Raw genomic sequence first — 57671 nt, 5'->3', positions numbered from 1 at the left:
GGCTAAGCTACTGGATTATTGGAAAATCTGCCACATAAGCCGCTGTTGTGGAATAATCGCTACGACTATGCGGGCTGCAGGAAGACCGGCCCCGGTATTTTATCGAGCCGGCACATAGTTTGCCGCAACCGTTTTAGCGCTGGATGAGCTTTGAGCCGAATGGCGGCACATCTCGATTAGCCTCGAGGCGGCCTTGCTGCTGTGCCGCTCCTTGTGTCTCAGGAGTCGGAACTCGCGAATCGGCCGGCAGAAGTTGATTTCGATGAGCTTGCCGGCTTCGATGTGCTGCTGGGCAGCAAGGCGGGAAACGGCGGCGGCACATATGCTGTCTTTCAGCGCCGACAAGATCGCCTCGTTGGAGGGAAGCACCATCGCGACATTCAGATCATCGGAATTGACACCGATCTTGGCCAGCGCATGCTCGAATACCGAGCGGGTTCCAGAACCAACCTCGCGCATCACCCAGCGGGCGGTCGTGAGATCGCTGGCGGCAAGCGTCTTGGCGTCAGCCCAGGGGTGGGTTGCCGCCACAACGACCACCAGTTCGTCCTGGTCGATCACCGATGCGGCAAGCGCCGGCTCATCGAGATCGCCCTCGACGAAGCCGACATCGGCCTCGCCATTGATGACGGCGTCGGCCACTGTACGGGTGTTGCCGATGGTGAGGTTGAGGTCGATGCCGGGGTGAGAGGCATGAAACCGCATGAGACGGGAGGGCAGCCAGTAGCTTGCGATCGTCTGGCTGGCGAAGACGCTGAGCGTTCCCCGCTGCATCCCGCCGAGTTCGCTGAGTACGAGTTCGGTTGCGCGCGCTCTCGCCAGCAGCGTTTTCGACTCGGAGAGAAAAATCCGGCCGCTCTCCGTCAGCTCGATGCGCCGGCCGACTCGGTGAAAAAGCTCGACGCCATAACGGTGCTCCAGGTTCTTGATGGCCGTGCTGACGGCGGATGGCGTAAGATTGATCGAGGCGGCGGCCTTGGTGAGATGCTCGCGCTCCGCCACCGCGACAAAAATTGCAAGCTGTTCAAAGGTCATGGGAAATCATTCTACTTTCTCGAATAAAATGTAGAAGAATATTCGATGGAAGTCGACGCAATTAGCTGAAAAATCTGAAGGGCAATCTCTGAATTCCAGGTGCCCCGATGACCCTCCAGAACTATTTCAAACATAGCAGCCAGATCGTTCCTGGCCTGCTCGTCTGTATTGGCGTTGCTGCCGCTGCTGATCTGTTCGAGCGGCTCGAACTTGCGGTGTTCGGCGTCGGTCCATTGGAAGCGCTCGTCTTTGCGATCGTTATCGGGATCGTCACGCGAACGGCTTTGCCCAGCAGGAAATCCTGGCAGCCTGGTATCAGCTTCAGCTCCAAGACATTGCTCGAGATCGCCATCGTGCTCCTTGGCGCGTCCCTGAGTTTCGGGACGCTGTGGAGTGCCGGTGCGACACTTGTTGTCTGTGTCGTGGCGATCGTGGTCATCTCGATCTGCGTCAGCTTCCTCGTCGCTCGATTGTGCGGCCTGTCGGACCGACTTGCCATGCTGATCGCCTGCGGCAATTCGATATGCGGCAACTCCGCCGTCGTCGCCGTAGCGCCGGTCATCGACGCGGATTCCGATGAGGTTGCTGCCGCGCTCGCCTTCACCGCGGTCCTGGGCGTTGCCTCCTTGCTCATTTTGCCGCTGATTTATGTCTATGCGGGCATGACGGCGAGACAATATGGTGCGCTGGCCGGCCTGACCGTCTATGCGGTGCCGCAGGTCCTCGCTGCGGCCGCTCCTGCGGGGTTGGTCGCCGTGCAGACCGGAACAGTGATCAAGCTCCTGCGCGTCTTGATGTTGGGGCCGGTCATCTTCGTTCTCGGCCTTCTCCGGACGGACCACAGAGACTGCGCGCAGGCGCAGCGCGGTCTTGTTCCCTGGTTCATCATCGGCTTCATCGTCGTCGTGATCGCCCGTTCGATGGGGCTCATTCCCACCGCCCTCATCCCGATCCTCCTGACGATCTCGGGCGGCCTAACGGTCGTTGCGATGGCCGCCCTCGGCCTCTCGGTCAATATGCGGACGGTGGCCAGCAAAGGGAGACGAGTGCTTTTCGCGGCATCGGCTTCGCTGCTATTACTGACGACCATGAGCTACTATTGCGTTGTCCTCGTCCTCGCGAAGTGAAAGTGCACAAGAGTCGGAGGCAGAACGGCGTTGTCAGGTTAGGGTTTGAAGCGCGCTTTCGCCATGGGGCGTGGCTCAACCACTGGTCCGGTCACGGCCCTCAATGCGCGATCGCCCTGAGGCGATTCAGATGGGCGGCGATGGCTGAATGTTGCAAACGGGCGGCATGAAGAGATTTCGGACTATTTGGGCGAAGCAAACTATCATCACTGAAGCCGAAGATTCTAACGTTCGACGAAAGCAACATTGTTCGCGATAGGCTGCGCCAATCAATAAGCTTGGACCTCGCCGGTGGCGAAGAGCTCCATGACAATCTGATCGCCCCGATATGCATGCCGGCAAGGATGCCGGTTACTCCTTGGCCGAATCTCGCCAGGCTCGCTCGAACGGTAGGCGCCAGGCATGCGGGGCGATGAGTTGGTGGATCGATTTCGGGCCCCAACCGCCCTGATCATAGAGGCGCACTGGCGGTGGGTTTTCCAGAAGAGGTTGCGAGACCTCCCACAATCGCTCAATGCCCTCGGCGGTGTTGAACAGCGTGTGATCGCCACGCATGGCGTCGAGGATCAGGCGCTCGTAGGCCTCGAGCACTTCGCCGATCAATCCGGTTTCGCTCATGGCGAACTGCAACGATAGCTTGTCGAGCCTGAAGCCAGGGCCAGGCCGCTTGCCATAGAAGGACAGGGAGACCTTTGAGGCATCGGCAAGGTCGAACGTGAGGTGGTCCGGCCCTTGTGCCCCAACGCCCGAACCGGCCGGAAACATCGACTTGGGTGGCTCTCGGAAGGCGATCGAGATGATGCGTTGACCCTCGGCCAGACGCTTTCCCGTACGCAGGAAGAAGGGCACACCGGCCCAGCGCCAGTTGTCGATGGCGCATTTTAAGGCGATGAAAGTATCGGTGTCGCTCTCCGGATCGACCCCGGGCTCCTTGCGGTAGCCGATGTATTGGCCGCGGACCACGTCGCGCGGCTCGATCGGCAGCATGGAGCGAAACACTTTGTTCTTCTCCTCCGAGATCGGCGCCGGCTCCAGAGCCGTGGGCGGCTCCATCGCCATGAAGGCGAGGATTTGAAAGAGGTGAGTTACCACCATGTCGCGATAGGCGCCTGTCGTCTCGTAAAAGGCGGCGCGAGTGGAAAGCCCTAGCGTCTCCGGAACGTCAATCTGCACGTGATCGATGAAGTTACGGTTCCAAATCGGCTCGAAAAGGCCGTTGGCGAAGCGGAAAGCCAGAATGTTCTGTGCCGGCTCCTTGCCGAGGAAGTGGTCAATACGGAAAATCTGCTTCTCGTCGAAAACCTCGTGCAGTTTCGTGTTCAGTTCCACAGCGCTGGCAAGGTCCGTCCCAAATGGCTTCTCCATGATAATCCGGCAACGCTCGACCAGTTCGGCCTCGGCAAGGAGTTGCACGGCTGGAAGCGCCGCCTTCGGCGGCACAGAGAGATAGTGCACGCGCCGCGTCTCCGGCCCAAGCGCCTCCTCTGCCCGCTTCACCGCTTCCTTCAGGACGCCGGCGCCGGCAGAGAGCGAGACATAGTCAAGCGAAGCGGAGAAATCTTCCCATTCGGCCTCCGTGAACTTGCGAGTCAGGAACTGATTCAGCGACTCGCGTGCGATGGCGCGGAAACCATCGGCATCAATCTCGTCGAGTGAGACGCCGACGATGCGGCACCCCGGGATGAAGCCGGCCTTAATGAGATGAAACAGCCCCGGCAGCAGCTTGCGCCGTGAGAGATCGCCCGTTGCACCGAAGAGAACGACGAGCTGCGGATAGCCAGGTCCGACCCGAGTGGAATTCATTCGCACAGTGCCCGTTCCCTTTTTCTGCCGTTGCGCCCTGAATAGAGGCATGAATTACTCAGTCAATCAAGGTCTTACGGTCTTTGTGTGCGGGAAGCCTCGCGGCTGCAGGGACGACGGAAGACTGCGAAATCGGCGTTACGCGGAACACACCTTCCCGGGTGGAGCCGCCGTCGCATGTTCTCACCTCTAGCGTGCGCTCGTCCGTCGTGCTTATCTCGCAAAATCACGATGTTGATGTCGCGGGTGGAAGACTGACGCATGGGTGGAGTCGAGATCAGTCACATTGATGATTCTCTCGTTAGCCGTTGCCTGTCGATCGACCTTGAGGTTAATCCGGGCCAAGCCAAGATTTTCGCCTTTGCCGCGGTTCGTTCCCAGGGCCAAAAGGTGGTTTTCCGAAGCGGAAACCGCGAAGCCGCGCTTGACGGTCTCGAGGGCCTCGCTTCCGAAGCCGACTTCCTGCTTGGCCACAACATACTAAGATTTGATCTTCCACACCTCGGAGCCGTGAGGCCACGTTTCGCGCAGTTAGCAGCAAAGCCAATTGATACACTTTGGCTAAATCCCCTGGCCTTTCCGCGCAATCCATATCACCGTTTGGTCAAGCACCATCACGACGGGCGGTTGCAAGCAGGACATGTTAACGATCCGGAGCTGGATGCGCGCCTCGTCTTCGAGGTGCTGGCCAACCAGCTCGCAGCCTTTGCAACCTTGGCGCAGGAGACGCCTGCCGCTCTTATCGCCTACCACTACCTGACCACCTGCATGCCGGGGAGTGACGGGTTCGATGCCTTGTTTGCCAGCTTGCGCAGAGCGCCTAGGCCTGGAGCGGAACAGGCCACGAAGGCGATGATGGAGCTGCTCGATGGTCACGCCTGCCCTTGGCGGATTCAGCAAACACTGAGCCGTCTGTCCTCAGCACAGCTCGGGTGGCCGATGGCATATGCACTCTCGTGGGTTTCGGTCGCAGGCGGGGATTCCGTTATGCCGCCTTGGGTGCGGGCGCAATTCCGTGAGGCATCGCTGATCGTTCGGCATCTCCGCGATCGCGCGTGCGACGACCCAGGCTGCCACTGGTGCCGGGAAAAGAACGACCCGAGGAAAGCGCTCTCGCGCTGGTTTGGCTTTGACAGCTTTCGACCGGAGCCAAAGGACGATGCCGGGCGCCCCTTGCAGGAACGCATTGTTGCAGAGGCCATGGAGGGTAAATCCGTTCTCGGTATCCTTCCTACTGGAACTGGGAAGTCTGTCTGCTACCAAATTCCCGCGTTGGCGCGCTTCGACAAGATCGGCGCGCTTTCTGTTGTCATTTCGCCTCTCGTCGCACTGATGGCCGATCAAGTTCAAGGTCTCGCGCGGCACGGAATCAGCGGCTGCGTTACGATCAACGGGCTTCTCTCAATGCCGGAACGCCATGCTGCGCTGGATCAGGTGCGGCTGGGCGATGCTGCGATGCTGCTAATCTCGCCCGAGCAGCTCCGTAGCCCCTCGGTGCGGTCGGTCCTCTCGCAGCGGGAGATCGGATATTGGATCCTGGATGAAGCCCACTGCGTCTCAAAGTGGGGACATGATTTCCGACCCGACTACCGCTACATCTCGCGCTTTATCCGTGAATACTCCGGCGATCAGGAGCCCGCGCCAGTGGTTTGCCTGACTGCGACGGCCAAGCCGGAAGTCGTGCGTGATATCCGCGATCACTTCCAGTCTCGCCTTGGCGTGGAACTGCTCCTTCTCGACGGCGGAGCAACCCGTGAGAACCTTACCTTCGAAGTTCAAGAGACCCATCGTAACCGCAAGCTAGCCGATATTCTCGATACGATCGAACGCGCCCTTCCACGCGATGGTGCTTCGGGTGCGGTTGTTTATTGTGCAACGCGATCTGCGACCGAGCGTATCGCGGATTTCCTACAGCAGCAGGGATTGGCCGCCGACTTCTTTCACGCCGGCTTGACGCCCGAACGCAAGCAGGAAGTGCAGGAGCGTTTCCGTGTCGGTGAGCTGCGGGTCATTGCAGCGACCAACGCCTTCGGCATGGGGATCGACAAGCCCGATATCAGGCTCGTGGTGCATGGTGATATTCCGGGTTCGCTCGAAAACTATCTGCAGGAAGCAGGAAGGGCCGGGCGTGACCGCGATCCCGCGATCTGCGTGCTTCTGTTCAATACCGAGGATGTCGAGCGGCAATTCTCCCTTAACGCCCGCTCGCGTCTGGCCCGGCATGAGATAGGCGCAATCTTAAAAGCTCTCCGACGGCTCGATACCCGGGGAAAATCTAGCGGCGAGGTCGTCGCCACGCCAGGCGAAATAGTGCGGGAAGAGACAGCACAGGAATTTGAACGCGACAGCGCAACTGATGACACGCGGGTGAAAACTGCTGTTGCCTGGCTCGAAGAGTCGACACTGCTGACTCGGGAAGAGAACCGGGTGCAGGTCTTTCCTTCCTCCCTGCGAATCCGCACCATGGAAGAGGCCGAGGCGATCCTGTCGAAGGCCGAGCTCGTCGGAAGCCGGCGCAAGCAACTTCTGGACCTAGTACGGCATCTAATGACAGCCTCTCCAGATGCCGGGGTCTCGACCGACGAGCTTTCCGGAGCCAGCGGCCTGACAGGCGGGGCACTTCGGAAGGCTTTGTCCGATCTCGAGACGCTTGGTATCGCGACCGACGACACGGCCATTACAATCTTTATTCATGTCGGGGTCGAGGGCGCATCAAAACAGCGCTTCCAAATCGCTACGGCCCTGGAAACCGCGTTGATCGCAGCGATGCGTGAAGCGTCGCCCGATGCAGAGGGTGGCGAAGCGCAACCCTTACTTCTCGCAGCAACCTGTCAAATTCTACGCGATCAGGGCCATGTCGGGGCGCGCCCGGACCTGATTGAGGCGCATCTGCGGAGTTTGGCGCAGGATGGGCGCGATGAGGAAGGCGGGCGCGGCAACATCCATCTGCGCAAAGCGAACCGGAACACCTACTTGGTGCGGCTGCAGCGGTCCTGGGAAATGGTAAGCCGGACGGCGGAAATCCGGCGTCGCGGTGCAGAGCTTTTGCTCCAGCATCTCGAAGGGTTGGTGGCGAAAGGCACGCGCGGCAAAGATCTCAGGGTTGAGACCACGATGGGCAAGATGCAAGCCGCAATCATGGGGGATGTTTTCCTGAGGGGCTCGGTCCGGGATGCGACCAAGTTGCTCGGCAGGGCACTTATGTGGATGCACGAACAAGGCGTGATCACACTTGGCCGGGGTCTGACGATCTTCCGCCCAGCGATCACCGTCCACCTTCGCCCCGGCGGTGGTCAATTTACTCAAAAGGACTTTTTGCCTCTCGAGGATCATTACAGCGAGCAGACCATCCAGACACATATCATGGCGGCCTATGCAGAGCGCGGCCTAACCTCAACGCAGGACGCCGAGCTGCTCTCGGCGGACTATTTCAAGCTGGATAAGGAAGCCTTCTTGAAGCGCTGGTTGCCAGATCGAGCGGGCGAATTGCGCCGCCAAACGACACCGGAAAGCTGGCGGCAAATCGTGGACGGTCTTGGTAATCCGGTGCAGTCGAAGATCGTCGCCGATGATCGCGAACAGACGAACGTGCTAATCCTTGCAGGACCAGGCTCCGGAAAGACACGAGTGCTGGTGCATCGCGTCGCTTATCTGGTGCGGGTCAAACGCGAAGATCCGCGCGGTATTCTTGTTCTGACCTATAACCGACATGCCGCAGTCGAAATCCGCAAGCGATTAAAGGGGCTGATCGGTGACGACGCGAACAGCGTAACGGTCTCGACCTGTCACGCGCTCGCGATGCGACTGGTTGGAGCAAGTTTTGCAGGCGAAGCCGATACCCCGCATGAGTTCGACAAGATAGTGATGGAGGCCGTCACGCTGCTGAAAGGCGAAGGTCTTCCGAAGGTCGAAGCCGAAGCCCTCCGCGAAACACTAATTCAAGGCTATCGCTGGATCCTAGTCGACGAGTATCAGGATATCGGTCCCGAGGAATACGCCCTGATCGCTGCCGTGGCAGGCAGGTCGCTCGACGACCCTGACCAGCGCCTCAGCCTTTTTGCTGTAGGTGATGACGACCAGAACATCTATGCCTTCGCCGGCGCTTCGATTGAGTTCATCCGACGCTTCGAGGCTGATTACGCTGCCAAGCCCAGCTATCTGACCGAGAACTATCGCTCCACAGCGGCGATTATCCATGCAGCCAATCGTGTGATTGCGCCAGCTCCTGACCGGATGAAGACCGGCCATGACATCATGATCAATCGAGATCGGGCTAAGGCACAACAAGGCGGCTCACTAGCGTTATTGGATCCGGTCGCGCACGGCCGGGTTCAGCTTTTGCGCACTGCGCCAGCCCCTGCAGCGCAGGCCATCGCAGCCGTCGATGAACTGATCCGCCTGTCGCAGCTGGTGCCGGACTGGTCCTGGTCAAAGGCGGCGATCATCGCACGAGAATGGCGGCTCCTGGAACCAGTGCGTAGCTATTGTGAGGCGCGTGGTGTGCCGGTGCATCTCGCGAGCGAAGGTATGCCTCCGTTTTGGCGTTTGCGGGAAGTGCGAGAATTCCTCAAATTCCTCAAGGCCGAGCCAACGAAGATGATTGCGGCTGAAGCCATGCAGGATTTTGTCACCAGACAGCCTTCAAATGATTGGTGGGCTCTGATCGCCGAAGGTATCGCGGCACTTGACTCCGAAATCGACGGCAAAGCGGTTCCAGTCATAGACATCATCGAGTTGTTGGCCGAATGGATTCGAGACAATCGTCAAGAGCAGTATGGGTTGATGCTTCTGACCGCGCATCGTGCCAAGGGACTGGAGTTTGATGATCTAGTTATCCTTGACGGCGGTTGGGATCGGAAATCGAAAGAGGAGGACCGCGACGCGCCACGCCGGCTGTTTTACGTCGCTATGACACGGGCGAAGCGCAGCCTGGCGATCGTATCGATGCAGGACCGGCACCCGATATTGCAGGAAGTCGTAGCGACCCTGGTGGAGCGGAGGATCACCTCAGATGAGGCTACACAGTCAGAATGCGGTTTGCAGTATCAAACCGTAGAGCCGCACATGGTGGATCTTTCCTGGGTGGGCAGGCAGGCGGCGAACCATCCGGCCCATCAAGCGCTGGCGCGGATACGTACAGGTGATCCCGTTCAACTGATAGAAATCAACGGACGTTGGGAGATCCGGGTCGGTGGCGGAGTGACTGTCGGACGGATGGCTCAGGGCTACCGTCCGCCTGAAGGGTCGTTCATTAGAGGCGAGGTCGGCGCAATCATCTGTTGGCGCAAGGTCGACAATGCTGAAGAATTTCGCGGCACGCTTCGCCGTGAAGCGTGGGAGGTTGTCCTTCCAGAGTTGGTTTTTCGCCATTAAGGAACTCATCATGTTTTCGATGTCGAAACAATGGGGCGGCTGGTCATAGTGATTAGCGTGGTGCAGGACACCAAACGGGGAGGCTATGGTAGATTTAGACGGTATTGCGCTGCTGGGTATCGACGTCGGCTTCTCGAGATCGCGACCAACGACGGGTATCGCTTGGAGCAAAGGTGGAGCATTCAAAGCTACAAAGACATACACCGACTGGCAGCGCCGTAGTCAGCACATTCCCTCAGCGACGACATTCGCTGTGATCGCAATCGACGGTCCTCTTGTTCCTCTCGGTTCGGCCGACAGTCTCGAACGTCTCTGTGAGCGAATCTTCATTCGCGGCTCCTTCCAAGTGCGATGCAAGCCGGGCTTGAGCCATCATGGATATGGACGCGACTTGAGGCGTGCCGCAGCGGAGACGGCAGAGCAGGTCGTGCATCTCGCCGCCCGGAATACTGCAGTGGAAAGGACAATTCGGATTGGTGCCTCGATTGTTGAAGCATTTCCCAACGCATTCTTAGGGGTTCTTTTACCCGAAGCGCGCTTCGCAATGCCGGCGGCGGGCAAGCGCAAGAAGTTCGATTGGCTGTATGATCACGCCGTCGATAGTGGCGTTCTCGAAAATCTGTTTCACACGATCGGATGGCAGAACCTCGAACTGGTAGGCACTGTATTGGCTGAGAGGGATCACGAGAAACGGGCCGCCTGGATCTGCCTCCTTACTGCAGCGTGCGCCGCGGCCGGAAAGTCAGAGGTTGTCGGTGACGAGCTTGGCGGGTGGTTTTGGCTGCCCCCCGCAGATCTCTGGGCTCCATGGGCGCGTGACGCCTTGGCCCGCAACACCACAGAGTTGTGGAGAAACACGCATGCCAGCTGAGCCTCAGTCGCCACGCGACGCAGACAACGCTTCGGCAAGCGCTCGTCACGGAACGAAGCGATATCCTGCTGGCCCAAGCCAATCATCGTCCGGTAAGCCAACTCGCCTCTAGGATTATCCCGGCGTCTCAAGATACGTATCGCCTTTGCACTTGCGACGAGCCCTTGCCTCGTCAGTAAGCAGACAAGCGTGCCTGAAAATCCTCTCGCTCCGGTCGGCTCAGCCTGCCGCAACCGCAGCTTTCTATCGAAACACGTAAAGGTTTTTTATTAGATATTAGATATACCCTTAAAAGGGGAAAAGTATTCAGCAATGAGGAGTCGCCAAGCGTGATCTTGCGCATTCCGAAGTCTATGCTTCGCAAAGGAATGTTTATTGAATCGGTAGAATGCTCGGACTTGGAGTTCTCCGGCCGACGTTTCTTGTTGGAAACGGATTCCGCTCTGCATTCTATACTCGCCTCGTCGGCGGAAAACGTGTTGGTCAACCGGGTAAAGAGCAGGGTCGATTGTGGGATACCGGTGTTCCGACAGGCGGACGAAGACCTCCAGCCCAAGTCTGTGCAGGAGCTGGACCAGCGCACGCGGATCCAGCACACTGTATCTCAAGTTACCGGGATTCTGCGCGACGGTTTTGAAGATATAAAATTAGGGAAATTCGATATCAATCGATTCGCCCCCGCAGCCAGGCACATAGCCGCCTCCTTAAAGGCCTCGCCCCATCTATTGGTCGAGGTCACGCGGCTGAAGACAAAGGATGAGGGAACTTACGTGCACTCGCTCGCGGTTGGAGGGCTCATGACGGGGCTCGGCCACCTGTCGGGCCTGGAAGAGGAAACGATTAAGGAACTGACCCTAGCCGGCCTCTTACATGATCTTGGCAAGCTGATGATACCAAACGCTATCCTCAACAAGACCGGACAACTGACAGATGCGGAGCGCAAAGCCATACGCAGTCATCCCGAGCGCGGCTACATGCTCCTTAAACAATATCCAGAAGTCTCTGACCTGATTCTTGAAATCTGCCGATTTCACCATGAAGCCCTGGACGGAAGCGGCTATCCGCTTGGCCTTAGAGCCGATCAATTGAGTCTGCCTATTCGTATATGCACTGTGTGCGACGTGTTTGACGCCCTTACGAGCGTCCGCCCCTACAAACGCGCATGGAGTAACACGCAGGCGCTGAAGTGGATGTTCGATAGGGGGCACCTCTTCGACAAAAAGCTGATCTTGCGAATGGGTAGCCTGTTTGATTGAATTCAGGCAGTCCCACGTCTTGCCGGGAGCGACTGACGGAATCGCCAGCCACTTTTGGGCTTCGAGCCTACCGTCGAACGACTTGCGGCCGGGCTGTTGCCGGGCCGGCGAACCTGTTCTTCCCAGCGTCCCCTGAGCTTTCTGATCGACGCCATGTAATCTCCAAAAGCTGTTGTCGATCAGGCGTGTCCTTCGGCGGTGCCAAGGATTATCCCGCCATGGGCCCTGCCCGTCACGATAATCGATGCGCTTTTCGAGGTGGCTCGCGCGGGAGCCGATTAGGATGGACTGCGTCGTTGGCTAGACCGCGTCGGATGGGTTTCGCGCCCGACAATAGCCGCCCAGCGACATACAAACTGGTGCAATATATCTTTAAATGCTAATAAAAATAGATTGGAAATTCTGACAACCAAGTCTCGGGGCGAACTCCGAGGAGCGCGAATCGTTTGCAGCCCTTCACCAAGCCGTCGAGTAGACGGCTCGGAGAGAAAGGCACTCATCAACGATATCTTGGGGAGGGGCACCAATGGCCAGCAATCTTGTTTCCTATGTCATGCAGATGCTGACGCCTGATGTGATCGGGCGTATCGCGGCAGCTCTGGGGCTCGATAGCGGCAAGGTGCAGAGCGCTGTGGGTGCTGCCGTGCCGGCTGTTCTAGCAGGGCTTGGGAGTATTGCCGCACAACCAGGTGGGGCGCAGAAAATCGCCGACGCGGTCAGACAGCAGAGCGGATCCCTTGGTAATCTCGCTGGAATGCTCGCAGCGGGCGGCCCGGAATCGCTTGCCCAGAGCGGCTCGCAAATCATTTCGTCGGTGTTCGGCTCCAAAGATGGCGGAGCGCTTGCGAATGCCATAGGCAAGATTTCTGGTCTGGATCAGAATGCAAGCGGGTCGTTGCTTGGAACGCTGGCGCCGCTTGTCATGGGAGGCCTCGCCCAGCACAGCGGCGGCGATCTCAGCGCCAACGGCATCGCCGGATTGCTCGCGAGCCAGAAGGACAATATTGCCGCTGCATTGCCGTCGGGGATGAGCGAACTACTCGGCGGCGCTGGCCTGCTCGGGTCGCTCGGCGCGACGGCGCGAGCGACTACAGCGGCCGCCGGCCAAACAGCACGCAGCGCAGCCTCGTCCGTTTCCTCTATCAGCGGCGCCGGGCAACGCGCGGCCACGACCGCACCGCCCACATCGCGCAACTGGCTCTATTTGCTGATTGCCGCCTTGGTTATTGCAGGCGTGCTTTTCTATCTGTTCGGCCGGCAGAGCCAGCCAGTTACTCCCCAGGTCGCCACGGGCGAGCAGAGCTTGACGGTCGGCGGAATCGACGTCGGCAAGCAGGTCAAGGACAGCCTTGCCAACCTTCAAACGACGGTCACCGGAATAACCGACGCAGCCTCAGCCAACGCCGCCTTGCCAAAGCTGCAAGATGCAGGGAACCAACTCGACAAGGTCAGCGCCGTGCTGGGACGGCTTTCTGCTGGCCAGCGGGCCGCCCTTACGGCACTGGTAAGCCCGCTGATACCGACGCTCAACGGATTGTTTGACAAGGTCCTGGCGATCCCTGGGGTCTCCGAGATCCTGAAGCCCACCATCGACACATTGAAGACGAAGCTCGCCGCCCTGTCCGCGTGACAGCTGCGAGATCGCCGACAATTGTGCCTACGAAAACCAATGAGCAAGGAGTGGCAGCCATGGCTGACAAATCGACGTTCACCACAGACGAGTGGAAGACCCTTCTGCAGAGCGTGATGATGGCCGGCATCGCGGTGACTGCGGCGGAGCCGAGCGGTCTCTGGGGCACACTCAAGGAGAGCCTTGCAAGTAGTAGCGCGCTCTTGCAAGCCAAGACCGGCGACGCAAATCCACTGATCTTAGCGCTCGTCGGCGATTTCGAAACTTCGGAAGGACGCGATGCCGCGCGAGACGGATTGCAGGCGAAGCTCAAAGGCGCCAAACCCGACGAAATGAAGACCAAGTGCATCGAGGTGCTCAAGCAGGCCAGAGCGATCATAGAGGCCAAGGCTCCGGGCGATGCGGCGGCCGTCAAGGCCTGGCTATACCAGATCAGCCAGCGAGTGGCGGAGGCTTCCAAGGAGGGTGGCTTCATGGGCATAGGCGGCGTCGCCGTCAGCGACGCCGAGAAGGCGACACTTGCCGAGATATCGGCAGCGCTTCAAACGGGCTAGGCGTCGCCTGCTACGCGCGATTGACGGTTGCTGGCAGGAAGAAGAAGGAAGCCGCCCCGGACGCACCGTCAGAGTGGCCCGGCAATCAATTGCAATTGCAATGACGAGCGAGCGGCGCCCGAGTTCAAAGCAAAAACGTCGTAAACAATTGACTTATTATAGTTTTATCGCGGAAACGGTGGGATTTGAACCCACGATACCCTTGCAGGTATGCCGCATTTCGAGAGCGGTGCATTCGACCACTCTGCCACCTCTCCGCGGTCAGGTCGGCGCTTATTCGGCGCGGGGGCTACATGTTTCATGAAGAAATCAAAGCGGCTTGTCTATCAAAAAAGGTGAATCGTGGGACTCAAGGGGCGTTGAGTGCTATGCGTTACAGCCAAATGCCTTTGAGCGCCGAAAATCATAATTCTTGAGAGTCAACCGATCTTGGCTTCCATCCATGAGATACAAAGAGATTTCTCTGCCAGAATTAAGCAAAAGTGGAACTCAAGCTTGAAAAACGTTGGCAGTGCAGGCTGGAACCGCTTCTTTCGTATCCGGCGCGCGCGATAGGTTTCGACCTTCGCTATCAGTCCAATCTTAAAACAATGAAATCAAATACGTTTTATGGCGGAGAGGGTGGATTTGAACCCACGATACCCTTGCAGGTATGCCGCATTTCGAGTGCGTTGAAATTCGCCTTTGGGTCAGACCCGAAGGAGTTTCCGTTACGCCGTTATCTCAATGTTGACTCCGGCACAAAAGAGAACATAATAAGAACATCCAAACATTAGAAGAGGATCACGGCCATGTCACACATGCCGGCCGGACAGCCGCGCGCTGAGCAAATTGCGGGAACCTACCGGACGCTACCCAGGAGGGCGACGTTGGCCGAGGTTCACCCCCTTCTGATGGCAATCATAATCATGATGCCGAACCATCAAGATTGGGGCCTCTATTCGGCTGACGTCTACGACATGGCTTCCGGTGGCCCGCTCGGCTACTTCGACATCGCGTTTGACCCGCCCACACATCGCGCCTGCGGGTACTACAGTGCCGTCGGCTCCTCGGTTGTGATGCGCTCACCGCGCTGGTTCCAATGTCCAGGAGACATCAACGACGCCATGCGGGCCTTTCATGCTCTGCTCAGGCAAGCGGGTCATGTCCACTGAGTCGAAGAAGCAACTGGAGGTGGATTTCGAGGTCGAAGCCGCGCTCGCGTTCGATGACGAAGATGCCAATGTAACCATCGTCACGCTCCACGGGGAGATGACGAGCCGGGCATGACATGCAGCAGGGAACCCAAGTTCGACCGGGAGCTTTGATGCACTCGACAGGACTAGACAATCAGCAAAGCCGAGCTTCGAGATGGCGTCATGGTCGCGCGGCAATCTCGCCCGATCGATCCCGCTCCCGCTTTATGTGTTTTGCGCAACAAGCGGTCGTCGGTTCTCCTGCGTTTGCATCCGTTGTTACATTGGCATTTCCTTTCTGAACCGTCGCTTTTGCTTGTTCCTCCCCGTTACCCGTCGTGGCACGTTGGTTTCTGGACACCACTCTAATGCGGGCTGTGCAATCAGGGCGCCTGCATAGCTTTCAATTTACGCCGCCGGTGTCGGCTCGCACGCAAGGCCATGTAGCGCGCACAGCCGTCGTTAGGATAGATAAGGTGCTTGAGCCTTTTAACTCCCCGAGGTCCAATGTCTGAAGTCGACTGGTTGAGCCATCTCCTGCAAATCATCACGGTGACAGGTCAGCTCGAGGTCCGCTGTGCCTACGGTGCGCCATGGCGCGTGGCCTGGAGCCGGGCGGCGGCGAACGAAATCCCCTATCACGTCATCGTCAAGGGTCGAGCCGTTTTCGAGGATCCAGAGACGAGAACAGCGAGGGAGCTGGTGAGCGGAGACATTGTGCTGCTACCTCACGGCGCGGCGCATGTGCTGCACGACGGTAGCGGGCAAACACCGATCCCCACTCAACAGCACCAAGGGGCCGCCGGTTGGATGCTGAGCGAAAATGACAGCCAGGGAGAGCGGCTCGATCTGTTGTGTGGCCGATTCTTCATTGCTGCGCCCCATGATAGATTGGTCCGCAACTACCTGCCCACAAATCTCGTAACGCGGGCCATGGACGGCGATGGAGATAGTGGTTCGGCTTCCAACCAACTGGCAAGTCTAGTGGGGCTAATGCGAATGGAATCGGCCGGCGACCGAGCAGGAGGGCGCGCGGTTCTCAATGCGCTTTCTTCGGCCCTCTTTACACTCGTGCTTCGCGCCGCGAGTGAGTCCGAGAAAGCTCCCGAAGGTCTGTTGGCCCTAGCCGGCCATCCGCGGCTGGCTCCAGCCATCGCCGCCATGCTTGGCGACCCGGCCCAAGCTTGGAAACTCCCCGATCTCGCAGACTTGTGCGGCATGTCACGCGCTACATTTATGCGACACTTTCAGGACAGGCTGGGTTGTTCGGCCCTCGATCTACTGACCGATCTGCGTATGAGCCTGGCAGCCAACGAGTTGAAAAAGCCTGCGATTAGCACCGAGGCCGTGGCCGAAACGGTCGGCTATCAATCCGTTTCGGCATTCCGGCGTGTCTTTGCCGAGAGAATGGGGATGACGCCCGGAGAATGGCGCAGACAGGCGCACGGTGGCGAGACGGGCCCGACTTAGGAAAGACCCGCGCGATTGATCCTTTCGAGCATCATATTGAGATAATTCAGTCTCGTTATTCTCAATCTGGTCGGTAGATTGGGCTCCGTAATCACTTGATGAGGGAGCGACCCAATGAACTACATCAGCAACGCAGCCAACCAACCGACGCCGACGAATGCCGTCATCGAAACCATTCTGAGCCGTAGCGCTGCCAAATACTACGACACTACCGCAGCGCTGAGCGACGATCAGATCCGAGATCTGGTGCGGATCGGCACTTCCGCGCCGACATCGTTCCATTTGCAGAACTGGCGGTTTATCGCTGTCCGTACGCAAGGGGCAAAGGCCCGGCTACGTCCGATCGCCTGGAATCAGCCAGCGATCACCGAAGCCGCCGTCACATTCATTGTCATCGGTCGGTTGGCCGATGCCAGCACCGTCCCCGAGCGCCTCGCCCCGGTGGTGGAGGCCGGCATCATGCCGGCGCATCTGGTGGCGGAGTGGGAAGCACCCGCTCGCGGCCTCTATGACGATCAACCCCAGCGGCAGCGCGACGAAGCGGTACGCTCCGCTACTTTTGGCACCTCGGCGATCATCTATGCAGCTCGCTCCCTCGGCCTCGGTACGACGCCGATGATCGGCTTCGACGCAGAGGCCGTGCACAGCGAGTTCGGCCTGGCCGAAGACGAAATCCCGGTCATGCTTTTGACCGTAGGGCCGGAGCGGGCCGGCAACTGGTCGCAGAAGCCGCGCATGCCAGTGGCCGATGTCCTGTCCTTCGCATGATTTGCAATCCAATCAAAAGCTTATGGAGATTTAGATGCCTAGAACCACTACCCTGAGGCCGGAACAGGTTCCGGCCGAGTCGAAACCGACCCTCGATATGTTCACCAAGAGCCTCGGGTTCACGCCCAACATGATGGCGGCCTTCGCGCAGAGCCCAATCGCGTTCAACGCCTGGGCCACTCTGCTCGGCTCCCTGAGCAAGGCGCTCGACGTGAAGACACGCGACAGCATCGGCCTCGCCGTTTCCGAGGTGAACGGTTGCAACTACTGCCTGACGGTTCACAGTTTCACCGCTGAACACATGGCCAAGTTGCCGGCCAGCGACATCATTCTCGCACGCAAGGGCCACGCCAACGATCCAAAGCGCGACGCCGCCGTCCAGTTTGCGCGCAACGTCATTGAGACCCGCGGACACGTTTCTGATGCCCATCTGAAAGCCGTCCGTGACGCCGGGTACACGGACGCGAACGCCATCGAGATTGTGGCACTGGTCGCCATGTACACGCTGACGAATTTCTTCAACAACGTCTTCGATCCCGAGAAGGATTTTCCCGCCGTGACGCCGGCCGGGTCGATCTGATCCTATCCCGTCGCAACTTGTCGAAGTCACTGGGATCAATCACATGAACATCCTCCATATTGATAGCAGTCCGCGTGGACAATCGCATAGCCGTCAGCTTTCGGCGGCAGTCGTCGAAAGGCTTCTCGAAGTCGCACCGGGGGCGCAAGCATCAGCCGGCGTGACCTGGGGACCGAACCCTTGCCTCACGCGGTGGCTGATTATGCGGTGGCGCTATCGACGCCGACCACGTTGGCGGCCCCTCCGAAAGGTTCTCTCGATGTTTCGGAAGCGCTTATCCAGGAAGTCGAAGCAGCTGACGTGATTGTCATCGGAACACCGATGCACAACTTCGCGATCCCTTCGGCCCTCAAGGCTTGGATCGATCAAATTCTGCGCGTCGGTCGCACAATGAAGTCGACACCCGCTGGGAAGGTGGGAATGCTCCGGGACCGTCCGGTCTTTATCGGTGTCGCCTCCGGAGCCATCTTTAGCGGTGAGCGAGCTAACCAGCCGGACTTTCTCACCCCCTATCTGTCGCTGGCACTCAGCTCCATTGGGCTGAAGACCCAGCAGTTTCTCCCCTTGCAGGCCACCGCGTTCCTGGACTGGAACGAAGCGCCCTTGGCTAGAAAGAAAGTCCTCGCCGCTCTCGACCTCAGTGTGGTGAGGGAGCCTCGAGGCATGCGCAGCGGTCCTGCCGCCCTGTCGAGCACCGGTTGACCCTAACGCGATACGGCGCCGCAAGCCCCTGCACAGCTTCATCTCAACCCCTCCGGCCTGCCGGACTACAACAACGAGCCTTCAGATGATTTTACCAACCACCATGCTTCCACAGATCGGCGACAGGATCACCGACCATGCAGCGCCGCCAGACGAAAGCGCAATTCGAGAATGGATCGGACCGCAGGCATTCGGACATTGGGCCGAACTGCGCAGTTGGATCGACAGGTTCTATCCTGCGGTTTTCGAGCCGGACTGGCTTTACGGTGGCAGGAACCGTGGTTGGTCCTTGCGCTACAAGAAAACCAAGGCGTTCACCACGCTGGTGCCGGAATACCGGCGGTTTTCGGCTGTCTTGGTGATGGGCGGAGCGGAACGAGAGAAGTTTGAGGAGCGGCGTTATGTTTGGCGCCCGCACCTGGTCAAGCGCTACGATGAGGCCAAAACATATGTCGACGGGAAATGGCTGACCCTTGCCATCTCATCGACAGATGATCTGGACGATGTAACTGCGCTTCTAACGATGAAGCGCCCGCCTCCATCGCGCGGTTGAATGTCATCCCGGATTCACGGCGCTGCGGCTCCATCGAACTCGGGCGGCGATCTCTTCGACATCACACACAAACTCGAGATCACGGTCGGCGCGGAAGCGAACCGACAGCCTCTTGTGTGCGAGATCGAATAGATTTCCGCGAGAAATTTAGTCTGAAGCAACAAATGTCTGAGGAGATTAATCCCATGAAAGCGATCATAGCAACTGATCAAGCCGCGGGAACGGCCGGCATGAAGCTGGTGGAGCGGCCCGAGCCGCAGGCGGCGATAAACGACGTCATCGTTGAGGTTCATGCGGCGGGATTCGTCCCGACAGAACTGACCTGGCCCTCGACCTGGGTCGACCGGGTTGGCCGCGAGCGAACACCATCGGTCCCCGGGCATGAGCTGGCCGGGGTGGTCACCGCTCTTGGTTATGGCACAACCGGACTGTCGGTGGGGCAGCGGGTGTTCGGCCTCACGGATTGGTATCGCGACGGGACCTTAGGGGAATACGTGGCTGTCGAGGCGCGCAACCTCGCGCCGCTGCCAGGCGAAGTCGATTTCGCGGTGGGCGCGAGCTTGCCAATCTCGGGCCTGACCGCATGGCAGGGATTGTTTCAGCACGGCCGCCTTCAGGCTGGCCAGAGCATCCTCGTACACGGTGCCGCCGGCGCAGTTGGCGCGATTGCAGTGCAGCTAGCACGCGACTTCGGTGCTTATGTTATTGGCACCGGACGCTCCGCCGACCGTCAGAAGGCTCTCGAATTCGGTGCCCAAGAGTTCGTGGATCTTCAAAATGATGTCCTCGAAGACGTCGGTGGCGTCGATCTCGTGTATGATGTCATTGGCGGGGATATTGGAAAGCGTTCTGCGGGCCTCATACGCGCCGGAGGAACGCTGGTGTCCATTGTTGGGCCAATCGAGGCGCGGCCCGCCGACGGCCTGGCAATCGACTTCGTCGTTGAATCCAATCGTGCCCAGCTGGACGAAATCGTTCAGCGGGTACGGGACGGACGCCTACTGACGAACATCGGCAACATCTCTACACTCGATAGCGCTATTGCCACCTTTAACTCGATCGAGCGGCGCACTGGAAAGACGATCATCCGCATTCGTCCATGATCGGTATCGATACAATACATCGAGCGGCCTGATAGCAAGCGCTGTCCTCGACCTGATCCTTTTCGGCCGGCGCAACAACTCCGGCCGACACACGCTAGCGAGATTTCCAGGGCCGTCCACGGGCGGCCACTGTCCACTTGATGAGCATCGGACCGGCTACCCGCTGTGTCGCACAAAGGTTTAGCTGCACGAGCGGAACACCGATCACTACAATGCCACCAGAAGCCAACCTCTTTCTGATGGCGCAGGGCGAGGACCGTCAAATAATTCTCATCGATATGGTAGCGTGCAATATATCCGCTGTCACCGAATTCCATGAGCCATTCCCGATACTGATCGGGCAGATCTTCAATGAGCCGACCCATGTAGGGATGCGCGCCAAGCGCCCGTAGACCTTGGAGAATAAATTCGCCCGCTCGCTTGGCCGCTAACGGGGTCTTCCGTCGCAAGAATTCCCGAAGTCTCTCGAGATCACGAACGGAGGCTGGAATGAAGATTATTTGTGGCATCCGGGCGCAGCGCGCTGCTCGTCGTCGGCTCCCCACGTCGAAAGCCATTTTTCGACCTCATCGGTTGTCACCTGCAGGCCGATCGCCTGAAATTCATCCCAGGCCTTCAGGGTCTCACTCCGCAGCGCCTCCCGCTTCTCTTCACGTTCCACGTATTGCTCAATCGCTTCGCGCATGATCCAGTGGGACGAACGGCGACGGACTTCGGCCAAGTGTTGGACGCGGCCCTTTAACTCGTCATCGAGCTTCAGCGAGGTAGGTGATGCCATGTCAGCTCCTTAGTCAAAGGTAGTACCCGTCGCTACTATAGGTTGCCTCGCTGCTCCTGTCTATAATCTCGCGGCAGGAGTGACTTCGTGAAACGATCGTCCCCGTATTGAAAAGCTTTGCATTTTTTCGTCCGGAGCTTTGGCCGTGCCTTCTTATTCATTTGGTCCATATGTGCTTGTACCGGAACGCCAGTCGCTGATGCGGGATCAGACGGCCGTCCGTATCGGTAGCCGCGCTCTGGAAATTTTGGTGGCTCTGATTGAGCGACCTGGTGAACTGGTGCGCAAGGCTGAGCTGGTGTCGCGGGCTTGGCCGGATACTTTCGTCGAGGAAAGCAATCTCAAGGTGAACGTTGCGGCACTTCGTCGGGTGCTTGGGGACGCCCCCGACGGCACGCAATACATAGCGACGGTGAGCGGCCGCGGCTATCAGTTCGTGTTTCCCGTGCATATTTCCGGGCACAGTAGCGCCTCCGGTATCGCGACGTCGGCCCGCAAGCATAACCTGCCGGTTTCAGCGACCCGCTTGGTGGGAAGAGATCCTGCCATTGACGCGATCGGGCGTGCCCTTGAGGGCTCACGCCTCGTGACGATCGTAGGCCCGGGTGGCGTTGGCAAGACGAGATTGGCGCTCGCAATCGCTGACCGACTGACCACGGCTTATGAACATGGCGTCTGGTTCGTTGATCTGGCGACTGTGAACGATGCAACTCTCGTACCGACGTCGATCGCCACGGCGATGGGATTAAGGGTTCACTCGGCGAATATCAAAGCTGCGATCGCCGCCTTCGCGGCCGACCGGGATTTCATGCTTGTCCTCGACAATTGTGAACATGTTGTCGAAGCGGTGGCTGCTTGCGCAGACGCGATTCTGGCTGCTGCAGCAAGGGTGCGAATTCTGGCGACAAGCCGAGAACCAATACGGGTTCTTGGAGAACAGATCCATCGCCTGCCGCCGCTCGAAACCCCTCCGGAGGCGTCCGGACTTTCTGCAGCCGGGGCTTTGGCGTTCCCAGCTGTCGAGCTCTTTGTCGAGCGCGCAGTTGGAAGTCGCAACGAGTTCAAGCTTAGCGACGAGAACGCACCAATTGTTGCCGAGATCTGCCGCAAGCTCGATGGTCTGGCACTCGCGATCGAACTTGCAGCGCCTCGACTGGATGCGTTCAGTACACACGAACTTCTCGATATTCTTTCCGATCAATCTCATGTGTTGAGCGATAGGCGCGGCCGTGATCCTCGCCACCATACCTTGGCTGCGACGCTGGACTGGAGTTACGGACTGCTCGTCGAGCCTGAGCGCGTCCTGTTGCGACGCCTCTCCGTCTTTGCCGGCGCCTTCAGTCTCGAATCCGCTTGCGCGGTTGTGGTCGATAAAGGTCGCCCCCGCTCTGAATGCATTCACGCTGTCGCGAACCTCGTTGCGAAGTCGCTGGTCTCGACGGAGAGGGGAGAGTTCGGGACGCAGTACAGATTGCTCGATACGACACGCAGATATGCGCTGCAGAAACTTGCCGAAAGCGGCGAAAGCGACAGCATGCGTCAACGCCACGCCGAACATCTCCTCGAACTCGCCAAACGCGCCGAGGCCGAATGGAAAATTCGGCCGACCGCCGACTGGCTCGCCGAGTACGGGCGGAAGATGGATGATATCCGCAGTGCTTTGGGCTGGTCGTTCTCCGGGAACCGCAGCGGTGCCATCGGCGTAGCGCTCACGGTAGCGGCTCTTCCCTTCTGGGAGCATCTATCGCTCGTGGAAGAGTGTCGCGCGGGGGTGGAACACGCTCTTGGCAGTCGCTTTGCCAATTTCCGCAATGCGGGCGACGAAATGAAGCTGCAATTTGCCTATGGAACCACGCTGCTTCATACGCGGGGGCCCCTCCCCGAGGTCAAGGCAGCCTGGACGGCAGCGCTCGGTTGCGCCGAGTCACTCCGTGACACCGACTACGCGCTCAGATGTCTCTGGGGGTTGTGCGACTATTTCACATGGACGGGCGACCATCGCGCCGCTCTGGCGATGGCGGAGAAGATCCGAGAGCTGGCAACCGATCGCGGCGATCTCGACGCACGCAACAATGTCGACAGGCAGACAGGGACTGCCCTGCGTTACCTCGGCGAGCTTGCCGACGCACAGCATCACCTCGAACGCATGTTAGCCAGATACATTCCTCCCCCGACTCGCTCGGACACTGCGCGGTTTCAATTGGACCCGCGATCTGCGGCGCGGGGCACCCTTGCAAACGTTACCTGGCTACAGGGACATCCCGACAAGGCGGTTGCCATGGCACAGCGCCAATTGGAAGAAGCGCGCGCCGCGCAACATGCCCTCGCGCTCTGCAATGCCGTCGTCCACACCGCCTGCCCTATCGCGCTGCTGACGGGAGATCTTGCTGCCGCTGAGCGCCTGCTTGTCGCCATCGAAGCTCATGTCGCCGAACACGCCATGACGGTTTGGAGTGCCATGGGCCGCTGCTTGCGCGCGGAGTGGCTTCTGCAGAGCGGCGACGCATCTGGACTGGCAGTCTTGAGAGGCGCGCTTGATGAGCTTCTCGCTGTGGACTTCCGCATGCGGTGCCCATTCTACATCGGCGTTTATGCTGCGGATCTGGGAAAATACGGAGACGTCGAAGCGGGGCGCATGGCAATCGACGAGGCCCTCGCACTTTCGGCTTCGACCGGCGAAATTTGGTGCATGCCTGAACTGTTACGCATAAAGGCGGATTTGTTGGGCAAGGAGGGCGACCACCGGACGGACAAACCCGCCGAGGCGCTTTATGTGCAAGCAATCGATCTGGCACGCCGGCAGGGCGCACTGTCATGGGAGTTGCGCGCGGCGACGGCTCTGGCCGAGCACTGGCTTCGGACGGATCAAGACGTCAAGGCCGCAGGAGTTTTGGCGCCCGTCTACGGGCGCTTCAACGACGGGTTCGCAACCCGTGATCTTGCTAGAGCTCGCGAGCTCCTCAATGTTTTGAAGGACGTCGGCAGGAGGCGCGCGGCCGCCGTCCCTGTCACTCGGCGCGCAAAGCGTACTCAGTCTGCTCCCGAGCAGTAAGCGATCGCGTACGACCATCCAAAAGCAGAAGCACCGGAGCGATCGCCCCAATGACGGCAAAGATCGTGAAAGCCTCAAGGTAGTGGGTGCCTTCGGCCGCCATGATATGCAATGAGGCCGGTCCGAGGCCCGCGCCAAACGTCAAAGCCATGTAGTTGATGCCGAAGAGCTTACCGAAGCTGCGCATTCCGAAGCGCTTCGCCAGGAGATAACCGATCGCGTCACCTTCCGCTCCGGTGGCAAGGCCGAAAAAGACGGCACTGACATAGACTGGGATGAGACCCTCCGAGCTCAATAAAATGAGGTGACCGACAGCGGGTGACAAAAAGGCCAGGCTGGTCAATGGCACCGGCGGCAATCTGTCGAGCAACGCCCCATAGCCGAGGCGCATGGCGATGAAAGCGAGGCCCACAAGGCTCATGACAAAAGCTGCATTCGCCGGATCGGCGCCGCGATCCGCCAAAACGACAGGAAGTGAAATCGATCCGGCCGCAGCAGCGAAGTAATTGAAAAAGAAGGCGGCCAACATAAGCCAGAAGCTGGCGGTTTCCACCGCCTGGCGAACAGTGTGGCCCTCGCCCCCTGAACCCACGACCTCCCGACGTGCAGGTGGATCGCGAACAACGAAAAGCGCGACAGGTAGCGTAGCCGCCATGGACACCAGACCGGCAGCCACAAAGGCAAAGCGCCAGCCCCACACTGAAATCAGGAATGCGAGGAAGGGAGGAACCGTCGCGATCCCAAGTCCAACGAAGGCAAGCATGGCACCCAATGCGAGACCGCGTCGTGAGGAGAACCATCCGACGATCATATAGGTATAGGGCACGCCGGTCTGCGCGGCGCCCATGAGGCTCGCCACAACGACGGCCACGATGAATGTCTCCAGGCTATTTGGCGCGATTCCCACGCCAACAAGGCCGATGGCCATCGACACGGATGAAACAACAAGCACCCGACGCGGACCGAACCGATCCGTTAGTGCACCCACTACGGGCGACATGAGACCGTTTACGATGGCTATGGGTGCGACCACGGCGGCCACCACTGTCCGATCCCACTGAGTATCCGCGGTGATCGGTACAATGAAAACGCTAAAGCCATAGATCAGCACGATCCCGATGCTGAAATACATCCCCACGCCTGCACCCAACACGATCGCAATCCGTCTGGTTCGCCCCGCCGTCCTGTCCATACCCATATGAGCCCTTGGTTGGTGCCGCTCTCGGAGACCGCAGTCCGCCCACAGGCGTCGATATCGTGCTGACGGGATTGCGGCTCGGTTCACCGAATTTCCCCGATCTTAACCAGCCTCGCAAGCGCATCCGCGTTAGAATTTTCGCAATCACCCCAACGAACCACGGGAGCTAACGATGTCGCGCACGCAAAAGACTTCTATCCAACCGGACGACCCGGATCGCCGAGCTGTTCTTTGCGCTGCGGGAGGCGTTGCTCTCGGCGGAATTGCCGCCGCCCTCGGCGGTAGCGCCACTGCCTTCGCGGAGGAAACGCCGGCAGCAACCCGCGCCACGGGTTCGCTAGGCGCCCGGCTCCAGGGTGTGCAGCATTTCGGCCTCACCGTACAGAACATGGAACGCGCTTATGAGTTCTACACGGCAGTGCTCGGCGGAACCGAAGTCTTCCGCCACGGCGATTTCCAAGGCGACGCGGTCCAGAACACGCTTTTGGCCGACCAGGAAATTCTCGCCAATCAACTCGGCGTAAATCCACGGACAATCGGCGTTCCCGATCTCAGAGGAGGCACCCAACGCCTCGACGTGCGGTTCATTCAGTTCGATAATGTCGTAATCGAACTGTTGCAGTATCGCGATGCCGACCAGCCGTTGAACGGCCCGAAGGCTTTCGCCGAACCGCTGGAGCACATGAGCCCGGCCTTCCCGCGAATGATGCACATCTGCTTCCATGTCGGAGACGATGTCGACTTCAACCAGTTCATCGCCGATCTCGAGGCGGAGTCCGCACGACGCGGAATGACGCAGGTACGAGCAAATCGCATCATTCGCGTTTCGACTGAAGAGGAGCGAAAGGCGGCTCCTTTGAGTGCTAACACCAACAAGGTGACTGTCGCGCCATCAGACGGATGGGAACTGATCTATTGCAAAGGCCCCGAGGGGGAACAACTGGAGTTTGTGAAGGCGCTCGGGCCGGTGAAAAAGCGGTTTGCCGACGCGCTGGCAGCGCATCTGCAACTCGCCGCGAAGTAGTCCCAAAACGCATCGACATCACTTCTCAAACCGGTCATGGCTTTGTCAGCGGCCACTGCGATTGGGCGAGATAGGGAGATATGACATGATCAGAACATTGCGGCTGCAAACCTCGGCTATTCTGCTTGGTGGCCTGCTTGCGGGAACGGTTCTCCAAAGGGAAGCGCTCGCACAGGAAGGTCCGGGACAGGGCTATGCCAAAATTGCCAGCGGAGCTTACTCGGTCGTTGCCGAGGTCCGTGCCAAACCGGGCAAGGAGACCGAACTGAGAGCCATCACGCTTCCACTCATCGACCTCGTGCGTAGCGATCCTGCAAACCTCGTCTACTTCCTGCAGGAGAGCCGAGAGACCCCCGGACACTTCATCTTCTACGAGATATTTGCCAACGAAACCGACTTCGAGGCACATAACGCAATGCCCTATGTGAAGGAGTGGTTTGCCAAGCTACCAGAACTCGCCGACGGGGGCGTGAAGGTGATGCGAATGCAAATTCTGGCGCCGGCCAGCGACTAGCAAGCCTGACAAGACCATACGTCGGCGAATGAAGGCAATCGCGGTGCGGGGAAAACACACCCGCCCCGTAGACGCCTCCGCCTACGAGACCGTCAGACCAGGAGTTGCTATATGAGACTCAAAGGCAAGGTTGCATTGGTCACGGGAGCCGCTGGTGGTATTGGCTTCGCCGTGGCGGAACTCTTCGATAACGAGGGCGCCATCGTCGTCGCGGGCGACATCAAGCCGCCCGAGCAACCATACCCCGAAGGGGTTGAAGCGGTGACACTTGATGTCACCAGCGAAGAGCAATGGGCAACCGTCGTTAGCGCGATCCTCCGGAAGCATGGCCGCCTGGACGTGCTGGTAAATAACGCCGGCATTATCGCTTACGAACCCCTCGACAAGTTGGAAATGAAGGACTGGCTGAAGATGATCGCCGTCGACCAGACCGGCGTCTTCCTCGGCATGCGGGAAGCAGTTCGTGTCATGCGCAAGCAGCAGGCGGGTTCGATCGTCAACATCTCCTCGATATGGGGCAGTGCGGCAGTTGCAGGTGCGCATTCCTACCATGCCGCCAAAGGTGCTGTCCGCAACATGTCCAAAAACGCAGCGATAACGTTCGTATCCGACGGGATCAGGGTCAACTCCGTACATCCGGGCTTCATACATACGCCGCTCACGGACAAGCAAGCGCCAGCACTCAACGATGCCGTCATCGCCATGACTCCGATGAAACGCGGCGGCAAGCCGATCGAGATCGCATATGGCTGTCTCTACTTGGCTTCCGAAGAGGCAAGCTACGTGACCGGCATCGAATTGAATATCGACGGGGGTTATCTCGCCCAGTAGCGCGAGGGGAAATGAGGATCATAAAAGGCCCCTGTCTTGCAAGCCGCTCCGTGCGGTCGGCAATCGCGGCACCGCGTAGGATCGCTCACGAGACGGCTGCTGCACATCTTTTCGGAGCTAAGCGTCATTTAACAATCGTGATGCCTTCTCAGCAGTAAGGTTCTCGGTAGCGGCACCCTTGATCGGCTGCTGCAATTCCAAATGAAACAAACCGCGTCGAGACGAGGCAGTCACCTTAAATCAACGGAGGCCAAAATGCTCAGCAAAGCCTTTGAAGCCCAATGCGCCGCTGTAAACGTTCACTGTACTGACCAGCGACAACGGCAGAAAGCCGGCCTCACTCTCTTCGCTCTTGCGCTCGGAAGCTTCTGTATTGGCACATCCGAATTCGCGAGTATGGGAATTCTGCAGCTGTTCTCGGCGAGTTTGCAGATCGATCTGCCGGCCGCCACGAACGCGATAACAGCATACGCATTCGGTGTCGTGATCGGTGCACCCCTCGTCACGCTGGCCGCGGCTCATCTTAACCGCAGAACTTTGCTTCTGTTGCTTATGACTGTCTTCGTGTGCGGAAACATCCTCTCAGCCTTGGCGACAGGCCTCGGCACGCTTGCGGTGGCTCGCTTTATCAGTGGCGTGCCCCAAGGCGCCTACTTCGGGGCGGGTGCGGTCGTGGCATCATATATTGTCGGCCCGGGACATGGTGGGAAAGCGTTCGCCCTCGTGATGAGCGGCCTGACGATTGCCACGATCGTCGGATCACCCCTCGCCACCTTCCTCGGCCAAAACCTGGGGTGGAGGAATACCTACTTTGCCGTTGCAGCTCTCGGCGTGCTGTCCGCCGCTGCGTTGTGGCTATGGCTCCCCAGGACGAATGCCTTGAATGGCGGTTCAATCGTCCGAGAGCTAAGTTCGCTCGGCAAACCGGCGGTCTGGTGGATGATGCTGGTGGCAGCGCTTGGCGTATCGAGCATCTTTGCCGTCTATACTTTCATCGGCCCTTTCGTGACCGATGTCGTTTCCATGAGCCCGGGATGGATCCCGATCGCTCTCGCCCTGTTCGGGATCGGCATGACGGCAGGAAACCTTCTTGGCGGCAGAATTGCTGACCTGCACCCGGCACGCGGCATTGTGGTGGGCTTCGGGAGCGCCGTCATCGTACTCGCGATCGTTGCCAGCTTCGGCTCCAACGCCCCCACGCTTTTCGTCGGGCTTTTCTGCGTCGGGGCAACCATGATGACAGCAATACCCACGATCCAGGTCCGCCTTACGCGACTTGCGCCGGAAGCCCCAACTTTGATGGGTGCCATGAACCTGGCCGCTCTCAACGTCGCAAATGCCATCGGCGCCTGGGCGGGCGGGCTGGCCATCGGCAGCGGCCTGGGTTTGCTCTCTGCGGTATGGGCAGGGTTTTGCCTCACCCTTCTGGGACTTGGCGCATTCGCACTTGTCCTGCGCGGCAGTCCGCACATGGCTCCCGCGCAATGAGCAGTGACATTCAAGCAAGCACAAGGCTCGTCAGCAGCACCCACGACGAGCATGAGTGCCATCGTCTACCCCTTGGTGTTGGATTTTCGTTGCCCTGGTGAGTAGATCTCCGTGAACCGCTCTCCTGTCGCGTGGACCGACCCCCATTGTTATCGAAACCTCGGAAGTCTCAAGAATGATCGGGGCTAAAGACTGAAGCGACATTCTCACGCGCTAACGCCACAAGGCCGATATTGGAACAGCGGACAAACGTTCTCCGAAAGGGATCACCTTCTGGTGGTCATACAAGACCATGCCCGAAACAAACCGTTCTCCGGATGCTTCGGCCAGAATTCGCAATCCCGAAAAATCGGAATTCGAGACGGATGCTGCCGCTTTTATCCCGATACCGACGATCCGCCCTCTTGTATCTTCGATGACGATATCGACTTCGTTCTGCTGCTTGTCACGAAAATGCGAAAACTCGAGGCGGGTTTGCGCGCCGCTGGCGAGTTTAAGGATCTCTCCAAAAACGAAAGTCTCCAGCAACGCCCCGAACTGACTCCTGTCGTCGCGAAGGCGGTCGAGAGAGAGGTCTCGAAGGGATGCGAGAAGGCCGGAATCGAGGAAATGTATTTTCGGTGTCTTCGTCAGACGTTTCAGTTTGTTGGAAAACCAGGGTTGTACGGTTCGAGCGAGGAAAAGGCTCTCGAAGATGCCGACATATTTTTGCGTTGTGATGTGGTTCATCCCAATGGCCGCGCCAATTCTGGAATAGTTCACGAGCTGTCCCGAATGCTCTGCCAGAATGCGTAGCAGGCGCGGCATTTGAGCGATCTGCTCGATTTGCGCGACATCGCGAACGTCGCGTTGAACGATCGCCTGGACATAATCCGCATACCAGTCCTGTCTGCGGCTCAAGGTTTTGCGGCCCAGTGCCTCGGGATATCCACCGGCCAAAACTGCAGCCACAAGGTCGTCTCCGAAGATTGGCTCTCCGGCCTTGGCTTCGTTTCGAAAGGCGTCGCGCAGGAAGCTGCTGCCAGCGGTTCTGATCTCGCTTTGCGCAAGCGGCAGCAATCGAACGACCTCCATGCGCCCTGCGAGCGAGTCTGCCACGCGTGGCAACGTCATGAGATTGGCTGAACCGGTCAGAAGGAAACGCCCTGGGCGCTGGTCGGTATCCACGCTTTCCTTGATGGCCAACAACAGCTCGGGCGCGCGCTGAATTTCATCGATGATGGCGCGATCCATACCTCTTACAAAGCCAACTGGATCCTGTCGCGCTGCGTCCAGGGTCGTTGCATTGTCCAGCGTGTAATACTCCATCCCCTCGTTGGCCATCTTCTTGGCCAACGTCGTTTTTCCTGATTGTCTGGGACCGACGATCAGTACGACCCGCGTGTCTGACATGGCGTCGGCAATGCGTTGCTCAACGAGCCTTGGGTACAGCGCCACAGCTTCATTCCTTTGATGACTGTTTGAAACTAGGGCTATGACCGATTGAAAGTCAAGGAATGACCATTTGAAATCTGCATGGCGACTGATTGAAAGGATAGGCGCTCGACGCAAGCGAGGACAGGACGTTAAAAGTCTCGGCGACCTTGTAGGCGCTATAGTGTTGCAGCATCACGCCGCCCGAGCCGATACGGATCGAGCACGTGCGTGCAAGTAGATAGGCGATCAGCGCCTCGGGTGCGGAACTCGCCAGGTTGGTCATGCTATGATGCTCGGCGACCCAGAAGCGGTGACAACGAATTCCTCGACCGCAATGGCCAGCTTGACGGCCGCCACAAGCGCATCCGCCGCGGTCGCACCAGCTTCGACCGGGGCCTTGTCCAGCAAGCTGAGAAGATAGGTCATCACATCGGCTCACAAATAAGTAGATATCAGCTCGATAGGAAACCGCTTTCTCTTTGGAGTTGAAAGAAAGGAAAAAAGCACCGTGCGGCTGAGGTGGGATGACGCTACCGTCAGGCAGGTATGAACGATCTTGATTATGGAGTGAATTCGATGCCCGAAGCCTTGGAGAATGTAAGGGTAACGCTGGCATCAAGGCCCAAAGGGCTGCCGTCGCCTGAGAACTTCCGAACCGAGCGCGGCCCCCTGCCGACGGCCGCAGAAGGTGAGGTCCTTCTGCAGGTTCTTTATCTATCACTCGATCCCTATATGCGCGGACGCATGGATGACGCGAAATCTTATGCTCCGCCCGTTGCTATCGGCGGGGTCATGGAAGGCGGCACGGTTGCCCGCGTCATCGGCAGCCGCAACAGCAATTTTGCGCCGGGCGACATCGTCCTGTCCCATTCGGGCTGGCAGACCTACGCTACATCGAGCGGCGACGGGCTGAGAAGGCTTGACGCCACGCAGGCACCCCTGACCGCGGCGCTCGGCGTGCTCGGCATGCCAGGCTTCACCGCCTATGCCGGACTTCGCAATATCGGCAGGCCAAAGCCCGGCGAGACCGTTGTTGTCGCCGCAGCAAGCGGCGCCGTCGGATCGGTTGTCGGCCAGATTGCGAAAATTGAAGGTGCAAGGGCTGTCGGCATTGCCGGCGGCCCTGAGAAATGCGCATTCGTCCGCGACGAACTAGGCTTCGATTTTGCAATCGATCACCGCGCCAAGGATTTCAACGCCCAACTCGCGTTAGCATGCCCCGATGGGATTGACGTCTATTTCGAGAATGTCGGCGGCCCCGTTGCCGAAGCGGTCTTTCCGCTTCTCAATGATTTCGCACGCATACCCGTCTGTGGCCTGATTGCCCACTATAACAACGAACCGGCACAAGGCGTCGATCGCCTCCCCGGCTTCATGCGAGACGTGCTTCGCAAGAGCCTGACGGTGCGTGGCTTCATTCAGCGCGAATTCGCCGACCAGCGGCCCGATTTTCTGAGCGAGGCGTCGGCATGGCTGGCCGACGGCCGCCTGAAATTCCGCGAGGACATCGTCGATGGCCTGGAGAATGCCCCCGAGGCTTTCATCGGCCTGCTGCAGGGCAGGAATTTCGGGAAGCTGATTGTACGTGTCAGCGAATAACATCAAAAGTTGAGATGCCCCCTTCATTGTCACCGGCTGTTGCCGACAGGATGGCCAAAAAGAGGAGCTTCCTCTATTGTGTTGGGCGTCGCCACTACCTTTGCATTGACCTGAAACATCGCTCTCGTTGCAAAAAGGGCCCCGGCAGCCAACACCATCGTACAATAGACCCTATTTCATAATCGGCGCATCCTGGTTGCGGGAGCGGCAGTCGCTGGCAATATTCCGCGGCGGGCAGCGTCGAAAGATCCGGAGCCCAGGCGCGAGACAGGAACCAGAACTGTGATCGCAAATGGCACAGCATGCTCATGCAATTCGCTTCGCCGGCTCGGAATTGGGCCACAGCCGCCATGTCTGCGCCTTCTTCAACAGCGAGGATGAGGCCTACAAGGTGCTTATACCGTTCATCGTCGATGGGTTCGAATGCGGGCATAAGGCCGTTCATCTGGTCAATCCCGGCCAGCGGCCCGCACACCTCGACAGGCTCCGCTGTGAAGGGATCGACACCGAAGAAGCGGAGGCCGTCGGTCAGCTCGACATTCGAACGAATGCCGATGTCTATCTCAGCGATGGTCGCTTCGATTCCGACAGGATGCTTGCGGTCTTCGAGAAGCTGGCGAGCGGTCACTCGGACAACGGCTATCCGCTAAGCCGGATCATATGCCAGATGGACTGGGCCGGCGACGGGCGATCCGATATTGCGGATCTGATATCCTTCGAAGCGCGCGTGAACGACGTCTGGAGCCAGCACGACGACGTTGTCATTTGCATTTATGATCTTGCAAAGTTTGGCGGCGAAACTGTCGTCGATGTTCTCCGCACGCATCCGATGGTTGTCGTCGGCGGCGTCCTCCAGGAGAATCCATTCTATGTCGCCCCGGCGCAGTTCCTGGAAGAATTGCGGGAGCGGCGTGCGAGGAGGAGCGAGGCTCGCGACCGCGGTGAGAACCATGGTTGATCTCGCCAAGAGTGCCGCACCACGTGATGATTGGCGTCGCCGATGCATGAGCGACCTGATCACGCTCGTTGCCTTGCCAGCGATGTGGTCGGGTGGCGATCTTTTTCAGATCGGCAATATCCTCCTCGACGCCCTTCAGGCGATGCTGGATGTCGACCTGCTCTATCTTCGGCTGATGCTGCCAGATGACCCAGCACTCGTGGAACTGGCCAGACTGCCGACTTCCGATGTCGCTATCAACGCTCAGGAGGTTGGAGCGTCCCTCGATTCCGCACTTGGACCTCTTTCGGCCTGGCCGGCTTCCGCCAACCTGTCGCTCGGGCGAGGGCTGATGGTCATTGCGCATGCGCAGGTGGGATTGGGAGGTGCTGCCGGCGTTCTGGTCGCGGGGTGCCATGGCAGGCTTCTGTCGCAAGAGGAGCGCCTTGTACTCAACGTCGGCGCCAATCAAGCCGCACTTGCGGTCAATGAGGCGGCGCGGCATGTCGGTCAGGCAAAATTGGCAGCAATGCTTGCGAAGCGAATCGCCGAGCGGACGATGGAGCTCGCCACTGCCAACGTGGCCCTGAAGAAGGAAATCGCCGAACGTGAGCAGACGGAGGAAGCGCTCCGCAAAAGCGAACGCACTGCTCGCCGTCTTGTCGACAGCATGCCGGGTATGGTCGCGATCCTTTCCAGTGAGGGAGTAGTCGAGGCCGTGAACGCACAGCTCACCCGATACTGCGGCGTTAGTCTTGAAGAGTTTCGAAACTGGCAACATGCTGACATCATACATCTCGACGATCTGCCGACAGCGATAAGGATCTTCAACGAGGCAATCTCAGCCGAACAGAATTTTGATCTGGAGGTGCGCGTAAAGGGTAGTGCCGGGGACTATCGATGGTTCCAGGTTCATGGCGTTCCCTTCCCGGACCCCTCGACCGCGCCATGGTACGTGTTCCTGACGGATATCGATGATCGGAGGCGTGCCGAGGCCGCCAGGGCGGCCAACGAGCAGAAACTCCAGGAGATCGTAGACGCCATTCCCGTCATGGCCTGGGCCGCAGCACCGAGCGGAGAGGTGGAATATCTGAACGAACCCTGGCTTGAGTTTGCCGGGATCGCGGCAGATGAGGCCGACCACTGGTGGGCAGCTGTTCACCCGGACGATGTCGCCGGCCTTCTCAAGACGTGGGAGGAGGTGCTGCACGCGGGCGTTCCCGGCGAAGCAGAGGCCCGCATCCGCCGTCGCGATGGCGAATACAGGTGGTTCCTGATCCGGTCCAACCCGGTCTTCGCCGAAGATGGGTCGGTGGCACGATGGTATGGAACGAATACCGACATCGACGACAGGAAGAAGGCCGAGGACAAGCTTCGTCACAGCGAAATGCTGCTGGCGGAAGGCGAGCGGATGAGCCACACCGGTACCTTCTGCTGGCAGCTAGCAACCGATGAGGTCATTTTCTCCGACGAACTCAGCCGCATCTTCGGCTTCGAGAAGGACGCCGTCATCACCATGGAAGCGGTGGCGACGCGGGTTCACCCTGACGACAGAGAGGTTCTCACACGCCGGCGCGACGAAATTCGCGCTGGCGCTTACAATCCCGAGTATGAGGCCAGGATCATTTCGGGCGACGGGTCCGTCCGCTATCTAAGGGTCGTTGCGCGCAGTCTCGAGTATCCCGATGGCCATGTGGAATGCATCGGCGCCGGCCAGGACATCACGGAGCGACGTCTTGCCGAAGAAGCCCGCGACCGATTCAGGGCCGAACTTTCGCAGATCACACGGGTGATGAGCCTCGGAATGATGACGGCCTCGATAGCCCACGAAGTGAACCAGCCGCTTTCGGGGATCATCACGAATGCCGGCACGTCTCTTCGAATGCTCGCCGCGACACCACCGAATGTCGAGGGCGCTCTGGAAGCGGCACGCCGGACGATCAGGGATGGACAGCGCGCATCCGAAGTGGTCGGGAAGGTCCGGGCACTGTTCAAGAAGCAGCCCGCAACGCTCGAACCGCTTGACCTCAATGATGCCGCACGCGAGGTTGTTGGCTTGATCGGGAGCGACCTGCAAAGGAACAGGATCGCACTGCGGTTGGACCTTTCAGATCAACTGCCGGGGGTAGATGGGGACCGGGTCCAGCTTCAGCAGGTCATCATGAACCTGTTCCGTAACGCGATCGACGCAATCGGCGAGCTCGCGCACCAGCCTCGGGAAATCGCTTTGCGAACGGCGATCACAACAGAGGGGCTGGTCGAGCTCGCGGTCCGGGACACAGGTTCGGGTATCGCGACTGATATCGAACAGCTCTTCACGGCATTCCACACGACCAAGAGCGACGGCATGGGCATCGGCCTGTCGGTCAGCCGCTCGATCGTCGAAGCGCACAACGGTCAAATGTACGCGTCATCCAACGAAAAAGCGGGAGCGACCTTCGGCTTCCGACTTCCCTCGAATTCGGCGCCACAAATCCAGGCGACGGGCCTTGGGCAAGCGAGGACGCGGCGATGAAGAAGGAGCCAGTCGTTTGCATTCTTGACGAGGATGTTTCGATACGGGAACCACCGCTCCATCTGATCCGGTCACACGGATTTGATGTCGATTCATTCTTGGAGATGAAGCACACCGATTGCATGAACCTCGGCGTCGGAACGTGGGCGGCCCGCACCGCAGGCTCGCACGCAATGGGCAGGTTTTACCGGCCATGCTCAGTACAGCAAGGCGGCTTGCCGAGGGCGGTCGAATGTCTCGGCGCGCGTTTTGACGGTTCTGAGGGAAGGCTTGCGTGATTTGCTTGTCAGATGACACTGAGCGAAGTCAGAAGGAGAAAGCTATGTACAGTACCATCGCGGCCGCACATCAGCGGGCAAAGACGCAGATCCAGGCCCTGGAGAGATCCGTTGTGTTTGTCGTCGATGACGATGTGTCCGTCCGGGAATCCCTGGAACTTCTCATCGCATCCGCAGGATGGCAGCCGCTGCTTTTCGCCTCCGCGAAGGACTTCCTTTCACATGCGCGACCCGCTGGGCCGAGCTGCCTCGTGCTTGATGTCAACATGCCGGGCTTGAATGGTCTCGACCTTCAGAGCCTTTTGACCGCGGATGGAAGGAGGATACCGATCATCTTCGTAACCGGCTTCGGCGACGTGCCGACCACTGTGCGCGCAATGAAGGCCGGCGCATTCGAATTCCTGACCAAGCCAATCGACACCGCTGCGCTATTGCATGCCATAAGAAGTGCCATGGAACGCAGTGCAGCACTCACGCGCGAAGATAGCGAGCTGGCCGCCCTTCGATCCTGCTATCAAATGCTGAGCCCCCGGGAGCGCGAGGTCATGTACTTCGTCGTCCACGGCCTCCTGAACAAGCAGGTGGCTTTCGAACTTGGGATCAGCGAAATTACCGTTAAGGCGCATCGCGGTCAGTTGATGCGCAAAATGAATGCTCGTTCTCTGCCCGAGCTTGTCAACATGTTTGCGCGCCTCCGGCTCGGCGATCAGATAGTCATGCATTGAGGACCACGGCAAAGGTTTATCCTTCGCGCCAGACCAACATCCGATAGTATCGGAGACACCTTGGCACAATAGCCTGATGTCCCATTTCGGGAGATGCTTCCATGGGAACAAGGATTGAAGCCTCGATGCGTCCCAGGGGATCGGTGCCGGACTCGTGAAGGCATTTCTCGACAAGGGCTGGAACGTCGTCGGGACATCAAGGCGCATCAGCAAGCCAGGTAGTCCGATCGGACAACCCGTCTCGAACTCGTCGACGGCGATGTCAGCGATCCGGCGACGGCTGAGCTGGTAGCTGGCTGGGCTGTGGATCGGTTCGGTTCCATCGACGCTCTCGCCAATAACGCAGGGATATTCACGAAGATGTTCTCCCCACCATGGGGCCTCCCGAAACCGGTCTGTACCACATCGCAGGCGGCAAAGCGTGCCTGATAGCCACGCCGGGGACTGTTCCTGAATCGCGCAAACGACATCAAGGGTCAGCGGACCGATACCTTGGTACAATGTACTGGAGGTTGAACAACTCCTAGATTCAATCGTGTTCCGGCGGTGGTTCCGACCGGTTGACAGATATACCGTGTGGTGGCCGCAACGGAGTTGGCCATGGAAAGCGTTCGTCCATTGGTTTCGGTCGTTGACGATGATGTGTCAGTTCGCGAGTCCCTGCCCGCGCTTATTCAATCATTTGGCCTCGACAGCATCGCCTTCGCGTCGGCGGAGGAGTTTCTCGCTTCGGGCGCCCTTGCGACGACGAGCTGCCTGCTTCTCGACGTCGTTATGACGGGGATGTCTGGGCCGGATCTGCAGTGCGAGCTCCTACGTCGCAACAGCCCGGTCCCCATCGTCTTTATAACCGCGAACCATGACGAGAACCAGCGGTCAAGACTCCTTGCAAGAGGCGCATCCGATTGTCTTTTCAAACCTTTCTTCGACGACGCCCTCGAAAAGGCCGTCCTTCGAGCACTCGCAGAACGCAGCGGATGACGCGCCGGGCTTGACATCACGGATGTTCACCACCGGCCCCAGACGCGATCCCGTGGCGTCTGGGGCGTCGTCGTCAAAAGCGCTTGTCCACCGCTCTTCGGTGGAATACCACCTCGACGATCAGGGCTCGGAGCCCCAGAAAGCCGCGGTCAACTGCGGCTGAAGGTGTGATCGCCGCGATGCCCCGGCATGCGAGCGGTGATTGCCTGGACGGTCCAGCCGTTGTCACGAAGCACGACGACGCCTTCACCCTCGCCTTGCTAACCGGACTGGTTGCACTCTGTCGGGTCGCCGAAAACCGGTGAGCTAATCGTCGGCCAGAGTTTGTGCGATGGATCTGCCATAGGGAAAGAACATATCCTTACGCCCTTCCTGCCAAGCGGACCGCAACTCCGGTTGCGTGATGTCCCAGTCGGGCCAGGATTTCTTGCAGACCTCGCGCAGATCCTGGCGAAGTTCCTCAACTGTCGGGCGGCCAAAGAACCAATAGCCATTGTAGAGTTTGTAGACGACCAGACCGGGTTCGAGGACAATGACATGGGGGATCATCGGATTATGAACCGAGTCCGTGTATTCCGCGATTTCGAGATCCTTTTGGATCGTCCGTCTCGGATCCGACAGAAATGGCCAATGCGCCCCGACGCCGCTGCGGAACTCGTGTGCTTCGGCAATGGTGTCGGTGCTGATCGTCACCAGCCTGCAATACCCGACCTCCATTTCTCGATAGAGCTGCAGCAACCCCTCATGCTGACGTCGATCCTTGGGACAGAAGCTGCCTCGGCTGAGAACCAGCACCATGGGATAAATGGCCTGCAACTCCGAGAGTTTTCGACGTTTGCCGGTGTGATCGCTGAGTTCGTAGTCTGGAAAAACCGCTCCCGAAACGATGTCTGATCTCATGTCCAATTCCTTCGTTTGTGCGACCCCTGGCCGCTATAGGTCTATCACGAGGTCACCTGCCGGTTGCGAGCAGCAAAGCAGCAGATTGCCATCCGCAGCTCCATCGATCGGGTTCGGTTGATAGGTAACCAAGCCCGAGATCAATCCGGTCTCGCAGGTATGGCAGACGCCGGTCCGGCAGGACCAGCGAGCCGGCACATCGCATGCCTCAGCCAAGTCGAGCAGGCTGTGCATGCTCGGGTTCCAACGCACGGCCACTCCGCTGCGGGCGAACGAGACCAATCCTCCGGAGCCGGGCTCTCCAGCCGGCTGATGCGGTGGCTGTCGCGGCGAAGCTGCGATTCCTGGCGTTATGGATGAACCGGAGCCAAACATCTCGGTGTGGATGCGATGGCGCGCAACTCCGATGCCAGCAAGTCCTTCCGTGATGTCGCTCATGAACTTCGCAGGTCCGCAAAGGTAGAAATCGCTCTCGATCGGAAGGTCAAGCGTCTTGAGGATTGCCGTGTCCAGGTGGCCTGTCGAGTCATAGTCAGTGCCCTGTCGGTCGCCTGGCGCGGGCGCGCTGTAGCAGGTGTGGCCATGGGCATTCGGGAGCGATCGAAGGAGCTCGCGTACTTCCTGTGCGGACGGATGCTCCAGACTGCTGCGCGTTCCGTAGAGCCACCAGATCTCCCGCGAGGACTTCTCAGCGGCGAGAGAATGAAGCATGCCGAGAACCGGCGTCATCCCTATCCCCGCGCTCAGGAATGCCACAGGTCCGTCGCCGCGGATCAATGTGAAGCTGCCGCGCGGCGCGCTCACCTCCACGAGATCACCCTCGTTCAGTTCTTCGCTTACGAATCTGCCGGCAGCACCGTGCGGCTCGCGCTTGATGGTTACCCTGAAACACTGGCCGTCCGCGCGGCCTGACAGTGAATAGCTTCGAAGTAGGAGCGGAGCCGAGCGTGGCTGCAGCCGGAGCACGATGAATTGCCCTGGCAGGTAATTCTCCAGCAACCTCCCGTCCAACGGCTGGAGTTCAAGCGAGGTGACGTGATTAACCACCGGCGTCTTGCGAACAACGCGGAACTCGCGGAAGCCACCCCACGCCGGGCGCGTCTCGATCACGCCCGTCAGGCCAGCATTTCCCGTCACCTTCGCACCCTCGGCCGGTTGTGTGAGCAAAGCCTGGAACGAATGGCGCCAACCATCGCTCAACGCCGGATTGCGCAGCGCCCGTTCCAATCGGTCGCGGCGATGGCCAGGCTTGTAGAGCAGCGCGTTGATCTCCGAGACGCTCATGCCGCCCTCTCCGGATGCGGTCTTGATGATAGCGTCGTCCGCTTGGACATACCCCTCCTCAAGAACGCGAAAATAGAAGCCCGGTCTGTCATGCAACACCAACAGAGCCGCCATTTCGGGCACGTCCATGCGAATGCCGAGCCGATAACACGTGACACGGGGCTGCGTCACCTCGAACAGCGCCCCACCGATGCGATAGCGGTCACCGATGCAGACCTCGGCGTCGGCAAGCCCGTCCACCGTAAAGTTTTCTCCGAACTGCCCATAGACAAAGTCGCTTCGGCCCAAGTGCCTTTCCCAGTACCGGTAGGAGTCTATCTGGTAGACGAACACCGCGCGTTGCTTGCCACCATGTCCGGCCCGGTCCGCCTGCCCATCGCCGTCGATGTTCAATGTCCGCGCCATGCGTGGACCCTCGACCGAGCTCTTCCAAATCGCCGTCTTGGCGATCCTGTTTTGCCATTCGACGTCGCGGGGCAACCCGACGTTGACGGAGAGAAGGCGAGCCATAAGACATACTCCCCATGCCAATGCCGCTTGGTCGAGGATCCAAGGCTTCTGATCCGCAAGCGGACATGTTACCCGGTCCCGTGACAAGAAAACATCCGAACGGACACGCATTCCATTATACGAAGGTGTGGCCGATACCTTGGTTGAATGGCGGGTCGATGACGGGCCTGCTTTCATGGCGGGCCGGCGCCGCCCGGTCATCAATAGACGAATACCTGGGCAAGCGTATTTTCATAGGGCTAAAGCAATGTCCGATACTTGAAGCAGTATGCAAAAACGGACAAACTGGACCCATACGCTGCCAGACGCACCCGTCGGACTTGAGCTCAATCAAAATCGCAGGTGTGCTGCCGCGGCGGCTACCGACACCATGATCGCCGAACCCCCAGTACATTACAATCATACGGAAGTATCGAAGCAGACCCCTCCGCTTGGGTGTCGAATGCTCCCAAACCCATGTGGATCCCGCATCTAGTGCAGTTTAGGAATGTCGAGAGTGGACTGATCCCCGACAGCCGTTGGCTACCTGGGACAACGCGACCCGCAGCCGCTCGGTGTTTCTATTGGATACTTGCCTCCGACCACCTCTGGCGGGCGCGTTCCACGATTTCACCTTCGGAACGTGCCCCTTCCTGAAACAAGGCGATCACCATAGCCGCGACCTCGACCCTTGCCCTGCGGTCGCGCTCAATTCCGTTCTCGCGACATATGCTCTTGAGAGCATGCTTGATGAATGAGAAGTCCAGGTAATATGGAGGAATGTTGCGGGCGTCGAATGGCGCATCTCGCAGAAGGATGCTGCTCTGAACCGGAGCGCCTGCTCCGAGGTATTCTTTGTTCACAGCCGTCTTTCGCAAATCAGCCTCCGTGTCATTCGATAGAGCCGTTAACTGCTAGGATCGAATAAGCGTAGCAGATTTAGGCTTTGCTAATAAATCGCGTGACCGACGTTATCTACAGTTTTGTGGGAGGCGCCGGCTGATTGGCAGTGGGCGGTGCTTGGGGACGTCAAGCCCGCGGGTCTTCGGCAGCAAGCGGTCGTCTAAGCACAGCCTTGCTCAAAGATGCTGGGTTCTACTAACGTTGCGCGGTATGTATGCCATGGAGAAATCATCATGCGCCTGACAATAGCAATCAGCCTCGTAGTCCTGGTGCCCTTGGCCGCGTTCGCCAAATCGCCATCCGATATCGCCGACCTCGTGGGCTCGCGAGCCGCTGGCGCCGAGAGCGAAATGCAGGCGCGGGGCTATGTTGACGTGGGCGGCAACAATACCTGGTGGAACGCCGACAAGAAGCAGTGCGTCAAGGTTCGCGTCTCTCAGGGGCGTTATGCATCGATATCGCAGATTAAGGCATCGTCAGGCGGCCAGAAGGCCACAGGCGCCGTGAAATGCCCGCCCGATCTGTCCCAAGCCGACCTCTACAAATATCCGGGTTGCAGCCTGTAGCGCGTGGCGGACTCTAGGAGTCTGGAGTTCAGGTCATGCGCAAATGGGAGTGGGACTCTGAACAACGTTGGGACGCTGATTGCGGGACGCGATATACGATGGTTAACACTCCCTGCGAGCTCGCATCGACCGAGTGGCGATGCCGCGAACCGGAATGGCTTTGCAGCGCACGCGAATGAGAGCTGCGCACTGGTGCATGCCAAGGACCAGTGAAACCCGGAGGTCCTGCCCGATTTCGGTTGAGTGTAGCGTCGGAATTGAACCGGCGTCACGCGATCAACCCAACTTAAGTCCCTGAAAATCAAACATTCTGGCGTAGGTTCTGTGCAATATCGCGAACCTCTGTGGTAAGGTATCGCGCAATCCTGGCAGGCGCAGCGTCAAGGAGAACGAGTTTATTGGTACCATGGCGACCGGGCTTTGACGTTCTCGCGCGTGCCGCGAGCTAACGTTCCGAGCATTTGGTAGGGCTTGGACCGCAAGACAAGCACGATTCTGCGCCGGTCGGAGAAAATGACGGATCAAACAGCGGTGTGGTTCACCCCTTCGAACTAATCGAACTGTCGGACGTTCAACGAGATCATTAGCCGTAACCTCGAAAAGATACTCACTCCCATCAGGACTGCCCGGTGACCTATCCGCAACTCCGATCCGAAGACCCGGAACTGGCGATTGAGACACGAAGCGGGTTACCCGCTTTGGTTTTGGCAGCGCTTGGTGTCGTTTACGGCGATATCGGGACCAGTCCGCTCTATGCGTTTCGCGAGGCTCTGCATGCGACAGCAGGATCGGGATCGCACCGGGAGAACGTGCTCGGCATTCTTTCGCTGATTGTATGGGCTCTGACGATCGTCGTCACGGTGAAGTACGTAACGTTCGTTCTGAGGGCCGACAATCGAGGCGAAGGCGGGACGCTCTCCTTAATGACGCTTGCACGCCAGAGTTTCGCTGGGAAGCCAGCATGGATCCTCGTTCTGGGCGTCGCAGGCGCTTCCCTGTTTCTCGGCGACGCGATCATAACGCCTGCAATCTCCGTGTTGTCCGCCGTCGAAGGAATCCAGGTCGTCGCCCCCGGGCTCTCCGGATGGATCGTGCCGATCACCGTCACCATCATTGCCGTGCTGTTCTTCGTACAGCGCTTCGGGACAGGCGGAGTTGCATCGGTGTTCGGCCCCATTATGGCAGTCTGGTTTCTGATTCTAGGAATAAGCGGCGGCATCCACATTCTCGACGACTTAGAAATCTTCAGCGCCATCAACCCGCTTCATGGCATTCTATATGCCTCGAGCAATGTCGGGCACGCGATCGCTGTCCTAGGAGCAGTGTTTCTTGCGGTCACAGGGGCGGAGGCGCTCTATGTGGACCTGGGCCATTTCGGCCGACGGCCGATCGTGACGGCATGGTTTTTTCTCGTCTTCCCCTGCCTGCTTCTGAACTACTTCGGACAGGGCGCGTTCGTGCTTGCAAACCCGGATATGACGAAACATCCCTTTTTTGACATGCATCCGGAATGGGCGCGGGTGCCGATCGTGTGTATGGCAACCGCGGCCACGGTCATTGCGAGCCAAGCAGTCATCTCGGGGGCATATTCTCTTGTTCGTCAGGCCATGCACCTCAATGTGCTACCGCGTCTCCAGATCCTGCACACCTCGGAAACACACTCCGGTCAGATCTTCATGCCGCAAGTGAACGCGTTCCTTTTCGTATTCGTCGTAGCACTCGTTCTGTATTTCAGGAGTTCGAGCGGACTTTCCGCCGCATACGGTATCGCGGTTACGGGCGAGATGCTCATCACCAGCGTGCTGCTCTTCGTCGTGATGAAGCACATCTGGAAATGGACGACCGCGACCACTGCAGCCGTCATCGTCCCGCTCTTTCTCATTGACGCCGGGTTCTTCGTCGCAAATATCGCCAAGTTTCCTGAGGGAGGATGGGTTCCGGTCACTGTGGCATGCACCATGGGCCTTATCATGCAGACGTGGATGGCGGGACGCCGACTGTTGGCCGCCCGCACGCGTGCCGATGAAGTTCCGCTCGAGGGTATCATCCACAGGCTTGCCAAGCGGCCGCCTCCCACTGTGCACGGAACGGCCGTCTTTCTGACGAGCGACGTCGAAGGCGCGCCCACGGCGTTGCTGCACAGCCTGAAGCACTACAAGGTCCTCCATGAGCACAATGTCATCCTCAGCGTCGTCACCGCGACGGAGCCGTTCGTGCCTGACGAGGAGAAGATCTTTCTCGAGAGTTTCAGTCCTCTGTTCAGCCGACTGGTGATTACGTTCGGATACATGGAGACGCCGAACATTCCGCGCGCCTTGGTGCTTGTGCGTAAGCTCGGACTGAAGTTCGATATCATGTCGACGTCGTTCTTCCTGTCACGCCGGACCATCCTTCCTTCGAAGAAGGGCGGAATGCCCTTCTGGCAGGATCGGCTGTTCATCGTTCTCGCGCAGAACGCAGGCAACGCCACCGATTACTTCGGCCTTCCCAGTGGCAGAGTAGTGGAACTCGGGCTTCAAACTGTCATCTGACTGTTTGTTGACTGCGACGATGTCGGCGCCTGCTGGCGGAACCGCGAAGACAGCCGTTGCGTTTTCGCTGCGGAGGACGTGCTCGATGTCAAAACATGGCGAGATTTCAAAAGACGAGGTATCTGAACTCGAGTTGGCGCAACAGGTTTCGTCCGAAGCTCATGAGGGGCAGATGGACAAAACGGGCAATCCGTACATCAGTCACTGCAAGCGAGTGGCTGATCGCGTCGAAGGTGCGAAAGAAAAGACAGTCGCGTTCCTTCACGATATCGTGGAGAAGTGCGACGGGTGGAACCTCGAACGTCTTCAACAATTGGGCTTCAGCAATGGCGTCATTGATGCGGTTAACGCTCTGACCCGCCGCAAAGACGAAACCGACGATCAGTTTGTTATTCGAGCAGTCGAAAACAAGATCGCCTGCCCTGTAAAGATCGCCGATCTCCAAGACAATTTGCAGCAGGCCAACGTGGTAGGATCAGATCCCGTGAAATACAAACGAGGCTTGGAGCTTGTCGCAATGATACAGGCGGATCCAAATTTGACAGGTTTGACTTGAAGGAGTGTCCCTTCCTCCTGTCCATCATAACGAATCCCCCCGGCTACACAGTTGTTCATTTGGCCCGCCGATCAGGAATCTCATGCGTTTGAGTATCGTCACTCGGCATGGACCAGACAGGCAGGCCTGCCATAAAACTGCAAACTGCTCCATGCAGGCTTGCGAATCGCATAAGTGTGTGCTTATGTGTAATCATGATCGAACATGATATTTTCCGTGCTCTGGCGGATCCGACCCGCCGCACCATTTTCGAAAAGCTCGCGAACGGCAGCATGAACGCCACTACGCTGCGCCAGGGCATGGATATCAGCCAGCCGGCGATGTCCCAACATCTCGCGGTCTTGCGAGCGGCAAGGCTGGTGCGTGAACAAAAGGAGGGCCGCTTCGTGAACTATGAAGTCGATCCGGACGGGCTGGCCCTTATCGCGCAATGGCTGGCGAAATACCGCGCCTACTGGCCGGCTCGCATCGACGCTCTCAAGCTCTTGCTGAAGGATATGGATCAATGAACGACGTGAAGGCCAAGGTGCAGGCGAAGGTGCCGGAAAGCGGTTTCGAGCAGAGATACGAACTGGACGCGTCTCCGGAGAAAGTCTGGCGGGCGATCAGCATCGCGGAATTCCGGGAGAAGTGGCTGCCGAGGGAGGCGCTTGCCGAGCCACAGTCGCTCTCCGAAACGCCGGGCAAGGAAATCCGCTACAAAATGCGCGACGATACCCCGCCCCATCTCGAAAGCACCGTCACCTTCACGATCGCCCCGAATGGATCGGGCGGAACCAGCCTGCGGATCCTCCACGAGCTGACCGGCGCGACCTTCGAGCGGCTGGCGAAAACGGTCGCCAACGGCAACAGCCCGCCCCTCATGCTCGCCGCCTGACGCGGCAAGCCCCCGAAAAATCTCGAATGATTGGAGTTCGCCGATGCGCGAAGCAATGCAACTCGTCCCTATGGTCGTCGAACAATCGAGCAGAGGAGAGCGGTCTTTCGACATCTATTCCCGTCTGCTTCGTGAGCGGATCATCTTCCTGAACGGGGAGGTAAACGACACGGTCTCGGCGCTTGTCTGCGCACAATTGCTGTTTCTCGAAGCCGAAAGCCCCAAAAGGCCAATCCATCTCTACATCAATTCGCCAGGTGGCGTCGTAACCAGCGGTCTCGCGATGTACGATACGATGCGTTACATTCACGCCCCGGTGCACACGCTGTGCATGGGAACCGCCCGCTCGATGGGCTCGTTCTTGTTGATGTCCGGCCAGCCGGGCGAACGCACTGCGCTTCCCAATGCCAGCATTCATATTCATCAGCCGCTAGGCGGATTCCAAGGACAGGCATCGGACATGCTGATCCATGCCGAGGAAATGCAGAAGACCAAGCATCGCATGACAAGGCTCTACGCCGAGCATTGCGGCCGCACCTACGAAGAATTCGAGCAAGCGATGGATCGCGACCGCTTCATGACGGCGGAAGAGGCATTGGAATGGGGCCTTATCGACCGCATCCTGCAGGTTCGGGCAGTTTCCACCGACCACGTCGGCGCGACGTGAAACGAGCCCGGCGCAATCCGGCAGCACCGCTACTTCGCGAACGCACCTCATGCGCAGGTTTCGATCGAGCCTCTTTACATTCGCCGGTCATGAGATTCAACGTGACATGGCCCCCAGCATGGCGCAGTGAGACCCTGCTGTCCCTCCGGGCTCTGCGCAACTCGGTGATCCAACGTATTGCGCTCATCAAGGGCGATGCGACGATGAGATCGGCGCAAAGCGGCCGAAGCTCACTGGCTGCGATCGACCAGAAAGCCGCCACCTCGAAATCCTGCTCGTGTCAATTTCTCGTCCGCGCTCGCGATCCGCGGGACAAATAGTCACCGCCTTCGCATCATTCAGGCCCTATTGACAAAAGTCGGCACGTTGAACGAGCGCTCTTTCGGCCGGAAGAGCGCCCGTCGGATTTACCGGCTCCTTGTCCACAGTCAGGTATGTGGCGATCGTGTCAGGTGGCGGTCAGGACGCCATCTGAAGGGCTTCGATGCCGTGGCGTTGCATGGCGGCGCCGATGCGGGCAAAGTCGGGTGCGACCTGGGGTTCAGAGGTGCCTATCTCGCGGAAGAACGCCGTCATCGATGGCTCGATCAGTACCAGCATTCGCGCCGGGCTGCCGCTTTCGTTCACATAGTTATGCGGTGTGTGTCCATCGACACGCACCGATGTCCCTGCCGCGGCTGCAATCACGACCGGTGGTTTGTCGGCCGGGAAGTGGCGGATCGTAATCACCCCGTCGATCACATAGAACAGCTCCGGCGAGGCGTGGCTGTGCGGCGGCGTGCCGGAACCCGGTGGAATCTCCACCTCGATCAGTTCGAGCTGTTCGCCCGCAATGCCGCCCAGAAAGCGGACGCGATCGGCAATGACCCAGCGGGCCTCGCCGTCCTCATTCGTTGTCACATAGATGCTCATTTTCCTTGTCTCCTTGGTTTTCGAAGTCATGTCCGCGGTGACGAGCCCGAGGCGACCACGGACAGGATCGTATCGAGCGCCCAAGAGGCGGCTTCACCGGCTTGGGCGCCGGTGAGACCGCCGTAATCCTTGAGGACCTCCCAGGCGGAGGCCGAGTAGAGAAGATGCGCCAACGCCTCGACCCTTTGGGTCTCGTCCGGCGGCAGGGTGGCGAGAACGGGAGCAAGCGCCTCGCCGAAGCGCAGACGGCGGGCAGGCACCATGCCCGAGCGCATCGCACGCCCCGTGGGCGAGTGCAACGAAGCACGGATCGCTGCCTCGTGGTTATCGAAACGCGGAAAGGCGTCCTGTGGACCTGCCACGATATCCGCGACCGTGTCGGGTGCGATGGAGGCTCCGATCAATTCGTTCAGCCAAGGCCAGAAGGCCATCAACAAATCGTCCTTGGTCGGAAAATGACGGAATATTGTGCGCCGTTGGATTCCAGCCTCGGTGGCGATGGCGTCCATGCTGATCCCGTCCGGGCCGGCGTCGGTGCACATCAGCCGGTAAAGCGCACGCAGGATTGCCTCGCGCGTCTCGCGGGCTTTCTCCTCGCGGAGCGGACTGTTGTAGCTGCGGGTCTCTGCCATCGCGGTCTCCAGTGAATTCGTGGCATTGTATGTGCCATGAATTTTCAAAGGAGTCAATTCATGCCATTAACAGTGACATTAAATCAGTCTGAATGAAAAATGCCAGGCGCTCAATGAAAGGCCGGGCATTGCGGACGCGGGTGAACAACGGCGGCATCTGGTACAGCTCGCCTTGGCGGTACCAGCTCGTGTAACGCGCGCCTTCCTTCGCGATTCGGTCGATGTTTGGTGTTGCATGCCTATGCGCCGCACCGCCTCCCGTATAGGCAGGTCGGTCTAAAACCGACAAACGATGCACCTGACAATCGATATACTTGCTGAGCGAGAGCAGCCCGCTTTTGGAGAAACGACTAGCTCGCCCGCAAGGTTGTGAAGTCTACACCTGCTTCGACCAACTATCACGAAGTAGCCCGAGCCGCGACGGCTAGGCTCAAAACCTGTAAGTTGCAGAGCTTGAACGGCGTTCCCTTTAAGGCGCCTAGAATCTGTCCGCAATCGTGGGCCGGTTCAGGGTCTGGTGTGCGTGGGTCGTTCCGCCTCTGGCAATGTTCGCCTTCGTGATCTCACCATGCCGTGGTCCGTGGTTTCGGCTTTAGTCGCGAGCCTTTAGAAGCGTCGCGCACACCGTCACAGAGGCACACGCTCAGGCGCGCCAATCCCGCACCAGATCCTCTTTGCGAACAACAACTCATGGCTCACCAACACAATTAGTGCGACACTGCAGTAGACATAGCAAGCCAGCGCTGACCATCCGATGCCGGTGCTGAGCCGCGGCCTAGATCGGTATTCTTTATGTAGTCATCGATGGCAACGCCGCCAAATACTCTGCAGGACCAATGACAGGTTGGCGAAGTGGAAGCACAACAGAGGAACAGGCAGTGTGAGCGAAGAGACCGTAGCCGATTTGGACGTCAATTCCGCGATATTGTCCATTGAGAAGGGTGCCGACGGTTTTGCGGCGGGGCTGAGGGCGCGGTTCTCCGCCTTGTCGGATCTGCCCGGCGAGTTGGCAAACTTGCGGAGCTCCATGGTGGGTGCATCGAGCTCGCCGGTCTTGCTTTCCCTTGCAATCGTCCTGGTAGTAGTGTTGACGGCGGGCACCTTCCTCGTGCTAGCGCTGCAAGTGAACAAATGGACTGCCACGAGTGCCGGTTGGCGTAGATTTGGATTGAGTGCTGCGGCCATGGGCGTTGCTCTCACGGTGGGTCTTGTCGCAGCTCGAATGCTTGCGCCGCCGGCCCTGCCTTTGCGAACCCTTCGGCTATGGGTGGTTGCGACTGTCGTTGTCTTTGTCGTTTTATATCTGACGAGACTTATATTGACAGCATCGCGACGGCCGGAGGTCCGCGGCCGGTCCTTTCATGTGCTGGCTCTGTCCCGTGACCTGTCGATCGCTATAGGTTGGGCTATAGTCGGGGTTGCCCTTGTCACCACATTGCAGATTTGGGATGCAGGGCCGGGCCTCAGGGATCTGACGCGGACGGTTTTGATGGCCATCCCGGCCTACCTTTTGCTTGCAGGTATGGTGTGGCGACACAAACGCACGATGGCCGCTGCCGTTGCCGGTCCGCACCCGCGAAGCCGTTGGCGCAGTCGTCTTTCGCGATGTTGGCCGGCGATCGTCATCGGATTTCTCGTCATCACGTTTGTCAGCAGCCAGACCGCTCTGACATTGGGGGCGCCGCTCCCCGGATCAGCGGTGATTGTAACTGTCCTCATGCTGCTTCTAACACCGCATCTCGATGCGATGCTCGGAAGCTGGGCGCAGCGTAAGTTGGAGGTCCCGGACATTTCCATCCCTGCTGCGGCTGGGCGGCAGACACTCCGCTTTGCCATCCTGATTGCTGCATTTTCCATGTTGGGTGTGCTATGGGCGACGCCATTGGCTCTCGGACTTGGCTTCGAATTGCGAAGCGTCGCGCGCGACGCGCTCGGGATGGCGTTGATTGCGCTTGTCGCGGCGTTTCTCTGGAATGTGGTCGGGACGGTGACAGAGCGTGCCGTGCTCGTAGCGGGTCCTACGCTCGGCGGTGGAGAGCCAGGAGTACCTCGTTCGAGACTGGGCACGATCGTCCCGCTGATCAGCGCCGTCGGAAAATCGAGTATTCTAGCACTGGCGCTGCTCTCGATCCTGGTGTCACAAGGCGTCAACGTCTGGCCGCTCATCACCGGCCTGAGCGTCTTTGGGCTTGCGATCGGTTTCGGTTCGCAGACGCTTGTCAAGGACGTCGTATCCGGACTTTTCTTCCTGATCGACGATGCCTTCCGTTTCGGCGAATACATCGAGACGTCGGGTGCCAAGGGAACCGTGGAGAAGATTTCTATACGGTCCGTATCGCTGCGCAACTCGCGTGGTGCAATTGCGACGGTGCCCTATGGCCAGATCGGCAAGATCCAGAATTTCAGTCGCGATTGGGCGATCGAAAAGCTGAGCTTTCGTGTTGCGTTCGACACCGACGTCGAATTGGTCCGAAGGCTCTTCAAAAAGATCGGGCAGGACATCGCCGCCGACCCGGAGCTTGCCCCAGACCTCATCGAGACTTTCAAGAGCAAAGGAATCGGCGACGTTGAGGACGGGACGCTGATCATCAAGGCGTCGTTTACGGCAAAACCCGGCAAGCAGTCGATGATCCGGCGCGCGGCCTTGGTGGCGGTCCAAACCGCGTTCAGGGAGAACGGTATTAAAGCCGTGCCGAAACCAATGACGACAAATGCCGGTCCAGCGGACTCTGGTTAGCCAACCGGCTGCTCTCCTTCTTTCTCGGGGACGCTGCCGGTCGGGCACCCTGCAGCGTCAAGTGTGCGTTGCAGCAAGCTGACACAACCACGACGACTGGTTTTGGCGCAAACCTACCGCCTGGCTGATCCGCCGAGATGTCCGCTTATGGGAGCCTGCTAGGGTGCAAGCTATGTGCGGGATGCGGGCGCAAAGCTGTTATAGCCCGAACATTTGGTCTTGAACGGAATCGAACCGTCGGTCCTTAACTTGATTTGATCACGCATCCGATTCGTATGCCAGTGCGCAGTATAAGATCCTCATGGGCAACTCGGCATGGCGCTCGGTGACCACAGGTAGCATCATTGCGCGAATTCTACCGCCGAACACCAAGGATATCGATCGAACACCGTTTGGGCTTCTGATCCGCCGGTGACGCCGAAGATGATGCGACGCCAAACGCCCGCGCAATTCGGTAGCGCCGATCGCAATTGCATCATCGTGACCGCTGCCAGCGCTTGGCGGCTTGGCGCTCTCCGGTATTGCTATAGTGCGTCCAGTAGCCGACATCGTGGTCTGGATGTCCGGCCACATCTGCAATGTATTCAGCATGCGATAGCGGTTATTGCCCGAGCGCAGGAGCCTGCCCGATTTCGGTTGAGCGGAGCGTCCGAATTCAACCGGCGCCGAAGCCCCCCGCTTGCCGGCGATCACAGACGTCCAAGAACCGTCCGCTTTCCGTGGATCGTCATTTCCGTGTCGTCCGCGTCGGCGCCATCGGTACAAAGAAGGATGACGGCTCGATGGAGATGGAGATCGCCAGGGCGCTACCTCTTAGCACTTGTTGACTCACCCGCGGTTGAACAATAACTTGCTAACTCAGTCGTTAGGCTTGTCCTCTTATGACGGATCAATCTCTTCAGCGTCGCCTTGCTGCCATCGTCGTTGCCGACGTGGTGGGATATTCACGCCTGATGGAGGCTGATGAAGTCGCCACGCTGGCGAACCTCAGGGAACTCCGTTCTGGCGTTATCGAGCCGGCTGTGATGCGCCACAACGGTCGCATCTTCAAGGTCGTGGGAGACGGATTCTTAATCGAATTCAGTAGCGCGGTAGGCGCGGTCGCAGCAGCGTTGGAAATGCAACGGGCCACCACTGCCGTTGAGGCTCCCGGAGACCGGCGCCTGCTTTTGCGTGTAGGCGTCAATCTGGGAGATGTCATTGACGACGGTTCAGACGTCCTCGGCGACGGCGTCAATGTCGCGGCGCGCCTCGAGACGCAGGCCGCACCGGGAGGCATCTGCATTTCAGCAAACGTTCACGGCGAGATCGTCGGCAAGATCCGCGACCAATTCTTTGATGGAGGCGAACGCTACCTAAAGAACCTCACTCGCCCGGTCCACGTGTGGCATTGGCCAGATGTGCCGCAGAGCATATTGCCGCTGCCCGAATGTCCCTCGATCGCTGTATTGCCGTTCACGAATATGAGTGGGGACGAAGCGGACGCGCCTTTCGTCGACGGATTGACCGAAGACCTGATCATCGACCTTTCCCGTACGGCTGGCCTGTTCGTCATCGCGCGCAATTCCGTGAACGGCTACAAGGGCAGGCCGGTTGACGTACGGCTGGTCGCCCAGGAACTCGGCGTCCGCTACATCCTCGAGGGGAGCGCCAGACGCGCGAGGGGCCGTGTCCGCATCAAGGCCCAATTGATCGATGCGCTTGGCGGCCAGCACTTGTGGGCCGACCGGTTTGACAGGACGGTGGAAGATGTTTTCGAGTTACAGGATGAAGTTAACGCCAAGATTGTTGAAGCCCTCGTCGGCCGGCTGACCATCCCGAAGCAGCGCAATCGGCCGAAGAACCTTGAGGCCTACGATCTGTGTGTGCGCGCCCGCCGTCTGACGGAAGAGTCGCCGCAAACTGAGCGTGAGGCCTATATGCTGCTCCAACGCGCGGTTGAGCTCGAGCCATCATATGCCGAGGCGCTCGGTCTGCTCGCCTACAACCGTTGGCTTGCCTGGACTCATTTCGGCGAGCCTGAAGATCCTAACCGTCGGATGGCGGTGACGTTCGCGCAGAAGGCGGTCGACCTGGATCCCAACGATGCCGGCTGCCGTTACGTTCTGGGAACCATTTTGGCTTATGAGCGGCGATGGGAGGAATCGGAGGCCGCCTTCGCCAAGGCCCTGGAGCTGGACCCCAACCACGCCGACACCTGGGCCGCCATGTCAGACATGTCCGTGCTGGACGGCAGGGTTGCCGACGGACTAGCGCAGATCGAAAAAGCTTTGCGACTCAATCCCTACCCAACCTGCTGGTATCTTTGTCATCTTGGGCAGGCGCAATACGCCGCGCGTGACTATGAGGCGGCAACCGCTACACTCCGCAGGGAAGACACGTATCGTACCAACTCACGCAAATTCCTGGCTGCTGCGCTTGCGCAGTTGGGCCACAGTGAGGAGGCACGGCGAGAAGCAGAATTGTTCCTGATCGCCCACCCTCATTTCACGATCGGTCATTGGCTCAGCTCCCAGCCGCTGCGCGATGCATCCGTACGAGACCACTTTGTCGACGGGTTCCGAAAGGCCGGCCTGCCGGAGATGTGACAGCAGGTGGGGACAATCGCGACGCGTTCGAGAACGTTGGAAATCATCCCAAGTTCCGTTGACGCGCGCCCCTTTCGACACCATCTGCTGCGAGATGCAAAAGACGAAGACGAAAAACAAGGAAAGCGACGATCCCGAGCTGATCGGGGAGTGGCCGCTTCCCGTGGAGGCGACCCTGGGATCTGGTGTCAGGGTGAAGGGGATCCTACAGGAAATCCGCTCCCGGCTACCATCCCCAGTCCGGAAATCGCTGGGCAGGCGGGCTCATTCTTGTCATGCCAGAGACTTCGAAGACAGCATTCAGAGCGACGGCATCGGCCGTTTCCAAGGCGCTCGACGACATCGCGGACCTTCCGATCATTCCCAGGGAGATTGAGGATATCCTGACCATCACGGCATCAGAGCGGAAGCGCTGGCTCGAAGACGGCCGCCTGCCCAGCGCTGGAACACGAACGGTCAGGCTGCAAGGGCGCGCAAGGAAGATCACCTTTCACGTTTTCGACCCCCATGTTGTCGAAGATCTTCTCGACCGTAGCGCTGTGGATGAATGGCGCGAGGACGACGCTGCGGCTAAAGCGGAAAATCGCAGACGGGCCGCGTATCAGGCGAAGCTGACGCGCTCGCTGAAGAAAAAAGAAAAAACCGAACGACCCGATGAAGCCGCAACCGGGTTAATCGGATGGGACGAGTTCGGGATCGACGGCCTCCTTCGGTAGTGCCACCGCATGAAGATGTCGCGAGGGTGAACCGCAGGCATCGGCTTGTCGCGTGGATCCGACCCGCCACCATGGGCGAACTCGTCACCCCTGCCCGTCGGCAGCTTGAACATGTCGCGATCCGCCTGACCGGACAGGTCTCCCGACAAATCGAAAAGCTGCTGCGCGACGAGATGCACGACATCCCCTTCCCGCCGGATCTTGCCGTTGATTGCCACCATCGAAGATCCCAGCACTACGCGCCGGCGCTTCTCGAAGCTGCCAGTACGACGACCTTCGCCCGGCCGCCCTCGTCCTCGATGGTCAAGAACATGACACCTTTCGCGAATCCGGCTTCTGGCGGACAAGGACCAGCCCGGCCGTCATCAGCCATCTCCCATCGCGGCCTTTCATGGCGCGCGCGCGATTACAGCGCCCCTCGCAGTGTGCGTCTGTCGCCTTCCGCCTTCGGACCACATTCTAGAATATCCCACACGTTCCTCGGGTCGAACTCGAACGGCAGCAAAGGGGCCGGCCGACTTCAGACCGTCTAGTTCTGGATAGCGACGCAGGGAAAGCGAACATGCTGCACTTCAGGAAAAAGCGTGAGCCCAAGAATTCACGGGGCCGGTGGCGGACTGGCAGCTTACGGCGTCCTCGACGAGATCATTCAATCGCCACCAGTTGAGGAAAGACCGCGGCCCCTTCAGTCTATCCCACGTTCTTTCCTAGAGCTTAATTTCAGCCCTCCAGAATTCTCGCGATCCTAACCAGATCTGCAACTGAGGATGCGTGCATTTTCCGCATCATGTGGCCGCGATGAAGCTTCACGGTGGCCTCGGCGAGTTGAACCTCAGCGGCGATCTGCTTGTTCAGCTTCCCGGCAACAACCAAAGTCATAATCTGCCGCTCTCGATCGGTGAGTTTGGAATACCTCAGGCGCACTGCTGCCGTTTGATTTGCCTCTTCCCGTCGGGCGCTATCACTCGCCAAAGCGCGGTTCACGGCTTCGAGCAGGTCCTGTTCGCGTACTGGCTTGGTAAGGACATCGATTGCTCCGGCCTTCATGGCGCGGACAGCCATCGCCACGTCGACATGAGCACTTATCAGCACGACGGACCTAGGGTGTCGGCTTTTCGCGAGCGCCTCTTGAAACTCCAGTCCGCTTTGACCCGGCAGGCGAATATCCAGAACAATGCAGCCAGCCCGATCCGGATCATCCGCAGCAAGAAACTCTGTCACCGAACCATGGGTTTCGGCGGTCAATTCGACAGATTCAAAAAGCCCTCTCAGAGCTTCGCGGACACTTTCGTCATCATCGATGATGATGACGGTCGGCCGGCCTCTTTTGCGATCATCCATCATACGGCGCCTGTATCCTCCGCCCTTGGCAAGGTGAATGAGAACACTGATCCTCCCCCATTTTCCGCCTCTGAAGCCCAGATCCGGCCACCATGCGCTTCGACGATGGAGCGGCAAATCGACAAGCCCATTCCGATACCATCGGCCTTCGTGCTGTAGAATGCTTCGAAAATCCGATCCAACTCACCGACCGGTACCCCACGGCCTGTATCCGAGATACTCACGATTACACGCTGTTTCTGAACCGCACATCTGATGGCGATGCGCTTTGCCCTTGGCGAAGCTGTCATCGCTTCAGCGCTGTTCATGACCAGGTTGAGAACAACCTGTTGCAGTTGCGTCCGGTCTCCTACGACTTCGATAGGCAATTCCCCCATATCGAGGCCGACCTCTATCTCACGCCTTTGCAGTTCGCCCGTCAAAAGACTCAACACCTCATGCAGGGCACCTTGTAAATCCGTCTGCTCCATTCGCGCTGGTGATTTCTGAGCCATTGCGCGGATACTCGTGATAATATCGCCCGCGCGATGTCCGTCCCGAACAACCCTTTCGGCGGCCATCCGCGCCTGCTCCAGATCAGTGTGGCCCGGTTGCAGCCAGCGCAGACATGTGCCAGCACTCGTGACGATTGCCATCAGTGGCTGGTTGACTTCATGGGCAATCGAAACGGCAAGCTCCCCTGTGGCCGTCATCCGCGTCACGTGCGCGAGGTCACTCTGGCTCTGCCGCAGGGACTCTTCAGCCCGCTTGCGATCCTCGATATCAACGACGACGCCGTACCATCTCACAACATTTCCGTCTGCATCCAACAGCGGGCTTTGTCGCAAGTTGAACCATCGATATTCGCCATCGGCGCGTCTGATACGAGCATCGACCGGGCGACTTATTTTCGAAGCAACAATCTCGTCCCATGCCGCACGCATCGGCTCGACGTCATCAGGATGAAACATGCGATAGAAGCCGAAGCCGACAATTTCATCAAAAGGCATACCGACATAATCGATCAAGTTGCGATTGAAATATTCAAGCCGTCCATCCGGGGTGCAGGACCAGGCCATCGCGGGTATGGTGTTGATGATAAGATTCAGCTTATGCTCACTTTCCCTGAGAGCAGCTTCGCTGTCCCGGAGAGCAATCTCCGCACGTTGTAGGTCTTCGATATCGATATTGCAGCCGAACCAACGCACGATTCCGTTGGCATCAACCAGCTTGCGGCCCGCGAAGTAGAACCAGCGGTAGTTGCCGTCGGCTCCGCGGATGCGTCCCTTCAGAACGGTGTGGTCGGAATGCTCAAGGTCTCTCTTCCAAATGTCCACCATGCTTGGGATATCGTCAGGATGATATAAGTCCAAAAAACCCCATTCGAGGATTTGATCAGCGGGGCGACCTGCGTAGTCCAACCAGCTTTTATTGACAAAATCCGCGCTGCCATCCGGTCTTGCAGACCATACGAGAACCGGAAGCGAATTGATGATCAGGCTGAGGTTCTCTTCGCTGGCCGCAAGTGCAGTCTTGGTTTCCTTCAATGCGTTTTCGGCCTGCTTGCGGTCTTCGATATCCAGGACGACGCCATACCATCTTGTGACATTTCCTTCGGCGTCGAGCCGAGGTTTCTGCCGAAGCGTGCACCAGCGATATTGGCCATCTGCGCGCTTGAGCCTCCCCACGACCTCTCTGGCAGTCTTCGAGGCCATGATAGCATGCCATTCAGAAGCGAGATGTGCCGTGTCGTCAGGGTGAAACAACTTGTAGAAGCCCTCTCCGGAAATTTCCTCAAGCGGCGCACCGATAAATTCGAGAAAATGCTGGTTGGCAAAATCCAGCATGCCTTCCGAGGTTGCTGACCACACCATGGCGGGGATCAGGTCGATAATGGGATCGGTTTCCGGCTCTCGTTCCACAACCCTCTCCGTTCAGAGTTCGGGACGACTTCCTGTCAGGAAATGTAGAAGGATGGTCAATCGTCCGCCGGAAATAGTTACGGGATTTCTGCGGGTTGCGTAAGGACAAATCAATAGACGAAGGTCTAGGACGGCAATGCCATTGTCTAGTTGCGAGTGACCTAGATCGCAATTGAGCGCAGTCGAAAACCAGCCTACTCCTATCCATCGAGGCGCTTAATTAACGACGACGACGACGGCCGGTCCGCCCGCGCGTTCATACCCAAGATTTACGTGCATCGAATTCCACACAACTGACACGTCCGACCTGCGGCTGTCGCCGCCGGTACGTTGTTTATCGCGGGCGATTGCTCGGCAAGTACGGCCAAAGCAACCCTCATTCAGAACCAATTTTCGTTTCATCTCGACTTATGAGGAGACTATCATGCGTAGCTTGATTATGTGCCTGATGCTGGCGACCGCCAGCATGACTGCCGCAACAGTTGTGTCCGCGTGTCCCGCGCAGGCCACGACAGATGTTCGCGAGGCTCCGGTTCCCATCCACTACCGAACTGCAAAGATCGATGGCCTCGATATCTTCTACCGGGAAGCCGGTCCGGCCGACGCTCCGGTCGTGCTGCTGCTTCATGGCTTTCCCACATCGTCTCATATGTTCCGGAATCTGATTCCGCTTCTTGCAGACCGGTACCATGTCGTCGCGCCGGATTATCCGGGCTACGGGCAAAGCGCCACTCC

General features: G+C 58.8%; 45 protein-coding genes, 1 tRNA gene and 5 pseudogenes. 36 read left to right on the top strand and 15 right to left on the bottom strand.

The annotated features are described in order from the left end of the window. Positions 1–99: 99 nt before the first annotated feature. The gene (locus C934_RS0124145; protein ID WP_018859152.1) at positions 100–1035 is read right to left on the bottom strand and encodes a LysR family transcriptional regulator; all 936 of its coding nucleotides are present in this window, start codon (positions 1033–1035) and stop codon (positions 100–102) included. A gap of 107 nt (positions 1036–1142) precedes the next feature. On the opposite strand from C934_RS0124145, the gene C934_RS0124140 reads away from it, so the two are divergent. Then, positions 1143–2162 carry a YeiH family protein gene (locus tag C934_RS0124140; protein WP_018859151.1) on the top strand — a complete coding sequence of 340 codons (1020 nt, stop codon included), beginning with the start codon at positions 1143–1145 and terminating at the stop codon, positions 2160–2162. 351 nt (positions 2163–2513) lie between these two features. On the opposite strand, the gene zwf is transcribed toward C934_RS0124140, so the two are convergent. Continuing rightward, positions 2514–3965 carry a glucose-6-phosphate dehydrogenase gene (zwf, locus tag C934_RS0124135; RefSeq protein ID WP_018859150.1) on the bottom strand — a complete coding sequence of 484 codons (1452 nt, stop codon included), beginning with the start codon at positions 3963–3965 and terminating at the stop codon, positions 2514–2516. A gap of 261 nt (positions 3966–4226) precedes the next feature. On the opposite strand from zwf, the gene C934_RS0124130 reads away from it, so the two are divergent. The 5 genes from C934_RS0124130 to C934_RS0124110 all read left to right on the top strand — a co-directional run bounded on the left by C934_RS0124130 (position 4227) and on the right by C934_RS0124110 (position 13649). Then, positions 4227–9338, top strand: a complete 5112-nt coding sequence (locus C934_RS0124130; protein WP_018859149.1) for a RecQ family ATP-dependent DNA helicase — start codon at positions 4227–4229, stop codon at positions 9336–9338. 253 nt (positions 9339–9591) lie between these two features. Further along, positions 9592–10209, top strand: coding sequence for a DUF429 domain-containing protein (locus C934_RS0124125; protein ID WP_335328111.1), 618 nt, complete (start codon positions 9592–9594; stop codon positions 10207–10209). A gap of 329 nt (positions 10210–10538) precedes the next feature. Next, entirely contained in the window at positions 10539–11465 is a 927-nt protein-coding gene (locus C934_RS32495) for an HD-GYP domain-containing protein (protein WP_018859147.1), read from the top strand. Between the two features lie 526 nt (positions 11466–11991). After that, the gene (locus C934_RS0124115; protein WP_018859146.1) at positions 11992–13095 is read left to right on the top strand and encodes a DUF937 domain-containing protein; all 1104 of its coding nucleotides are present in this window, start codon (positions 11992–11994) and stop codon (positions 13093–13095) included. A 59-nt stretch (positions 13096–13154) separates the two neighbouring features. Continuing rightward, positions 13155–13649, top strand: coding sequence for a hypothetical protein (locus C934_RS0124110; RefSeq protein ID WP_018859145.1), 495 nt, complete (start codon positions 13155–13157; stop codon positions 13647–13649). Positions 13650–13819: 170 nt separating this feature from the next. Here C934_RS0124110 and C934_RS0124105 read toward each other — a convergent pair. Further along, positions 13820–13906: transfer RNA gene (locus C934_RS0124105), tRNA-Ser, on the bottom strand. 225 nt (positions 13907–14131) lie between these two features. Between C934_RS0124105 and C934_RS34810 the strand changes: the two genes are divergently transcribed. From C934_RS34810 to C934_RS0124060, 9 genes are all read left to right on the top strand, one after another. Beyond that, a complete protein-coding gene (locus tag C934_RS34810; protein ID WP_156828791.1) occupies positions 14132–14425 on the top strand; it encodes a hypothetical protein in 294 nt (97 codons plus the stop codon). Between the two features lie 15 nt (positions 14426–14440). Continuing rightward, complete coding sequence (locus tag C934_RS0124100; RefSeq protein ID WP_156828790.1) at positions 14441–14803, top strand: hypothetical protein; 363 nt, start codon at positions 14441–14443, stop codon at positions 14801–14803. Next, positions 14793–14918 carry a hypothetical protein gene (locus C934_RS36230; RefSeq protein WP_018859143.1) on the top strand — a complete coding sequence of 42 codons (126 nt, stop codon included), beginning with the start codon at positions 14793–14795 and terminating at the stop codon, positions 14916–14918. The genes C934_RS0124100 and C934_RS36230 overlap by 11 nt, the downstream gene beginning before the upstream one ends. Positions 14919–15331: 413 nt before the next feature. Then, a complete protein-coding gene (locus C934_RS0124090; RefSeq protein ID WP_018859142.1) occupies positions 15332–16294 on the top strand; it encodes an AraC family transcriptional regulator in 963 nt (320 codons plus the stop codon). A gap of 114 nt (positions 16295–16408) precedes the next feature. Then, the gene (locus C934_RS0124085) at positions 16409–17062 is read left to right on the top strand and encodes a nitroreductase family protein (protein WP_018859141.1); all 654 of its coding nucleotides are present in this window, start codon (positions 16409–16411) and stop codon (positions 17060–17062) included. A gap of 34 nt (positions 17063–17096) precedes the next feature. Next, complete coding sequence (locus tag C934_RS0124080) at positions 17097–17642, top strand: carboxymuconolactone decarboxylase family protein (RefSeq protein WP_018859140.1); 546 nt, start codon at positions 17097–17099, stop codon at positions 17640–17642. Between the two features lie 192 nt (positions 17643–17834). Further along, positions 17835–18344 carry an FMN-dependent NADH-azoreductase gene (locus tag C934_RS32490; protein ID WP_245268002.1) on the top strand — a complete coding sequence of 170 codons (510 nt, stop codon included), beginning with the start codon at positions 17835–17837 and terminating at the stop codon, positions 18342–18344. An 85-nt stretch (positions 18345–18429) separates the two neighbouring features. Then, positions 18430–18897, top strand: coding sequence for a DUF3788 domain-containing protein (locus C934_RS0124070; protein ID WP_026372039.1), 468 nt, complete (start codon positions 18430–18432; stop codon positions 18895–18897). Positions 18898–19082: 185 nt separating this feature from the next. Continuing rightward, the gene (locus C934_RS0124060) at positions 19083–20000 is read left to right on the top strand and encodes an NADP-dependent oxidoreductase (protein ID WP_018859136.1); all 918 of its coding nucleotides are present in this window, start codon (positions 19083–19085) and stop codon (positions 19998–20000) included. A gap of 242 nt (positions 20001–20242) precedes the next feature. Here C934_RS0124060 and C934_RS34040 read toward each other — a convergent pair. Then, a pseudogene (locus C934_RS34040) lies at positions 20243–20509 on the bottom strand (type II toxin-antitoxin system RelE/ParE family toxin); the annotation flags it as partial. Beyond that, complete coding sequence (locus C934_RS0124050) at positions 20497–20778, bottom strand: CopG family ribbon-helix-helix protein (RefSeq protein ID WP_018859134.1); 282 nt, start codon at positions 20776–20778, stop codon at positions 20497–20499. The gene C934_RS0124050 and the pseudogene C934_RS34040, both read right to left, overlap by 13 nt. Positions 20779–20923: 145 nt before the next feature. Between C934_RS0124050 and C934_RS0124045 the strand changes: the two genes are divergently transcribed. Continuing rightward, a complete protein-coding gene (locus C934_RS0124045) occupies positions 20924–23830 on the top strand; it encodes an ATP-binding protein (protein ID WP_051085617.1) in 2907 nt (968 codons plus the stop codon). Here C934_RS0124045 and C934_RS32485 read toward each other — a convergent pair. Next, positions 23787–25028, bottom strand: coding sequence for an MFS transporter (locus C934_RS32485; protein WP_245268001.1), 1242 nt, complete (start codon positions 25026–25028; stop codon positions 23787–23789). The genes C934_RS0124045 and C934_RS32485 overlap by 44 nt on opposite strands. Before the next feature lie 172 nt (positions 25029–25200). On the opposite strand from C934_RS32485, the gene C934_RS0124035 reads away from it, so the two are divergent. The 4 genes from C934_RS0124035 to C934_RS0124020 all read left to right on the top strand — a co-directional run bounded on the left by C934_RS0124035 (position 25201) and on the right by C934_RS0124020 (position 28885). Beyond that, positions 25201–26052 carry a VOC family protein gene (locus C934_RS0124035; protein ID WP_018859131.1) on the top strand — a complete coding sequence of 284 codons (852 nt, stop codon included), beginning with the start codon at positions 25201–25203 and terminating at the stop codon, positions 26050–26052. A gap of 85 nt (positions 26053–26137) precedes the next feature. Next, the gene (locus tag C934_RS0124030; RefSeq protein ID WP_018859130.1) at positions 26138–26566 is read left to right on the top strand and encodes a putative quinol monooxygenase; all 429 of its coding nucleotides are present in this window, start codon (positions 26138–26140) and stop codon (positions 26564–26566) included. 111 nt (positions 26567–26677) lie between these two features. Further along, positions 26678–27397, top strand: coding sequence for an SDR family NAD(P)-dependent oxidoreductase (locus tag C934_RS0124025; protein WP_018859129.1), 720 nt, complete (start codon positions 26678–26680; stop codon positions 27395–27397). A 255-nt stretch (positions 27398–27652) separates the two neighbouring features. Next, a complete protein-coding gene (locus tag C934_RS0124020; protein WP_018859128.1) occupies positions 27653–28885 on the top strand; it encodes an MFS transporter in 1233 nt (410 codons plus the stop codon). A gap of 213 nt (positions 28886–29098) precedes the next feature. Here the strand turns inward: C934_RS0124020 and C934_RS0124015 are convergent, their stop codons facing one another. Then, entirely contained in the window at positions 29099–30322 is a 1224-nt protein-coding gene (locus C934_RS0124015; RefSeq protein WP_026372037.1) for an ATP-binding protein, read from the bottom strand. A gap of 109 nt (positions 30323–30431) precedes the next feature. Further along, positions 30432–30727, bottom strand: a pseudogene (locus C934_RS34805) (LLM class flavin-dependent oxidoreductase); the annotation flags it as partial. 150 nt (positions 30728–30877) lie between these two features. Between C934_RS34805 and C934_RS0124000 the strand changes: the two are divergent. From C934_RS0124000 to C934_RS0123975, 6 genes and pseudogenes are all read left to right on the top strand, one after another. Further along, positions 30878–31900 (top strand): NADP-dependent oxidoreductase, encoded by a 1023-nt coding sequence (locus C934_RS0124000; protein WP_026372035.1) that lies wholly within the window; start codon positions 30878–30880, stop codon positions 31898–31900. A 292-nt stretch (positions 31901–32192) separates the two neighbouring features. Then, positions 32193–32858, top strand: a complete 666-nt coding sequence (locus C934_RS0123995; RefSeq protein WP_018859125.1) for an MEDS domain-containing protein — start codon at positions 32193–32195, stop codon at positions 32856–32858. A gap of 46 nt (positions 32859–32904) precedes the next feature. After that, positions 32905–35352, top strand: a complete 2448-nt coding sequence (locus tag C934_RS32480; RefSeq protein ID WP_198011835.1) for a PAS domain-containing sensor histidine kinase — start codon at positions 32905–32907, stop codon at positions 35350–35352. A 322-nt stretch (positions 35353–35674) separates the two neighbouring features. Beyond that, positions 35675–36355: a response regulator transcription factor gene (locus tag C934_RS0123980; protein ID WP_018859122.1), complete on the top strand. Its 681-nt coding sequence runs from the start codon at positions 35675–35677 to the stop codon at positions 36353–36355. A gap of 139 nt (positions 36356–36494) precedes the next feature. Beyond that, positions 36495–36721: pseudogene (locus C934_RS35840) on the top strand (SDR family NAD(P)-dependent oxidoreductase); the annotation flags it as partial. Between the two features lie 234 nt (positions 36722–36955). Further along, positions 36956–37336 (top strand): response regulator, encoded by a 381-nt coding sequence (locus tag C934_RS0123975; protein ID WP_018859121.1) that lies wholly within the window; start codon positions 36956–36958, stop codon positions 37334–37336. A 306-nt stretch (positions 37337–37642) separates the two neighbouring features. Here the strand turns inward: C934_RS0123975 and C934_RS0123970 are convergent, their stop codons facing one another. After that, complete coding sequence (locus C934_RS0123970; RefSeq protein ID WP_018859120.1) at positions 37643–38236, bottom strand: redoxin domain-containing protein; 594 nt, start codon at positions 38234–38236, stop codon at positions 37643–37645. A 33-nt stretch (positions 38237–38269) separates the two neighbouring features. Next, the gene (locus C934_RS0123965) at positions 38270–40030 is read right to left on the bottom strand and encodes an MOSC and FAD-binding oxidoreductase domain-containing protein (RefSeq protein WP_018859119.1); all 1761 of its coding nucleotides are present in this window, start codon (positions 40028–40030) and stop codon (positions 38270–38272) included. A 1115-nt stretch (positions 40031–41145) separates the two neighbouring features. Between C934_RS0123965 and C934_RS32470 the strand changes: the two genes are divergently transcribed. From C934_RS32470 to C934_RS0123930, 6 genes are all read left to right on the top strand, one after another. Beyond that, complete coding sequence (locus C934_RS32470) at positions 41146–41478, top strand: hypothetical protein (RefSeq protein WP_018859117.1); 333 nt, start codon at positions 41146–41148, stop codon at positions 41476–41478. Between the two features lie 629 nt (positions 41479–42107). Continuing rightward, on the top strand, positions 42108–44009 hold the full coding sequence (locus C934_RS0123950) for a potassium transporter Kup (RefSeq protein WP_026372033.1): 1902 nt from the start codon (positions 42108–42110) through the stop codon (positions 44007–44009). A gap of 85 nt (positions 44010–44094) precedes the next feature. Then, positions 44095–44565: an HD domain-containing protein gene (locus C934_RS34025; RefSeq protein WP_083929902.1), complete on the top strand. Its 471-nt coding sequence runs from the start codon at positions 44095–44097 to the stop codon at positions 44563–44565. A gap of 194 nt (positions 44566–44759) precedes the next feature. Next, the gene (locus C934_RS0123940) at positions 44760–45074 is read left to right on the top strand and encodes an ArsR/SmtB family transcription factor (protein WP_018859114.1); all 315 of its coding nucleotides are present in this window, start codon (positions 44760–44762) and stop codon (positions 45072–45074) included. Continuing rightward, complete coding sequence (locus C934_RS0123935; protein ID WP_018859113.1) at positions 45071–45442, top strand: SRPBCC family protein; 372 nt, start codon at positions 45071–45073, stop codon at positions 45440–45442. The genes C934_RS0123940 and C934_RS0123935 overlap by 4 nt, the downstream gene beginning before the upstream one ends. Positions 45443–45485: 43 nt before the next feature. Next, positions 45486–46109 carry an ATP-dependent Clp protease proteolytic subunit gene (locus C934_RS0123930; protein WP_018859112.1) on the top strand — a complete coding sequence of 208 codons (624 nt, stop codon included), beginning with the start codon at positions 45486–45488 and terminating at the stop codon, positions 46107–46109. Positions 46110–46568: 459 nt separating this feature from the next. Here the strand turns inward: C934_RS0123930 and C934_RS0123925 are convergent, their stop codons facing one another. Both C934_RS0123925 and C934_RS0123920 read right to left on the bottom strand, forming a co-directional pair. Continuing rightward, the gene (locus C934_RS0123925; protein ID WP_018859110.1) at positions 46569–47021 is read right to left on the bottom strand and encodes a cupin domain-containing protein; all 453 of its coding nucleotides are present in this window, start codon (positions 47019–47021) and stop codon (positions 46569–46571) included. Between the two features lie 26 nt (positions 47022–47047). Next, the gene (locus C934_RS0123920) at positions 47048–47653 is read right to left on the bottom strand and encodes a TetR/AcrR family transcriptional regulator (protein WP_018859109.1); all 606 of its coding nucleotides are present in this window, start codon (positions 47651–47653) and stop codon (positions 47048–47050) included. An 880-nt stretch (positions 47654–48533) separates the two neighbouring features. On the opposite strand from C934_RS0123920, the gene C934_RS0123915 reads away from it, so the two are divergent. The 3 genes and pseudogenes from C934_RS0123915 to C934_RS32460 all read left to right on the top strand — a co-directional run bounded on the left by C934_RS0123915 (position 48534) and on the right by C934_RS32460 (position 53694). Then, the gene (locus C934_RS0123915) at positions 48534–50390 is read left to right on the top strand and encodes a mechanosensitive ion channel family protein (protein ID WP_018859108.1); all 1857 of its coding nucleotides are present in this window, start codon (positions 48534–48536) and stop codon (positions 50388–50390) included. Positions 50391–51271: 881 nt separating this feature from the next. Next, entirely contained in the window at positions 51272–52978 is a 1707-nt protein-coding gene (locus C934_RS0123905; protein WP_018859106.1) for an adenylate/guanylate cyclase domain-containing protein, read from the top strand. Between the two features lie 94 nt (positions 52979–53072). After that, a pseudogene (locus tag C934_RS32460) lies at positions 53073–53694 on the top strand (hypothetical protein). On the opposite strand, the pseudogene C934_RS35835 reads toward C934_RS32460, so the two are convergent. From C934_RS35835 to C934_RS0123885, 3 genes and pseudogenes are all read right to left on the bottom strand, one after another. Then, positions 53580–54096, bottom strand: a pseudogene (locus C934_RS35835) (hypothetical protein); the annotation flags it as partial. The pseudogenes C934_RS32460 and C934_RS35835 sit on opposite strands and share 115 nt — an antisense overlap. 318 nt (positions 54097–54414) lie before the next feature. Continuing rightward, entirely contained in the window at positions 54415–55038 is a 624-nt protein-coding gene (locus C934_RS0123890; RefSeq protein WP_018859103.1) for a response regulator transcription factor, read from the bottom strand. Next, the gene (locus C934_RS0123885; protein WP_018859102.1) at positions 55035–56936 is read right to left on the bottom strand and encodes a PAS domain-containing sensor histidine kinase; all 1902 of its coding nucleotides are present in this window, start codon (positions 56934–56936) and stop codon (positions 55035–55037) included. Before C934_RS0123885 ends, C934_RS0123890 begins: the two co-directional genes overlap by 4 nt. Before the next feature lie 424 nt (positions 56937–57360). On the opposite strand from C934_RS0123885, the gene C934_RS32455 reads away from it, so the two are divergent. Then, positions 57361–57671 (top strand): alpha/beta fold hydrolase (locus tag C934_RS32455; RefSeq protein ID WP_156828788.1); only part of this gene is annotated, 311 nt, incomplete at its 3' end.

Origin of the sequence: Rhizobium sp. 42MFCr.1 (genome assembly GCF_000377185.1) — a bacterium.
Taxonomy (GTDB): domain Bacteria; phylum Pseudomonadota; class Alphaproteobacteria; order Rhizobiales; family Rhizobiaceae; genus Rhizobium; species Rhizobium altiplani.
Note: the sequence above shows the minus strand (reverse complement) of the source record. Positions and strands in the feature narration are given on the sequence as shown.

Excerpts from the sequence above, each read along its gene's own strand:
- C934_RS0124145 (WP_018859152.1), bottom strand. The coding sequence starts at position 1,035 with ATGACCTTTGAACAGCTTGCAATTTTTGTCGCGGTGGCGGAGCGCGAG.
- C934_RS0124140 (WP_018859151.1), top strand. The coding sequence starts at position 1,143 with ATGACCCTCCAGAACTATTTCAAACATAGCAGCCAGATCGTTCCTGGC.
- zwf (WP_018859150.1), bottom strand. The coding sequence starts at position 3,965 with ATGAATTCCACTCGGGTCGGACCTGGCTATCCGCAGCTCGTCGTTCTC.
- C934_RS0124130 (WP_018859149.1), top strand. The coding sequence starts at position 4,227 with ATGGGTGGAGTCGAGATCAGTCACATTGATGATTCTCTCGTTAGCCGT.
- C934_RS0124115 (WP_018859146.1), top strand. The coding sequence starts at position 11,992 with ATGGCCAGCAATCTTGTTTCCTATGTCATGCAGATGCTGACGCCTGAT.
- C934_RS0124110 (WP_018859145.1), top strand. The coding sequence starts at position 13,155 with ATGGCTGACAAATCGACGTTCACCACAGACGAGTGGAAGACCCTTCTG.
- C934_RS0124100 (WP_156828790.1), top strand. The coding sequence starts at position 14,441 with ATGTCACACATGCCGGCCGGACAGCCGCGCGCTGAGCAAATTGCGGGA.
- C934_RS36230 (WP_018859143.1), top strand. The coding sequence starts at position 14,793 with ATGTCCACTGAGTCGAAGAAGCAACTGGAGGTGGATTTCGAGGTCGAA.
- C934_RS0124090 (WP_018859142.1), top strand. The coding sequence starts at position 15,332 with ATGTCTGAAGTCGACTGGTTGAGCCATCTCCTGCAAATCATCACGGTG.
- C934_RS0124085 (WP_018859141.1), top strand. The coding sequence starts at position 16,409 with ATGAACTACATCAGCAACGCAGCCAACCAACCGACGCCGACGAATGCC.
- C934_RS0124080 (WP_018859140.1), top strand. The coding sequence starts at position 17,097 with ATGCCTAGAACCACTACCCTGAGGCCGGAACAGGTTCCGGCCGAGTCG.
- C934_RS0124070 (WP_026372039.1), top strand. The coding sequence starts at position 18,430 with ATGATTTTACCAACCACCATGCTTCCACAGATCGGCGACAGGATCACC.
- C934_RS0124060 (WP_018859136.1), top strand. The coding sequence starts at position 19,083 with ATGAAAGCGATCATAGCAACTGATCAAGCCGCGGGAACGGCCGGCATG.
- C934_RS0124050 (WP_018859134.1), bottom strand. The coding sequence starts at position 20,778 with ATGGCATCACCTACCTCGCTGAAGCTCGATGACGAGTTAAAGGGCCGC.
- C934_RS32485 (WP_245268001.1), bottom strand. The coding sequence starts at position 25,028 with ATGGGTATGGACAGGACGGCGGGGCGAACCAGACGGATTGCGATCGTG.
- C934_RS0124035 (WP_018859131.1), top strand. The coding sequence starts at position 25,201 with ATGTCGCGCACGCAAAAGACTTCTATCCAACCGGACGACCCGGATCGC.
- C934_RS0124030 (WP_018859130.1), top strand. The coding sequence starts at position 26,138 with ATGATCAGAACATTGCGGCTGCAAACCTCGGCTATTCTGCTTGGTGGC.
- C934_RS0124025 (WP_018859129.1), top strand. The coding sequence starts at position 26,678 with ATGAGACTCAAAGGCAAGGTTGCATTGGTCACGGGAGCCGCTGGTGGT.
- C934_RS0124020 (WP_018859128.1), top strand. The coding sequence starts at position 27,653 with ATGCTCAGCAAAGCCTTTGAAGCCCAATGCGCCGCTGTAAACGTTCAC.
- C934_RS0124000 (WP_026372035.1), top strand. The coding sequence starts at position 30,878 with ATGCCCGAAGCCTTGGAGAATGTAAGGGTAACGCTGGCATCAAGGCCC.
- C934_RS0123995 (WP_018859125.1), top strand. The coding sequence starts at position 32,193 with ATGGCACAGCATGCTCATGCAATTCGCTTCGCCGGCTCGGAATTGGGC.
- C934_RS32480 (WP_198011835.1), top strand. The coding sequence starts at position 32,905 with ATGAGCGACCTGATCACGCTCGTTGCCTTGCCAGCGATGTGGTCGGGT.
- C934_RS0123980 (WP_018859122.1), top strand. The coding sequence starts at position 35,675 with ATGTACAGTACCATCGCGGCCGCACATCAGCGGGCAAAGACGCAGATC.
- C934_RS0123975 (WP_018859121.1), top strand. The coding sequence starts at position 36,956 with ATGGAAAGCGTTCGTCCATTGGTTTCGGTCGTTGACGATGATGTGTCA.
- C934_RS0123970 (WP_018859120.1), bottom strand. The coding sequence starts at position 38,236 with ATGAGATCAGACATCGTTTCGGGAGCGGTTTTTCCAGACTACGAACTC.
- C934_RS0123965 (WP_018859119.1), bottom strand. The coding sequence starts at position 40,030 with ATGGCTCGCCTTCTCTCCGTCAACGTCGGGTTGCCCCGCGACGTCGAA.
- C934_RS32470 (WP_018859117.1), top strand. The coding sequence starts at position 41,146 with ATGCGCCTGACAATAGCAATCAGCCTCGTAGTCCTGGTGCCCTTGGCC.
- C934_RS34025 (WP_083929902.1), top strand. The coding sequence starts at position 44,095 with ATGTCAAAACATGGCGAGATTTCAAAAGACGAGGTATCTGAACTCGAG.
- C934_RS0123940 (WP_018859114.1), top strand. The coding sequence starts at position 44,760 with ATGATCGAACATGATATTTTCCGTGCTCTGGCGGATCCGACCCGCCGC.
- C934_RS0123935 (WP_018859113.1), top strand. The coding sequence starts at position 45,071 with ATGAACGACGTGAAGGCCAAGGTGCAGGCGAAGGTGCCGGAAAGCGGT.
- C934_RS0123930 (WP_018859112.1), top strand. The coding sequence starts at position 45,486 with ATGCGCGAAGCAATGCAACTCGTCCCTATGGTCGTCGAACAATCGAGC.
- C934_RS0123925 (WP_018859110.1), bottom strand. The coding sequence starts at position 47,021 with ATGAGCATCTATGTGACAACGAATGAGGACGGCGAGGCCCGCTGGGTC.
- C934_RS0123920 (WP_018859109.1), bottom strand. The coding sequence starts at position 47,653 with ATGGCAGAGACCCGCAGCTACAACAGTCCGCTCCGCGAGGAGAAAGCC.
- C934_RS0123905 (WP_018859106.1), top strand. The coding sequence starts at position 51,272 with ATGACGGATCAATCTCTTCAGCGTCGCCTTGCTGCCATCGTCGTTGCC.
- C934_RS0123890 (WP_018859103.1), bottom strand. The coding sequence starts at position 55,038 with ATGATGGATGATCGCAAAAGAGGCCGGCCGACCGTCATCATCATCGAT.